This window comes from Streptomyces sp. NPDC006643 (genome assembly GCF_042870175.1).
In the GTDB taxonomy this organism is placed as follows: domain Bacteria; phylum Actinomycetota; class Actinomycetes; order Streptomycetales; family Streptomycetaceae; genus Streptomyces.
Genome location: NZ_JBIAHA010000003.1, coordinates 171,286 through 228,956 on the forward strand (window position 1 = coordinate 171,286; position 57,671 = coordinate 228,956).

Below are 57,671 nucleotides of genomic sequence, written 5' to 3' on the forward strand. Positions count from 1 at the left end.
TCGCGTCCGGGACCTCGCGCTTGATCGTGCGCGCCGCGTCCAGGACCTCCGCCCAGTTCTTGGGCTGCCAGTCGGCGGGCAGGCCCGCCTCGGCGAAGATCTTCTTGTTGAACCAGAGGCCGCGGGTGTCGGTGCCGTCGGGGATGCCGTACGTCTTGCCGTCCTCCGCCTTCGCGGCCGACTTCGCCGTGTCGACGAACTGGTCCCAGGCGTCCCACTTGTTCAGATACTCGTCCAGCGGGCGCAGATAGCCGGCCTTGATGTCGGAGTTGATGCGGAAGGTGTCCTCGTAGACCACGTCGGGCGCGGTCTTCGGGGAGCGCATCATCTGCTGCGCCTTGGTGGCGTAGTCGTTGTCCGGGGCCTGGATCGGGATCAGTTCGACCTTCTTGCCCGGATTCTCCTTCTCGAACTGCTTCTTGACGGACTCCAGATAGTTGTCCTTGAAGCGGATCTTGTTGTCCGTCGATCTGTTGTAGGCCACCTTGACGGTGTCCGGATCGCTGCCGGACCCGCCGCCGCACGCCGTGAGCGTACCGGCGGCCAGGACCGTGACGAGGATGAGTGGGGCGGTGGGGCGCACGGGCACGACCTCCTCATTTAGCCGCGAAGGGCTGCCCGGCGACCGTAGGTCTGCCCCAATCTCAAGGTCAATCCCCGTGCACCGCCCACTCCTCCCTCAGCCCCCGCTCACGCCTCGCGCGGCACCAGCGGGCGGACCTCGGCGGCCGTGAACCGTACGAAGCCCTCCGGGTCCGGTTCGTCGGCGGTCGGCTGAAGCACCACCGTGTCGGCTCCGGCCGCCGCCAGCGCCAGCACGGCCTCGGCGACGGCAGCGGCCGAACCCGCCACTCCGTACGGGCCGTCGGGCCCCCAGACGTCGCCCATGGTGGCCAACTCGGCGCGCAGCCGCGCGTCGGCGTCCGGGCCGGTCGCCGCGAGGAGATAGACGACCACCGGATGATGACCGGTACGGCCCGCCGACTCCCGCCCCTCCGCGATGAGTTGGCGCGAGCGGCGTACGGCGTCGGGCGACGTGCCACCGGTCAGTACGGTGCCGTCGGCGGCCTCACCCGTCAGCCGCATCGTGCGCGGCCCGGTGGCACCGGCGAACACGGCGGGCGGCGCGGGCGTGGTGGCCGGCGGCCAGTCGAGTGCGACGGCGTCCAGCTTCACGTAACGCCCGTCCGTCGTCACCCGCTCACCCGCCAGCAGCGCGCGCAGCGCCACCAGATGCTCACGCAGCAGCGTCACGGGCGACTCGACGCGCGTACCGGTCTGCCCCATCCAGTCCTGGACGCCGTGCCCGATCCCGAGGATCGGCCGCCCCGGGAACAGCCGGTGCAAGGTGGCGGCCTCCATGGCCGTCAGCGCGACGTTGCGCAGGGGGACGGGGAGCAGACCCACGCCGACACGCAGCCGCTCCGTCCAGGCCAGGGCCGCGGAGGCGCTGGCGATACCGCTCTCCAGGAAGCAGTCCTCCCAGAGCCACAGCTCGTCCAGGCCGGCGTCGTCCGCGGCGCGGGCGATGTCACGGAGTCGTTCGGGGGGAAGTTGGGGGCGGAACACGGCGCCGAGAACAGTCATACGGATATTGTTCACGGCCGCGCACGCCCGCGACCAGTGGGTTGACCGGCGGCGCCAAGTGACTTCGCGCCGCCGGGCGCCGCGTGCTACCGGGTTCCGGCGGTGCCGGCGGTTCCGGCGGTTCCGGCGGGGGCTACCGGGTGGAGACGATCCACCGGTACTGCAACTCCGGACGCCCGACCTGACCGTACTGGGGACTGCGGCCCGCCTGCCCGGCGCCCACCAGATGTTCCAGATAGCGGCGCGCGGTGATCCGGGAGATACCGAGCCTGCCCGCCGCCTCCGTGGCCGTCAGCCCCTCCCGCGCGTCGCGCAGCGCGCGCGTCACCGACTCCAGCGTCGGGCCGCTGAGCCCCTTCGGCAGCGACGCGGGCTGCGGCGCCCGCAGCGCGCCGAGCGCCCGGTCCACCTCGTCCTGACCGCTCGCCTCACCGGCGGCGGCGCGGAACTCGGCGTAACGGCTCAGCCTGTCGCGGAGCGTGGCGAAGGCGAAGGGTTTCAGTACGTACTGCACGACGCCCAGCGACACCCCCTCCCGTACGACGGTGAGATCGCGCGCCGACGTGACGGCGATGACGTCGGCGTGGTGGCCGGCGGCCCGCAGACTGCGCAGCAGATGCAGACCGTGCCCGTCCGGCAGATACAGGTCGAGGAGGATCAGGTCGATGTCCGTACGGTCCAGGAGCCGGCCCGCCTCCACCCGGGAGTGGGCGACGCCGGCCACCTCGAAGCCGGGCACGCGCCCCACGTACAGCTGATGGGCGTCGGCGGCGACGGGGTCGTCCTCGACGACGAGCACGCGGATGGGACGGGGGCCGTCGTCCGTGGTTCCGGTCATGATCGGCCGTGCTCCCCACCGTCGGTCGTGGCACCGGCCATCGACTCCACCCCGTCGCCGGCCTCGTCCTGTGCGGTCGCCGGGTCCTTACCCGTCGCCACCGTTCCCGTCGCCGCTGCTCCCGCCGCTCCGTCGCGCTCGCCCAGCGGCAGCCGTACGGTGAACTCCGCCCCGCCGGTCCGCCCCGGCGTCAGCTCCACCGTGCCGTGCGCCCGGTGCACCGCCTGGCGTACGAGTGCCAGACCGAGTCCCCGCTCCGCGCCCCTGGTCGACCAGCCGCGCCGGAACACCTCCTCCATGTCACCGGGCGCGACACCCGGCCCCGTGTCCCGTACGCGCAGCAGCAGCTCACCGTTCTCGACCAGCGCGGTGACCGTGACCCGCGCGCCGTCGCTGCCCTGGGCGGCGTCCATCGCGTTGTCGATCAGATTGCCCAGCATCGTCACCAGTTCCCGCGCCGCGAGCGACTCCGGCAGCACCCCGTCGTCTATCCGGCTGTCCTCGGCGAGCACCAGCTCCACGCCGCGCTCGTTGGCCTGCGCCGCCTTTCCCAGCAGCAGCGCCGCCAGTACCGGCTCGGCCACGGCGCCGACGACCCGGTCCGTGAGCACCTGCGCCAGTTCCAGCTCCGCCGTGGCGAACTCCACCGCCTCGTCGACGCGCCCCATCTCGATCAGCGACACCACCGTGTGCAGCCGGTTCGCCGCCTCGTGCGCCTGGGAACGAAGGGCCTGGGTGAAGCCGCGTTCGGAGTCCAACTCGCCCGACAGTGCTTGGAGTTCGGTGTGGTCCCGGAGCGTGGCGACCGTACCGCGCCGCTCGCCGCCGATCACCGGGCGGGTGCTGACGACCACGATCCGGTCGGCGGTCATATGGACCTCGTCCACACGCGGCTCCGAGGCGAGCAGCGCCCCGACGAGGGGGGCGGGCAGCCCGAGTTCGTCGATGTTGCGGCCCACGGCGCTGTCGTCCAGACCGAGGAGTTCCTGGCCGCCGTCGTTGATGAGCGCGATCCTGCGCCGTCCGTCCAGCATCAGCAGCCCCTCGCGCACCGCGTGCAGCGCGGCCTCGTGGTAGTCGTGCATCCGGCTCAGCTCGCCCGCGTTCATCCCGTGGGTGTGCCTGCGCAGCCGCGCGTTGATGACGTACGTGCCCACACCGCCCAGCGCGAGGGCGCCGCCGGCGGCCAGCGCCAGGACCTTCACCTGCTCCTCCAACTGGCTGGAGATCCGGTCCACGGTGATACCGACGCTGATCAGTCCGGTGATCCGCCCGTCGTCCTTGACCGGGGTCACCACCCGGGTGGAGGGACCGAGGGTGCCCGTGTAGGTCTCGGTGAAGGTCTTGCCCAGCAGCGCGGGCCCGGTGGTGCCGATGAACGGCAGCCCGATCAGCTGCGGATCCGGATGGGTCCAGCGCGTCCCGTCCGGCTTCATGATCGTGACGAAGTCGACGCCGGTGTCCTTCCGTACGTGTTCCGCGTACGGCTGGAGCGTGGCGGACGGATCGTCGGACCTGATGGCCTCCCGTACGGACGGGGAGTCGGCCATGGCGCGCGCCGTGGCCGTCACCTGGCGCTCGGCGGTCTCCTCGGCCTGTGCCCGGTCGGTGAAGTACGCGAACAGCGCGCATCCGGCCACGACAGCCGCGACCAGCACGACCTGCATCGCGAAGAGCTGGCCCGCGAGGCTGCGGGGACGGGGTAGCTGCATGACACAAGTCTGCCTGGCCGAAATCGTATGAACGAAATGCACGTAAGGGTGACCGGCGTCACAGGCTGAGCCATAGTCGCCGGGACCCCCTCGGGACGGGAGGGTCGCGTAGGGACAAACGAGTCAAGGAGGACCCGTGGCCGCTACTCGGGACCGTACCCATTATCTGTATCTGGCCGTGATCGTCGCAGTGATTCTCGGAATCACGGTCGGATTCGCTGCCCCGGGGGTGGCCGTCGAGCTGAAGCCCATCGGGACGGGCTTCGTCAACCTCATCAAGATGATGATCTCCCCGATCATCTTCTGCACCATCGTGCTGGGCGTCGGATCGGTCCGCAAGGCCGCCAAGGTCGGCGCGGTCGGCGGTCTGGCTCTCGGCTACTTCATGGTCATGTCGACCGTGGCGCTGGCCATCGGCCTCGTCGTCGGCAACATCCTGGAGCCGGGCGCCGGCCTGCACATCACCGACGCGACGGCGGACGTCGGCGCGGCACAGGTGTCGGGCGACGCCGAGAGCACCGCCGAATTCCTGGTCGGCATCATCCCGACCACGCTGGTCTCCGCCTTCACCGAGGGCGAGGTGCTCCAGACGCTGCTCGTGGCGCTGCTGGCGGGCTTCGCGCTCCAGGCGATGGGCCGCACCGGCGAGCCGATCCTGCGCGGCATCGGGCACATCCAGCGCCTCGTCTTCCGCATCCTCGCGATGATCATGTGGGCGGCCCCCGTCGGTGCCTTCGGCGCCATCGCGGCGGTGGTCGGCGAGACCGGTATGGACGCGCTGAAGTCGCTGGCCGTCATCATGATCGGCTTCTACGTCACCTGTGCGCTCTTCGTCTTCATCATTCTGGGCCTGCTGCTCAAGGTCATCACCGGCATCAACATCTTCTCGCTGCTGAAGTACCTGGCGCGCGAGTTCCTGCTGATCGTCTCCACCTCGTCGTCGGAGTCGGCGCTGCCGCGGCTGATCGCGAAGATGGAGCACCTGGGTGTGAGCAAGCCCGTCGTCGGTATCACCGTGCCGACCGGCTACTCCTTCAACCTCGACGGCACCGCGATCTACCTGACCATGGCGTCGCTGTTCATCGCCGAGGCGATGGGCAACCCGCTCGCCATCGGTGAGCAGATCGGGCTCCTGCTCTTCATGATCATCGCGTCGAAGGGCGCGGCGGGTGTCACCGGCGCCGGCCTCGCGACCCTGGCGGGCGGCCTTCAGTCGCACCGGCCCGAACTGGTCGACGGCGTGGGCCTGATCGTCGGCATCGACCGCTTCATGAGCGAGGCGCGCGCCCTGACGAACTTCGCGGGCAACGCGGTCGCCACGGTCCTCGTCGGTACGTGGACGAAGGAGATCGACCGGGCCAGGGTGGACGAGGTACTGGCCGGGCGGATCCCGTTCGACGAGAAGACCCTGGTCGACGACCACGGGTCGGGCGACGACCACGGGTCGGACGACGGCCGGGACGCCGAGACGGCGCCCAGCCTGGCGAAGGGCTCGGACGCTCCGTCGGCCGGTTCGTCCGGCGCGCCGGAGCCGCGCGACGAGAGCCCGGCGAAGGTCTGATTTCTCGGACCTCCCAAGCCCAGGTCGGGGGTTGATCCCCCTTCCCCCGGCCCCGCGAAGACCGGCCCGTACGGAGACGTCCGTACGGGCCGGTCACTTCTCCGCGTTGGGGCGCGGGCTCCGGGGCGCTGTCCCGGCGCTCAGCGGCGGCACCCCGGCCGCGTCCAGCGCGGCGTCCACGCGGTCCAGCCGGCTCAGGGTGCGCCGTACGAGAAGGGGCTGGCAGAGCTGCGTCACGCCCCCGAACAGCAGCATGGCGCCGAGCAGGAACGCGCCGTCCAGGAAGCGCACGACGGCCAGCACCACGAAGAGCGCGCCCAGCGCGACGTAGAGCCGGCGGAACCTCTCCAGCCGGGCCGTCGACAGGCGCTGCTTCGCCAGCAGACGGCGCATGGCCATCCGCTCGGCGGGGGCGGGCGGGATCCGCTCCTGCTGCGCGCGCCGCGACAGGTCGCGCAGGCGCTCCTGCGGCAGGCCGATCTCGCGGGCGGTCGCGCGGCTGATGGACCGCGCCAGGATCACGCAGCCGGTCACCAGCAGGACCACCAGGACCACCAGGACCACGGCGGCGAGCGCGGTGTACGGCCCCTGGCCCAGCGCGGCCAACAGGACACCGCCCGCCAGGAGTACGAGCACGAGCAGCGCGGCCAGGGGTGCGGGTCGTGCCCACCGCGGGGTGGTGCCGTCGACGCTCATGCGGGGCGGTGTGCGCTGCCGAGGCCGGTGCGCGTGTCCGCCGGCGGGCCGGTGACGGCGCGCACGTCATCGCCCCTGTCCTCGCCCTTGTCCGGGCCCGGGTTCGGGTTCGGGACTGCGTCCAGGCGTTGTGTCAGCCGGGCGAACCGGTCGAAGAGGCGACGGCGGTTCCACATCGCCACCGGTACGAACGCCGCGCCGACGGCGAGGACGACGACCGCCGGGACCACCGCGCCGAGGACGAGGAGGAGACCGGCGACCAGCGCGAGACACACCCCCATCACGGGGAAGGCCCACCGGCCGGCCGAGCGCAACTGCCCCTCACGCAGCCGTACCAGGACGGCCATGTTCCGGCGTTCCTCTGGGTCCTCGGGCACGTCCTCCTTACGGATGCGCCGGTCGAGGTCGTGCACCCGGTCCGGGCCCAGGCCCAGCGCGCGACCGTCCTTGCGCTGGCGCCAGGCGACGAGCGCCCCGGCCACCGTCCCGTAGATCGCCCCGTTGACCAACGCGGAGAGCATGCCGTGGTCCCGGTCGAGCAGCAGGCGTAGGCCCGCCAGGACGACGAAGACCAGCGGGCCCACCACCCACCAGCGGTTCAGCCACCGCTGCCACGTGCGCGGCCCCTCGTGCGTGTGCGTCATCGCGATTCCCGTCGTCCGGCTTCGGAGCACATCCGGTGGATCCGCTCCCGGAGGTCGCGTGTACCCCCGTTCGACCGGTTCGCACGGCTACGGGCCCCACAAGTGGCATGAGTGGGGCCCGTGTTGTGGCCTTCGGCCGGGCGGCGACTCAACCGGCGCCGGTTGCGAGTCAGCCGTGGCCGGGTGCGGCTCAGCCGTACGGGATACGGACCACCGACTGGTTGCCGATGCCCAGCGTGCTGGCACCGTTGCCGATGGCGTTCCAGACCTCGATCCGTACCTTGCCGTTGACCAGGTCGCCGTGCGAACCGGTCGACGCCTTCAGGCCCTTGGCCTGTGTGTAGTGCTCGAAGCCGGGCGCCGGGTCCGTCGCGAAGTACTGGTACGTCTCCGTACGGTCCCAGCTGCCGTCGCCCGTACGGTCGTAACTCACCCGCACCTGCTGGCCGTTGGCGACCGTCGTACCCGCGTCGACGAAGAGGTCGAACTGTGTCGCGCCGCCGTTGTACGCGCGGGTGATCCCGCCGGAGGTGAAGACCTGCGGGTTGTACGGCGTCCCGTCGCGGTTGCCGCCGCCCGCCGAGGCGAGCGTGGCGTTCGCGCCCGATCCGGTGGCGTCACCGAGGCCGCCGCCGGTGCGGGCGTACAGCTGCGAGGAGCCGGACGGCGGTGGATCGGTGGGCGGATCGGTCGGGCCCGAGCCGCCCCGGGTCCACACCCCCACGTAGTCGACGAGCATCGGCCGCCCCGGCACGGTGGCCGGCGTCGGCGTCGGCCCGCCGAGCGCGTCGGGGAAGGCGCCGCCGATCGCGACGTTGAGCAGGATGAAGTACCCCGCGTGCTCCGTCATGTTGGCCCAGGTCGTCGCGTCCAACTGGGCCTGGGTGACCGTGTGGTAGAGCTGGTCGTCCACGTACCAGCGCAGCGCGTTGGGCGAGCTGGAGCGGTCCCACTCGAAGCGGTACGTGTGGAAGGCCGACTGGCAACTCGACCCGGGGCAGGCGCGGTTGGCGCCGAGGCCGGTGGTCTCGTTGCAGGGGCCGCCGGGGTTCACCCCGCAGTGCAGCACCGCCCAGACGGAGTTGATCCCGTTGACGTTCTCCATGATGTCGAACTCGCCGATGGCGGGCCAGTTCCAGTAGTTGCCCCGGTAGGGCGCGCCGAGCGCCCAGAAGGCGGGCCAGTAGCCGGCCGCGGCGGCGCCGGTCACGTTCGGCATCTGAATCCGGCCCTCGATGCGCAGGGTGCCGCCGGCCGGTGCCTTGAAGTCGGCGCGCTTGGTCTCGACGCGCGCGGAGGTCCAGTTGCCCGCGCCGTCCCTGAGCGGGGTGATCTTGAGATTCCCGTTGCCGTCGAGGCTCAGATTCTCGGCGTTCGCGGTGTAGTTCTGGATCTCGCCGGTGCCCCAGTTGCCGGGACCGCCGGGGTAGCCGTGCCCGGTGTCGACCTGCCAGTTGGCGGCGGACGGCGGCGCGCCGTTGCCGCCGTTGAAGTCGTCGCTCCACTGAAGATTCCAGCCGGGCGCGGGCGGTACGTCGCCCCGTGCGGTGCCGGCGCTCGTCAGACCGACGAATCCGGCGACGGCGACGGACATCGCGAGGAAGGCGGCGATCAGAGGGGTGCGGGGAATGTGAGAGGTGCGGGGCCCGCTTCGGGCGCGGGGAGTGCGGCTCGTTCTCAAGGAACACCTCCGGTGTGGTGGTGCCGAGACAGTCCGTGGCGGTACGCAGTGCTGAGAGCGCTCTCACTTCTGTTGTTTAGATGAACCCGAAGGGCCCGTCAATGTCCCCCGCTCATTGACTTCCCGAAGCGTAGAGAGCGGCGACGGCCCGCGTGACGGTGGCGAGCCGCCGCAGATACGCGTACGCGTGCGACGGCGGTGTGCCGGCGTCCGGCCGCCCGTGCCGGTCGAGCAGCCGGTACGCGGTCCGGTGCAGCTCCCGTACGGGCGCGCTGTCCGTGTCGCCGAGGTCCTCCAGCAGCAACAGGCTCAACTGACCTTGCAGTTGACGCGTCGTCGCGTCCACCCACGACCGCTCGGGCAGGCCGGGCCCCCGGCCGAGTACGCGCTCGACGGTGCGGGCGATGGTCACCAGGTCGACGGGCAGCGCCGATTCGCCGCTCTCGTCGTCCATCGGGCCTCCCGCCTGTGGGGAGTTGTACGGCTGACGGGGCCGTCCTCACTCAAGTGCCCGGGTCAGTTCTTCGAGCCGGGCGGCGTCCCCGGGATCGAAGAAGGGGTGGTCCAGACTGATCGGCCGGTGCTGGGCGTACGCGCTGAGCGGCGCGGCGGGGGGATCGTCGACACGGGCGGCCAGCGGGCGGATGCCTTCCTCGACGGGAGTGCCGTACTTCTTCAGCGTCTCGACCTGCGCGGCGGTCTCGGCGTCGAACTCGCCGCAGAAGCCGGTCGACACGCCACCGGGGTTGATGAGTACGTACCGGGTGCGGACCTCGTCCGCCGCGTGCCGCGCCGCGTACGCGACGCCGAGCAGATCGTTCGCGCGACCGGCCTGGAACTGCGCCTCCATACCGGTGTAGGTGCCGCGGAGCATGAGGTCGTCCCAGTGGATGCGGCCCGCGGGGACACCGGGACCCGACACGTTGACGATGACCCGGGGGCCGGAGCGGCTGCCCTCGGTGAGGCCGTGGCCGAGCAGATAGCGGCTCAGATACTCCAGCGCGAAGACCCCTTCGATGCCCTCGGCGGTCTCCCACCGGGTGGCCCGGAAGTAGCGGGCGCACAGCACGAGGGCGTCCACGTCGGGGAAGTCGTTGGTGATCCGCTCGACGACGCGCCGGTTCTCGCTGATCAGGCTGAGGTCGGCCGGTACGAAGACGGCGCCGGGAACGGTCCTCGCCTTGCGCTCGTCGCGGCCGACGATGACGACGGTGTCGCCCCGTCGGAGGTAGTCACGGGCGAGTGCCCGGCCCATGCCGTCGGTGCCGCCGGTGATCACGAGGGTCTTCATCGGATGTCCTCTCAGAGCCACACTGATGAACCAGCAGGTTCAATCTAATGATCCGATGCGTTCGTGTGCAACCAGTCAATCCAGATCGCTGAACCGGTGGGTAAAATCGGCCGGATGGCAGCCACCTCACGCGGACGGATCGACAAGCGGCAGGCGATCCTGGACGGCGCGTTCACCGTGTTCGCCCGCCGGGGCTACGCGCAGGCGTGCGTGCAGGACATCGCCGACGCGGCGGGCGTCGCCAAGCCCACCGTCTACAACCACCTCACCGACAAGGCGACGCTGTTCCGCCACGCGATGGAGGCCGCGGCCCGCACCGTGCTCGACCGGCGACTCGCCGCGCTCACCCCGCTGCTCGAACCGGGCGACGACCTGCGCGCCACGCTGGAGGGTGTCGGCCTCGACCTGCTGCGGTCGCACTGCGACGAGCGCTCGTGCGCGCTGCGCCGGCTGCTGTACGCGCAGGCCACGACGTTCCCGGACGCCCTCGACCTGGTCGCCGCCGTCGGCCCGCACCACCTCGTCGACGCCCTCGCCGACCGGCTGGCCCGCCTCATCCTCGCGGGCCGGCTGTGCGGCACCGACCCGGCGCGGGGCGCGGAGCAGTTCATGGCGCTGCTCGTCGGCCCGCTGGAGGCTCGCTCCCGGATGGGCACGCGAACGATCCCGGACCCGGAACTGCGCGAGGTGGCCGAAGCCGCCGTCGACACCTTCCTCCAGGCCTTCGGCCGCCCGCCCGAGGTCCCGCCCGCGCGCTGACAATCCCCGCGCGTCCCCACCCCGCCGCGAACTACGCTCCCGTCATGAATGCGCTGAGCCACGACCGCCACTGCGCCGAACTCGCCACACAGACCGACCTGTTGCGGTCAGCCGTCAAGGGCGCCGACCTGACCGCCCCGGTGCCCGCCTGCCCCGGCTGGACCCTCGGCCAACTGCTGCGCCACGTCGGCGGCACCCACCACTGGGCCGAGACAGTCGTACGCACCCGGGCCACCGGACCCGTACCGGAGGACCTGGTCAACGACGTCGCCGACTACGCCGACCCCGACCCCGCCGCGATGGACGCCTGGGTCGCCGAGGGCGCGACGGACCTGACGGCCGCCCTGCGCACCGCCGGCCCCACGCAAAGGGTGTGGACGCCGGGACCGGGCGGCACGACGGCGTTCTGGGCGCGCCGCATGCTCTTCGAGGCCGTGGTCCACCGCGCCGACGCGGCGGAGGCGATCGGTGCGCCGTTCACGATCGAGGACGACATCGCGGCCGACGGCATCGACGAGTGGATGGGCTTCGGCACCGTACCGGAGGTCATCGCCCCGCACCCCGACCTCCCACCCCTCCTCGGCCCCGACCGCACGCTGCACTTCCACGCCCCGGGCACATCGCACGGCTGGCTGGTCGACCTGACGGGCCCAACGGTCACCTGCCACACCGCCCCCGAACCCACCCGGGCCACCACCACCGTCCGCGCCTCCCTGACGGACCTCCTCCTACTCCTCTACGCCCGACGCACCGCCGCGCACGACTCCATCGAGGCCCAGGGCGACGTACGACTCCTGGACCTCTGGGTCCGCCGATCGGGCTTCTGGCTCCGCGAGTGACATCACCCCGTCCGGAGCGCCGCCTCGATCCGCACGCTGATGCCTCAGTCGTCGGGGATGTCCGCCTTCGCCGCGCGAAGGGTGTTTCCCGGGATGATGACCAGGCGCTCGTCCGGGGCGAGGGTGACGCCTCGGGGGAGGTGGGGGGCGTAGTGGGTGGTGAGATCACGGCCGATGACGGCGATGTCGCCGTTGTCGAGCTGCCAGATGTCGGGGCACTCGTCGTTGCCGTCCGAATTTCCGAGTTCTGCCGGCGACTTGCCGAGTCGCCGGTCGAATAACGCGGACGGATCCGCTTCCCAGGCACGGGCCATGACTACCTCCACACGATGTGGTCGAGAGGGCTGTTCCATTATTATGCGCGTTCGATTACGGAGAGCAACCAGCGAGGGGTGGGTTCGCGCCAGCGGCAGGGGGCAGGGGCAGGTGTATCAAGGGGTTGACACACTCGTGTCCGGGGCGGCAGATTGTCTCAAGTGGCTGATACGCTTGACGACCTTCTGAGAAGGGGTGCCCGGATGTCCGACTCCCTTGTGCCGGTGCGGAGTTGGCGGAGCTGGGTCGATGCTCTCCTCCGTTGGGCCGGGCCCCTTGTGGGGGTCGGGGTCAACCGGGTCGTCACCTTCAGTTCCGATGCCGACGTCGATCTCCTCTACGCCATCCCCGTCTTCGGGCTCTGCTCCGTCGCCGGTGTGCTTCTCGCCGATCTCGTCGTGCATCCGCGGCAGCGGGGTGTACGGCGGGCCGTGGTGGTGCCGCGGCGGGTGCGGGATCAGATACCGCGTGGGCTCGCCGGGTCCCTCGCCGTGCAGGCTGTGCTGCTGGTGGTCCTGCTCGGGGTCTCCGTCGGTACGGCGTCCGCCGACGGGGCGGGGCGTGCCGGGCGGGCGCTGGTCGAGAGCTGTCAGGGGGACACCTATGTGACCGGGCCCTGGCCGGGGCCGTACTACGCGTGGCCGGTTCTCGGCGGGCTCGTCGTCGGGAGCGTCGTCTGTGGGCTGACCCTGCGGCGCGTCACCGCGCGGGCCGGGGACGACGAGCGGCGCAGGGTCCGGGCGCGGGTGACCGTCGGCGCGTGGGGCGTGTTGGTGGCCGCGCCGCTCTTCGCCGTATCTTCGACCATGGCCGTGGCCGTGTTCAGCCTTCCGTGCGGCGGGTGGGCCGGGGACCTGGGTGCGGTGGGCCTGGCGTCCGTCGCGTTCGTCTCGGCCATGACGGCCGGCTGGTGCCTGGTCGCCCTGCTCGTGCCGCGCGTACATGTCGAGGAGCGACCATGACCACCAGCGGGCTCACCATCCGGGTGGATTCCGGCGCGCCCGTCCCGCCGTTCGAGCAGATCAGGACGCAACTCGCGGATCTGATCTCGGTGGGGCGCCTGCGCGAGGGCGACCGGCTGCCCCCCGTACGGCAACTCGCCTCCGACCTCGGGCTCGCCAACAACACCGTCGTGCGGGCCTACCGCGAACTGGAGTCGGCGGGTCTGGTGCACAGCCGGCGCGGGTCCGGTACGCGCGTGGCCGCGAGCGCGGCGGGCGTCGCCGACGACGGCGCGCGGGCCACGCTCGCCGGGCACGCCCGCGACTTCGTGAGCGCCGCCCGGCTGCTCGGCGCCACCGACGAGGGCGCGCTGGCCGCGGTCCGGCACGCGCTGGCGGCGGGGGAGCCGCCTCGGCCGTTGCCTTGACGTCGGGGTCAAGGATTACCGTCGTTGACATGCGCATCGGCGAACTGGCGGAGCGGGCGGGGACGAGTACCCGCACTCTGCGTTACTACGAGTCCCGCGGTCTGCTGCCCGCCCGCCGTGCGGGCAACGGCTACCGCACGTACGACGACGACGATCTGCGGCTGATCCAGCAGATCCGGACCTTGCAGGACTTCGGGTTCGGGCTGGAGGAGACACGGCCGTTCGTCGAGTGTCTGCGGGCCGGGCATCCGGCCGGGGACTCCTGCCCCGGCTCGCTCGACGTGTACCGCGCCAAGCTCGCCGAGCTGGACGAGCTGATCGGCCGGCTCGGTTCGATACGCGCCCAGGTCGGCGAACAACTCGCCCGGGCCGAGGCGCAGCAGGAGGTGCCACCGGACGTGCCACCAGACGTGCGGTCCGCCGGACCGGTGGTGCCGCTGTGCGAGCTGACCACCCACCCGCTTCCCGAGGGAGAAGACAGATGATCCAGGCAGAGGGCGTCGCCGAGGTGACCGACGCGACCTTCGACGAAGAGGTGCTGAAGGCCGGCCTCCCCGTGCTGGTCGAGTTCACCGCCGACTGGTGCCCGCCGTGCCGCCAGCTCGCGCCGGTGCTCAGCGCCGTGGCCGAGGAGGAGGCGGCGCGGCTCAAGGTCGTCCAGCTGGACGTGGACACGAACCCGGAGACGATGAACCGGTACGGCGTCCTCGCGATGCCGACCCTGCTGGTGTTCCGGGCCGGCGAGCCGGTGAAGTCGATGGTCGGGGCGCGCCCCAAGCGCCGGCTGCTCCAGGAGCTGGAGGACGTCATCTGACACGGCCCGGCCCGGCCCGGCCCGGCCCGGTCCCGCACCGTCCGCGTACCACCCGCGCACAAAAATACCCCGCACCGAATTGACGGTCGGGGTATTGCTCTGCGTATATTTGGTGTTTCGACTTTCTCATTCCTAGAAAGCCGAAATCAACTCACAGGGCAAAGCGTATCGGACAGGGGCTGAATTGTCAACCGAGGAATTGCAGAGCGAACAGCAATTCGTCTCGCTCCTCCATGAGCGTCTCGACGCGCTCAGGGAGCAGGCCGAAGCCGCCGTGCGCACGTCGATCGGGCAGGTCAGCACCGGTCGGCAGGCCATGGTGGAGCGGGACATCCGGGTCGCCGAGTACTCCGGCACCGCCACCACGCTCAATGCCGTGGAGACCGGACTCTGTTTCGGGCGTATCGATCACACCGACGGCGTCACCCATCACATCGGGCGAATCGGAATGCGGGCGGACGACCCGGAACGCACCCCGATCCTCATCGACTGGCGCGCCCCCGTGGCCCGTCCCTTTTATCTCGCCACCGGCTATTCCACGATGGGACTGCGCCGCCGGCGGCACATCACCACCGAGGGCCGCCGGGTCACCGCCCTCCACGACGAGATCATGGATCTCACCGACACCACCCGCACCGGCTACGAGGACCCGGACGGCGACGCCGTACTGCTCGCCGCGCTCGACTCGGCGCGCACCGGGCGGATGACCGACATCGTGCGGACCATCCAGGCCGAGCAGGACCGCATCATCCGCGCGCCGCACCGGGGGGGTGCTCGTCGTGGAGGGCGGCCCCGGCACCGGGAAGACCGCCGTCGCCCTGCACCGGGCCGCGTATCTGCTGTACGCGCACCGCGAGCAACTGGCCAGGCGGGCCGTGCTGATCGTCGGCCCCAACCCGGCCTTCCTCGGGTACATCGGCGAGGTGCTGCCCTCTCTCGGCGAGACCGGCGTACTGCTGGCGACGGTCGGTGAACTCTTCCCCGGCGTACGGGCGACCGCGACCGACACCCCGGCCGCCGCCGCCGTCAAGGGGCGCGCCGAGATGGCGGGCGCGCTGGCCTCCGCGCTGCGCGACCGGCAGCGGGTGCCCGATCCGCACATCGAGATCGAGCACGACGACGGAACGCTCTATCTGGACCGGGCGATGGCGGAGGACGCGCGCGCCCGCGCCCGCAACGCCGACCTCCCGCACAACCTCGCCCGCCCGCACTTCGCGTTCTCCGTCATCGACTCCCTCACCGAGCAGCTCACCGAGCGGCTCGGCGCCGACCCGTACGGCGGCCCGAACCTCCTCGACGCCACCGACATCGCGCAGCTCGGCAAGGCGATCGCCACCAGCCCGGCGGTGCAGTCCGCGATCGACGAGCTGTGGCCCACCCTCACCCCGCGGGACCTCGTCGCCGATTATCTGGCCGACCCGACCCATCTGCCGGACGGGGACGGTGAGTTGATCAGGCGCCGGACCAGCGGCGACGGCGACTGGACCCCCGCCGACGTGCCTCTTCTCGACGAGGCGGCCGAGCTGCTGGGCGAGGACGACGCCGCCGCCCGCGCCGCCGCCGAGGCCGAGCGCCGTGAGCGGATCGAGTACGCGCAAGGGGTGCTGGAGCTGAGCTACGGCTCCCGTACCTACGAGTTCGAGGACAAGGACGAGGACGAGGCGGAGGTCCTTCTCGCGCACGACCTCATCGACGCCGAACGCCTCGCCGAACGCCAGGAGGAGACCGACACCCGCAGCGCCGCCGAGCGCGCCGCCGCCGACCGTACCTGGGCGTTCGGCCACATCGTGGTGGACGAGGCGCAGGAACTGTCCGCCATGGCCTGGCGGTTGCTGATGCGCCGCTCCCCGTCCCGTTCCATGACACTGGTCGGCGACCCGGCGCAGACCGGGGACATGGCCGGCTGCGACTCCTGGGGTCAGATCCTGCGGCCGTACGTCGGTGAGCGCTTCGAGCATGTACGGCTCGGCGTCAACTACCGTACGCCCGCCGAGATCATGGCCGTCGCCGCCGAGGTCAGGCGGCTGGCGGACCCGGCCTTCGAACCCCCGAGCTCGGTCCGCTCGACCGGAGTCGGGCCGTGGGTGCTGGAGGCGAAGCCGGACGACATCGTCCGTACGGCCGCCGCGAGCGCCGTCGAGCACGCGGCCTCGCACGCGGCGGAACACGGCGCCGACGGACGGCTCGCCGTGATCGCGCCCGGCGCGCTGCTGCCCGCGCTCGCCGCCGAACTGCCGGACGCCTCCTGGGGCGTGGCCCCCGACCTCACCCGGCCGGTGGTCCTGATCGACCCCCGGCAGGCGAAGGGCCTGGAGTTCGACACGGTGATCGTGGTCGATCCGGAGGCCGTCCTGGACGGCTCGTCGCGCGGCGTCAACGATCTGTACGTGGCGCTGACGCGTGCGACGCAGCGACTCGGCATCGTACGGAATGTCACCGTCCCGCCCCGGCTCACGTACGAGAGCGCCACCGGCGGGCCCAAGGGGTCGTGAACCCCGCCCCCGGACGGGCACGGTCGTCATGTCCACAACGGGGGAGACATGGGCCGTACGAGAAGTCGCGGGACGCGCGAACGCGTCCGCCGGACCGTCCCCGCCACGGTGGCGGGGACGGTCGCCGTGGCGGCGACGGTCGTCGCGCTCGTGCTGTCCGTCCAGAACGGGGCGGGATGCGACGGCGCGCCCCCGGCCACCCGGCCGGCCTCACACTGCTGAGGCCGGGGGTAGGGGAGGGGGCGGGCCCGGCCGTCAGACCGGCTTCAGCCAGAGCGTCGCCAGCGGCGGCAGCGTCAGCTGGACGCTGGCCGGGCGGCCGTGCGCCGGGACCGCCTCCGGCTTGAGGGTGTCCATGTTGAACACGTCCCCGCCGCCGTAACGCCCCGCGTCCGTGTTGAGGACCTCCGTCCAGCCCGAGATCCCCTCCGGCACACCGATGCGGTACTGGTGCCGCACCACCGGCGAGAAGTTGGCGACCGCGAGCAGCGGGGCGCCCTCGGCGTCGAAGCGCAGAAACGCGAACACGTTGTCCTCCCCGGCGTCGCCCTCCACCCAGGCGAAGCCCCCGGGGTCGGTGTCGCGCTGCCAGAGCGCCGGGGTGCGGCCGTAGACCGCGTTCAGATCGCGCACCAGGTCCCGTACGCCGCGGTGGTCGGCCTCCGCCTCGTAACTCGGGTCCAGCAGCCACCAGTCCGGCCCATGGCTCTCCGACCACTCGGCGCCCTGGGCGAACTCCTGCCCCATGAAGAGGAGTTGCTTGCCCGGATGTGCCCACATGTAGCCGAGATACGCCCGGTGGTTGGCCCGCTGCTGCCACCAGTCGCCGGGCATCTTGGAGACCAACGACCGCTTGCCGTGCACGACTTCGTCGTGCGAGATCGGCAGGACGTAGTTCTCGCTGTACGCGTACACCATCGAGAACGTCATCTCGCCGTGGTGGTACTTGCGGTGCACCGGCTCCTTGGAGACATAGTCCAGGGAGTCGTGCATCCAGCCCATGTTCCACTTCAGACCGAAGCCGAGACCGCCGAAGCCGCCCGGCCCGACATGGTGCGTGGCGCGCGTGACACCGTCCCAGGCCGTGGACTCCTCGGCGATCGTGACGACGCCGGGGCAGCGGCGGTAGACGGTCGCGTTCATCTCCTGGAGGAAGGCGACGGCGTCCAGATTCTCCCGGCCGCCGTGCTCGTTCGGCGTCCACTCGCCGGCCTCGCGCGAGTAGTCGAGATAGAGCATCGAGGCGACCGCGTCGACCCGCAGGCCGTCGATATGGAACTCCTGGCACCAGTACACGGCGTTGGCGACCAGGAAGTTGCGCACCTCGGTACGGCCGAAGTCGAACTCCAGCGTGCCCCAGTCGGGATGCTCGGCGCGCTGCGGGTCCGCGTGCTCGTACAGCGGTCTGCCGTCGAACCGCGCCAGCGCCCACTCGTCCTTCGGGAAGTGCGCGGGCACCCAGTCCACGATCACCCCGATGCCCGCGCGGTGCAGCGTGTCCACCAGGAAGCGGAAGTCGTCGGGCGTGCCCATACGGGAGGTGGGCGCGTAGAAACCGGTGACCTGGTAGCCCCACGAACCGCCGAAGGGATGCTCGGCGACCGGCATCAGCTCGACATGGGTGAAACCGAGATCCTTGACGTACGCCGGGAGTTGCAGGGCGAGTTGACGGTACGTCAGACCCGGTCGCCAGGAGGCGAGATGGACCTCGTAGATGGAGAGCGGGGCCTCGTGCACCGGCAGGTCGCCCCGGTGCGCCATCCACTCCTCGTCGTGCCACACGTGGTGCGCCTCGGTGACGATCGACGCGGTCGACGGCGGCACCTCGGTACGGCGGGCCATCGGGTCGGCGCGCAGCGTGTGCGACCCGTCGGGCCGGGTGATGTCGAACTTGTAGAGCGCGCCCTCGCCGACACCCGGCACGAACAGCTCCCACACGCCGGTCGAGCCGAGCGAGCGCATCGGATAGACCGTGCCGTCCCAGTAGTTGAAGTCACCGCAGACCCGCACCCCCTGCGCGTTCGGCGCCCAGACGGTGAAGCGGGTGCCGGTGACCCCCTCGTGGACCATCGGGCGGGCGCCGAGCGCCTGCCACAGCTCCTCGTGCCGGCCCTCGGCGATGAGATGCAGATCGAGATCGCCGAGCGTGGGCAGGAACCGGTACGGGTCCCGCACCTCGACCTCGTCCACCTCGTCGGCCGTCGCCCCGTAGCGCACCAGCAGTGCGTACTCGGGAATCCGGCGCCACGGCAGCACGCCTGAGAAGAAGCCGTCCCCGTCGTCGTGCAACCGGGCCCGCAGCCCCTCGCCGACGACCGTCACGGCCTTCGCGTACGGCCGCAGCGCGCGCACGACGACGCCGCCCTTGCCGGGGTGGGCGCCGAGCACACCGTGCGGGTCGTGGTGCGAGCCGTGCAGCAGCCGGTGCCGGTCGGATTCGGCGAGCGCCGGCGCGGGCCGTACGACATGGCCGCCGGATCCCTTACGGGGCGTCGCGGCGGCGGACTCCGGGGCGTCGGGCTTCGAGGTGGCCGGCTCCGGGGCGTCGGCCTCCGGGGTGGCTGACCCTGCGGCGGCCGGGTCGGCCGCGGGCGTCCGGGGCGGGGCGGTGTCCGCCTTCGGCGGCTTCGGAGCCTTCGCGGACTTCTCCGCCTTGCCCGCCTTGCCGGTCCTGCCGGACTTCTCGCTTCGCGCGGCCTTCTCGGACTTCCCTTCCTTCGCGGCGGGCCTGGCCTCACCGGCGGGGGCCGGGACGCCGCTGGCGGGGCGACCCGGCCCCGGCTCTGACGGATGATCGGACGGCGGGCGGGCGGTCACGGGAGCTGCCTCCTCGGCGGGACGACGGGGGTCTCGGGGCCGGTGGGCCGGGTGGACCGGCCCACCGGGCTTCGTGTCGGGCTTGGTGTCGGGCGTCGCGGTCGGTGTCAGGGGCGGTGGCCGGCCAGGCGCTGGATCGCCGCCATCGGGACGGGCAGCCAGTCGGGACGGTTCCTGGCCTCGTACAGCACCTCGTACACCGCCTTGTCCGTCTCGTACGCCCGGAGCAGCGCGCCGTTCTTGCGCGGATCGGTGCCCGTCCCCTCCGCGTACCCGTCGCAGTACGCCGACCGGCAGCGCTCCGCCCATTCGGGGCTCCACGGCTCGTGGAAGCGCGCCGCGTAGTCGAACGAGCGGAGCATCCCCGCCACGTCGCGCACGGCGGGCTGCGAGCGGCGCCGTTCGGTCAGGGGTCTGGCCGGTTCGCCCTCGAAGTCGATCAGGGACCATTCGCCGTCCGGGGTCCGCAGCGTCTGCCCGAGATGCAGATCGCCGTGCACCCGCTGCGCCCGGGTGACCCGGCCGCCGCCCGCTCCCGCGTCGCCGCCGGACCGGGCGAGCGCGTCGAAGGCGGTCCGCAGCCCGCCGACGTACGGCAGCAGCGCCGGCACCGCCTGCGCGGTGGCGTCCAGCCGGCCCGACATGGTCTCGGCCAGCTGCGCCGTCTGCCGGGGTCCGAGGGACACGGTCGGCAGCGCGGCGGCGAGCGCGAGATGCACCTCGGCGGTCGCCCGCCCCAGCGCACGCGCCTCGTCGGTGAAGTCGCCGCCGGCGGCCAGCGTGCGCAGGGCGAGCTGCCAGCCGTCCTCGGAGTCCTTCAGATACGGCTGGAGCACCCCGAGCGTCAGCGGCTCCTGCCCGCTCCCGTCACCCGCGCCCCCGGCGCCCACCGCCTCGAACCAGGCGACCGGCGACGGCACCCGCCGGCAGCCCTGGCCCGCGAGGGCGAGCGGCAGTTCCAGATCGGGGTTGGCGCCGGGGAAGACCCGGCGCAGGATCTTGAGGATGTACTCCTCGCCGTACACGACGGAGGAGTTCGACTGTTCGGCGCCGAGCAGGCGCGGCACGAGCCCCGTCGGGATCTCGACGGCCCGGTCGAAGCGCAGTGGTCCCAGCGCGCCGGGGGAGCGCAGCCGCTCCAGCAGCAGGTCGGCGAGGCGCGGGTCGTGCAGCGCCTCGTAGACGACCTGGCCGGTCAGCGGCCCGGAGTCCACGATGCCGATGCGCGCGGCGGTGAGATGCGGCGGCAGGGTGGACCGTACGCCGAGGAGCAGTTGGTAGCAGTCGTCGGTGGGCGGGACCGGGACGGGCGGCGCGTCCAGGTCGGGGGTGGAGCGCTGCTCGACGCGCACCAGCAGATGGAGCAGGCCGGGCCCGGGGCCCGAGGCGGCGGGGGCCATCAGCTCGGTGGCGGTGACGGCGGCGAAGCCCGTGATGGGGCGGCCCTTGCCCGCGAACCAGCGCTGGCGCGGCAGCCATTCGTGGAGCAGTGGTGCGAGTGAGGCGACCAGCTTTGCTGCGGTCGCGGGCGGGAGCGCCGCACCGGGGCGTGGTGAGCTCCGGGTGGATGCAGCCTTCGACATGGCATCGCGTCCTTTCCCCGGGCACACCACAGGATGCGCAGAGTGTCCCGGATTGCGGCAACGGAGTCCGGCTGTGCGGGACGTGTCGGGTGAGGATGGCCCGTACGGACCGTTCGGGCGTTTCCAGCCCGTTCCTACAGACCACTCGATGTCGGGGATGGTGCCCCGTGCGGGGCGGCGGTAACCGACCGCCCCGCAGTTGTTCGTCTTCGGACCAGATGTTCGAGGTCAGGCGGGTCCGGGGTCCTGCCTGAGCCGGAACCAGTAGAAGCCGTGGCCCGCCAGCGTCAGCAGATAGGGCCAGTCGCCGATCGCCGGGAAGCGCACCCCGCCGATCAGCTCCACCGGATGGCGCCCGCTGAACGCCCGCAGATCCAGCTCGGTGGGCTGCGCGAAGCGTGAGAAGTTGTGCACGCAGAGCACCAGGTCGTCGCCGTTGCCGTCCTGCGACGGCGCCTCGCGCAGGAACGCGAGCACCGCCGGGTTCGTCGACGGCAGTTCCGTGTACGAGCCCAGCCCGAAGGCCGGGTTCTGCTTACGGATCTCGATCATGCGGCGGGTCCAGTGCAGCAGCGACGACGGCGACGCCATCGATGCCTCGACGTTCGTGACCTGGTAGCCGTAGACCGGGTCCATGATCGTCGGGAGGTAGAGCCGGCCGGGATCGCAGGACGAGAAGCCCGCGTTACGGTCCGGGGTCCACTGCATCGGGGTCCGTACGGCGTCGCGGTCGCCGAGCCAGATGTTGTCGCCCATCCCGATCTCGTCCCCGTAGTAGAGGATCGGGGAGCCGGGCAGCGACAGCAGCAGAGCGGTGAACAGCTCGATCTGGTTGCGGTCGTTGTCCAGCAGTGAGGCGAGACGGCGCCGGATGCCGATGTTGGCGCGCATCCGTGGATCCTTGGCGTACTCCGCGTACATGTAGTCGCGTTCTTCGTCGGTGACCATTTCGAGGGTCAACTCGTCATGGTTGCGCAGGAAGATGCCCCACTGGCAGCCGGTCGGGATCGCCGGGGTCTTGGACAGGATCTCCGAGACCGGGTAGCGCGACTCGCGCCGTACGGCCATGAAGATCCGCGGCATCACCGGGAAGTGGAACGCCATGTGGCACTCGTCGCCGCCCTTGGCGTAGTCGCCGAAGTAGTCGACGACGTCCTCCGGCCACTGGTTGGCCTCGGCGAGCAGCACGGTGTCCGGGTAGTGCGTGTCGACGATCTCGCGGACCTCGCGCAGCAGGGCATGGGTCGCGGGCAGGTTCTCGCAGTCGGTGCCCTCCTCCTGGTAGAGGTACGGCACGGCGTCGAGGCGGAAGCCGTCGATGCCCAGGTCCAGCCAGAAGCGCAGCGCCGAGATGATCTCGTCGCGGACGGCCGGGTTCTCGTAGTTGAGGTCCGGCTGGTGCGAGAAGAAGCGGTGCCAGTAGTACTGCTTGCGGACCGGGTCGAAGGTCCAGTTGGACGACTCGGTGTCGACGAAGATGATCCGCGCTTCCGGGAACTGCTTGTCGTCGTCGGCCCAGACGTAGTAGTCGCCGTACGGGCCGTCGGGGTCCTTGCGCGATTCCTGGAACCAGTTGTGCTGGTCGCTGGTGTGATTCATGACGAAGTCGATGATCACGCGCATGCCGCGCTGGTGGGCGGCGTCGACGAACTCCACGAAGTCGGCGAGGTCGCCGAATTCGGGCAGGACCGCTGTGTAGTCGGAGACGTCGTAACCGCCGTCTCTCAGCGGGGACTTGAAGAACGGCGGCAGCCAGAGACAGTCGACACCGAGCCACTGGAGATAGTCCAGTTTGGCGGTGATGCCTTTCAGGTCTCCGACGCCGTCGCCGTTGCTGTCCTGGAACGAGCGCACCAGGACCTCGTAGAAGACGGCTCGTTTGAACCAGTCGGGGTCACGGTCCTTCGCGGGAGTGTCCTCGAACATGTCGTGGACGGGCTCATTGATGATCATTGTGTGGGTGACCCTCCGATCGGCGGGGACGGTCGCAGAACGACGATGTGCGCGGGTGTCACACCCGGCTCCAGGCGCACGTAGTTGGCCCTGCCCCAGTGGTAGATCTCGCCGGTGAGCTCGTCGCGCACCGGGGCGGTCTCGTGCCAGTCGAGGCCGAGCCGCGGCATGTCCAACGAGACCGTTGCCTCCTGGGTGTGGTGCGGGTCGAGGTTCACGACGATCAGCACGACGTCCGGGCCCGAGCGCTTGCTGTAGGCGATGACGGCGTCGTTGTCGGCGTGGTGGAAGTGGATGTCGCGCAGCTGCCGCAACGCCGGGTGCCGGCGCCTGATCCGGTTGAGCGCGGTGATGAGCGGGGCGATGGTGCGACCCTCTCGCTCCGCCGATTCCCAGTTCCGGGGGCGCAGCTCGTACTTCTCCGAATTCAGATATTCCTCGCTCCCGGGTTTGACCGGGGCGTTCTCCATGAGTTCATACCCCGCGTAGACGCCCCAGGACGGCACCATCGTCGCGGCGAGCACCGCGCGTACCTCGAATGCCGGACGCCCGCCGTCCTGAAGATAGGCGTGCAGGATGTCGGGCGTGTTGACGAAGAAGTTCGGGCGCATGTACGACGCGGAATCGCCCGACAGTTCGGTGAGGTACTCCGTCAGCTCCTGCTTGGTGTTGCGCCAGGTGAAGTACGTGTACGACTGCTGGAAACCGATCGCGCCCAGGGTGTGCATCATCGCCGGCCGGGTGAACGCCTCGGCCAGGAAGATCACGTCGGGATCGGCGGCGTTGATCTCCGCGATCACCCGTTCCCAGAAGACCACCGGCTTGGTGTGCGGATTGTCGACGCGGAAGATCCGGACGCCGTGGTCCATCCAGTGCCGCAGCACCCGCAGGGTCTCGGCGACCAGTCCGTCCATGTCGCGGTCGAAGGCGATCGGATAGATGTCCTGGTACTTCTTGGGCGGATTCTCCGCGTACGCGATCGTGCCGTCCGCGCGGTGGTGGAACCACTCCGGGTGCTCCTTCACCCAGGGGTGGTCGGGCGAGCACTGGAGGGCGAAGTCCAGCGCGATCTCCATCCGCAGCGACGCGGCCTTCGCCACGAAGGCGTCGAAGTCCTCGATCGTGCCGAGGTCGGGGTGGATCGCGTCGTGGCCGCCGTCCGCCGAGCCGATCGCCCACGGGACGCCGACATCGTCCGGGCCGGGGGTGAGGGTGTTGTTGGGGCCCTTGCGGTGCGCGGTGCCGATGGGGTGGATCGGCGGCAGATAGACGACGTCGAAGCCCATCGCGGCGACGGCCGGCAGCCGCTCGGCGGCGGTCCGAAACGTGCCGCTGACCGGCGGCTTCCCCGGAGTGACGACCGCCCCCTCGGAGCGTGGGAACAGCTCGTACCAGGAGCCGAACAGCGCCCGCTCGCGCTCCACCAGCAGCTTGACCGGCTTCGACGCCGAGACCAGCTCGCGCAGCGGGTGGCGGGACAGGGCGTCGGCGGCCTCCGGGGTGAGGGCGGCGGCGAGCCGGGCGGCGGCGGGGCGGCGCTCGTCGCGCAGCGCGTCCACGGCGGCCAGGACCGCCTCGCGGCCCTCGCGCTTGGGCACACCGGCCGCGGCCCGCTCAAAGAGCGCGGCGCCCTCGGCCAGGACCAGCTCCGTGTCGATCCCGGCCGGGATCTTGATCTCGGCGGCATGGCGCCAGGTGGCGAGCGGATCGCTCCACGCCTCCACCTTGTAGGTCCAGCGGCCCTCGGAGGTGGGGGTGACGTCGGCGCCCCAGCGGTCGGTGCCGGGGGCCAGTTCGCGCATGGGGGTCCAGGGGCCGGGGCGGCCGTCCGGGCCCCGCAGGACGACATTGGCGCCGACTGCGTCGTGGCCCTCACGGAAGACGGTCGCGGTGACCTGGAACGTCTCTCCGCTCACCGCCTTGGCGGGGCGTTTGCCGCAGCTGACGAGAGGGCGGACGTCCAGGACGGGAATGCGACCGATCATGAAATCACCTGGGGGCTGAGCGGGCGTGGCAGGCAGGGCAGGCGGGACAGGTCGAACGGATGGGAGGGTTTTGCCTGACTTTGATGTTATTTGTAGCTGCTCTGATGGTGACTGGCGGGCTGCGGGCATGGCCGCTCCTGTCCGCTTTCACTCTAATAGCGGTGGAAATGGGGTGGAACGAGCGTGCTTGCCGTACGTACCGGATGAGCCTTCCCACGATTTTCGGGTGCACAATCCGCCACTTCGTTAAGTCCTGGGCAACTCTGCCGCCGTGGCCGGAATCGGCCGCATCGCGCGCGAAACGCGGGCGCCCCGTCCTCGCGGGCCGCACGGGCGGCGTCCGCGAGAACGGGGCGGGCTGTGGGGCGCGGGCGCCTCAGCTCGCGTCCGTCGACCAGACCTGCCACGGCTGGCGCGTCACCCACTCGTCCACCGGCGCGGGCTTCACCGCGAGCGCGTCCGCCGCCCGGCCGCCGTCACCCGCCATCAGCAGCGGGTCGTCGCCCGTCGCCATGTAGTGGTAGATACCGGCGACACCGGCCGCCGCCTCCGCCCCCGCGACCTGGGACAGCGCCTGCTCGAAGACCGTCGGGGGCAGCGACAGGTAGCGCACCTCGCGGCCGAGGCCCGTGCCGAACGCCGAAGCCAGCTCGTCGCCGGTCAGCGACTCGGCGCCGCCGATGTCGAAGGTCTCGCCCTCCACACCGTCGACGGTGAGCGCCGCGAAGACCGCCTCCGCGAGGTCCCGGTGCGAGATCCAGGCGGCGGAGCTGTCGCCGGGCAGCGGGTAGGCCAGCACGCCCTCGCTGACCAGCGCGGGGCCGTTCCACGGACTGAACAGATTGTCCAGGTAGACCGGCGGGCGCAGCACCACCAACGGCACACCGCTCGCCCGCAGTTCCTCCTCGGCGATCCGGCGCGTCTCGAAGGCGGCCACATTCGTGGACTGTTCGGGGATCCGGGTGTTGGCGTTGTAGACCAGCCGCCGGATGCCGGCCTCGCGCGCCGCCTCGGCGACATTACGGGCGTACCGCCGCACCTGCTCCGTCCCGTACACCAGCGGCATCACCACCGCGGCGTGCGTCGCGCCCTCCATCAACCGCCGTACGGCGGACGGATCGTCCAGGTCACCGCCCACGAACGAGGCGCCGGGGAGCGGCGGCCGGTCCGCCTCGGCGGCGCGGGTGAGCGTACGGACCCGCTGTCCGCGCTCGGCCAGCAGACGGGCCACGGCACCGCCCTGGAAGCCGGTCGCCCCCACGACGGCGACGCGCATCGGAATCTGATCGGACATGTGTCTGAAGGCCCTTCGATAAGGTGTGTCTGCTGTCGATGACGGCTCGATGACGGCTCTTTCACAAGGCTGGCGGCGGCGGCTTCGGCCGATCAATTAACAAACCGGGGCGGGGGTTGAAGGATCGTCCATGGAACCGATGGAGCCCATCCAGGGCGAAGGTGACGATCTCCTGAGCGAGCTGCTGAAGCCGCTCCGGCTCACGGGGGTCTTCGACAGCCGGTGGCACGTCAGCGCGCCGTGGGCCATCGAGGGCGACGCCGAGCAGAGTTGTGCGATCCTCCACTACATCGTCGAGGGCGCCTGCTGGATCACCGGCGAGGGCCAGACACCGGTGGAACTTCGCGAAGGCGATCTCGCGGTCTTCCCCACCGGCACCGCGCACCGCATCTCCGACCGCCCCGACCGCACCGGCGGACTGCGGCTGGCGGCCGTCCTGCCCGAGCGACTGCCAGGCACCTCGGGCGAGTTGAAGATCGAGGGCGGCGGGCCCGAGAGCCGGCTGCTCTGCGCCGGACTGCACTACGACGCGAGCGCCGCGACCGGTCTGTACACGGCGCTGCCGTGGGCACTGGTCCTCGACCGCACGCAGGTGGACAACGAACCACTGCTCCGCGACACGCTGCGGCTGCTCGCCTCGACGCAGCGCCCCGTCGGCCCCGGCGACCGCCTCATCACACTGCGCGCGTTCGAGATGGCGCTGGTCCTGGCGCTGCGGCCACTGCTGCGCGAGATCGCGGACAACCCGGCGTCGCTGCCGGTGCTGAGTCATCCGGGGATCAGCAGGGCGATGGTGATCATCGCGACGCGGTTCGCCGAGCCGTGGACGATCGAGTCCCTGGCGCGGGAGGTCGGCATGTCCAGGTCGGCCTTCACGGCGGCGTTCCGCGAACTCGTCGGGGAGGCGCCGGCCCGTCATCTGACGGGCCGGCGGATGCAGGAGGCGGCACGGCTGCTGGGCGAGACGTCGCTGCCGCAGTCGGCGGTGCCGCAGCGGGTGGGCTACCGCAGCGCGGTCGGTTTCCATCTTGCGTTTCGCAAGTGGTTCGAGAAGACGCCGGGGGAGTATCGCAACGGTGCGGTGCCCGCGGCGTAGGGGCCGCCGATGTCGCGGTCTGGCCGGTTATTAAGGACCGCTGGACGGTCGTTCATTGCTGACGACGCTTGCGCCAGGAAAGGCTCTCAGGCAGTGGGAGCAGCGTTCCGCGCGTGCTCGGTGTGCCGGGTGGGCGGGGTGTGGGGGGTGTGTGGGGCGCGCCGGGAGTTTCGGGTGTGTTGTGCGTGCCGCTTGAATCGTTTTTATCCGTATCGATGTCCGTGTTTGTGCCCGTGTCCGTGTCCGTATGAGGAGAAGTGTTGACCAGATCGGGTCAGGAGTATCTGGAGTCGCTCCGCGACGGCCGCACGGTGTGGCTGGACGGCGAGCGGGTCGAGGACATCACGCGGCATCCGGCGTTCCGCAACACCGCCGGATCCATCGCCCGGCTCTACGACCTGGCCCACGACTCCGCCCACACTCCGGTACTGACGCGGGACGGCGCGCACCGCGCGTTCGCGGTGCCGCGCGGATACGAGGACCTGGTCGCGCGGCGGCAGGCGTACAAGGTGTGGGCCGAGGCGAGCTACGGCTTCCTCGGGCGTACGCCGGACTACATGGCGGGCGGCGCGGCCGGATTCGCGGCGGCGCCAGGCGTGTTCACCACCGACGGCTTCGACGGCGCGGCGAACGCACTGGCGTACCACCGGCGGCTCGCCGAGGGCGACCTGTACCCGACCTTCACGATCACCAACCCGCAGGGCGCGCGCACCCCGTTCGACGCGGCGGGCGGGACGGCCGACGACGACCCGGTGGTCCGGGTCGTCGCCGAGAAGGACGGCGGGATCGTCGTACGCGGCGCCAAGATGATCGGCACGGCGGCGGTCTTCGGCAACGAGGTCATCGTCGGCACGATCGAGCCCCTGGCGCCGAGGGACGTGGAGCGCGCGGTCTGCTTCTCGATCCCCGTCGACACCCCCGGTCTCAGCTTCGTCTCCCGTGTCTCGTACGAGGGCCGGGCGCGGAGCGTCTTCGACAACCCGCTGTCGGCACGCTTCGACGAGAACGACGCGCTGCTCGTCTGCGACGACGTCTTCGTCCCCTGGGAGTCCGTGCTCACCTACCGGAACGTCGACGCGAGCTTCGGCATGTGGTGGCGGACCCCCGCGTACGTGAACTTCGTGCACCAGGCGGCGACGCGCTTCTGGACCAAGCTCGAATTCCTCGCGGGGATCGCGATCCTGCTGACGAAGTCCAACGGCACCTACGAACTGCCCCCGGTCACCCAGGCGATCGGCCGGCTGCTCGGGAAGGTCGCGCAGGCGAAGGCGTTCGTGCTGGCGGCGGAGGCGAGTTACGAGGAGGTCGACGGCGGGCGCGGCGGGGTGATGCCCGGCAAGGACATCTCGTTCGCGCAGCGCATCATGGCGGGCGAGCTGTATCCGCGGGCCGTCCAGGAGATCAAACTCCTCGCGGGCGGCGGGGTGATCCAACTGCCCGCGTCCGGCGAGGACTTGCTCCACCCGGAACTGGGCCCACTGGTGAACCGCTATCTGCGCACGCCGGGCCAGTCGTCCGAGGACCGGATCAAACTGCTGAAACTGGCCTGGGACGCGCTGGGTTCGGAATTCGCCTCCCGCCACGAACAGTACGAACGCTTCTACCACGGCGCGCCGCACGTCTACCTCATGCAGCAGGCATGGGAGGGCGACACGGCGTCCTGCGAGCGACTGGCCCAGTCATGCCTCGACGGCTACGCGCTCGGCGGTGAACCCGAGGGAACGGGTCCCAGGTGAACGGCGAACGCGACGCACGCGACGAGCGGGACGAGTCGGCCGGGGCGGGACCTGCCGGTCCTGCCGGGTCGGCCGGCCCCGCGGGCCGAGGCGGCTCGTCCCACGCGGACCTCAACGGCTCCTCGCCGACGGGAGACCCGGCGGGCCGGTCCGAGCCGGCGGACCCCGACGGTGCCGCCGGCCTGCCGGTCGACGCCCGTCGTACCGGCCGGGCGGCCGAGGGCGTCGGGCCGGTCGGACTGTCCGGCCTTGGCGGTTCGCCGTCGAGCGGCGGCTCGGCGGTGTCGCCGGGCTCCGGTACGGCCGGGGGGCCTCACGCGCCCGGCCCTGACGGTTCGCCGTCGAGCGGCGGTCCGGTGTTGTCGCCTGGCTCCGGCGCGGCCGGAGGGCCCCAGGCGCCCAACTCCGATGGTGCTGCTGGTCGGGCGGTCGGCGACGCGGGTCTCAACGGTTCGTCGTCCGTCGGGAATGCGGCCGTGCCGTCCGGCTCCGGCGACGGCGCCGACATCGGGTCGGCCGGCCCGTCCACCGTTGGCGGTTCGCCGTCGAGCGAGGGCTCGGCCGTGTCGTCCGGCCCCGGCGGCGGCCCGGCCGATACGGCGGCGGGTGGTCGTGGTCGTTTTGGTCGTACAAGCGGAGAGGCCGGCCTCGGTATGGCCGTTGAGGATCAGGGGCGCCGTGCCGCGCCCCGTTCGGGGGGCCCATCAGCTCCCGGCGCCCCGGGGTTTCGCGCCCCCTGCCCCGGGGCGCCGGGATCGCGGCGGCGGAGTGCCAAGGCGGCACTCGCGCTGCTCGCGTCCACGCAGTTGCTGCTCATCATGGACACCGCGATCATCAACGTCGCCCTGCCGTCCGTCGGGAAGGATCTCGGGTCCGGGTCCGCCGGGCTGTCGTGGGTCGCCAACGCCTTTCTCATCACCTTCGGCGGGCTGCTGCTCCTCGGTGGGCGCGCCGCCGATCTGCTCGGGCACCGGCGGGTGTTCCTCGCGGGGCTCGGGGTGCTCGGCGTGGCCTCCGCCGTCGGCGGGGCCGCCGGGTCCGTGGGGGTGCTCGTCGGGGCCCGCGCCGTCCAGGGCGTCGGCGCCGCGCTCGCCGCCGCCGCCGCGTTCGCCCTGCTCCTGAACCTCTTCCCCGACGGCCCCGACCGCCACAAGGCCCTCGGCGCGTTCGCCGCGATGGGCGGTCTCGGCGGGGTCCTGGGCACCGTACTCGGAGGCGTACTCACCGATCTCCTCGGCTGGCGCTCCACCTTTTGGCTCAACGTCCTCGGCGCGCTCCTCCTCGCCCTTCTCGCGACGCGGCTCCTCGACGGCAACACCCGCAGCGACGAACGCGGCTTCGACATCGGCGGCGCCCTCACCGCGACCGCCGGCCTCGGGCTCATCGCGTACGGCCTGGTCGGCGCCGGTGAGGCGGGCTGGACCAGCGCGCGGACGCTGGGCGTCTTCGCCGTCGGGCTCGCACTTCTCGCGGCGTTCGCCGTTCTGGAGAAACGAATCGCCCACCCCCTCGTGCCGCCCGCCGTCCTGCGGCGTCCCACCCTGCGGCTCGCCAACTGCCTCAGCGCGCTGGCCCAGATGACGCTCTTCCCGATGTTCTTCCTGGTCAGCCTCTACCTTCAGAGCGTCCTCGACCAGACCCCCCTCTACGGCGGGCTCGGCCTGCTCCCCCTGTCCCTCGTCGTCGTCGCCACCGCCCCGCAGACCGGCCGCCTCATCCGCCGCCTCGGTCTGCGGGCCACGATGACCCTCGGCTTCACGCTGCTCTTCGCCGGCATGCTCTGGCTGGGACTCGCGCTCGCCGCCGACGGCACGTTCCTCTCCGCCGTCCTCGCGCCGAGCCTCGTGCTGGGCGCCGCCCTGCCGCTCGTCATGGTCACCACCAACGTCGCCGCGACCGCCGACGCGGCGCCGGGCGAGACCGGACTGGCCTCCGGACTCATCAACACCAGCCAGCAGTTCGGCTCCGTACTCGGCCTGGCCGTACTCGTCGCGGTCGCCACCGCCCGTACCGACGCGCTCGGCGCGACCGGCGCCGCCGACGAGACCGCGGGCTTCCAGGCCGCCCTCCTCGTCGGCGCCTTCTTCGCCGCCTGCGCCGCGCTGCTCACCCTCCGGCTGCGGCTCCCCGCGCCCGCGTCCGCGCCCCCGGACCAGGACCGGGTCGGCGGCGCCCTGGAATAGGCCCAGGAGGAGGAGCGAGTGCGCAGGCGGGGCAGGGCCCGGTCGACGGTCCAGGTCCGGACAGGACCGTGGGGGGATCGCCGCGACGGGGCGAAGGCGCAGCCGGCCGGTCGGGCCGCGCGATCGAGCGCGACCGTGACGGTGCCGGCACGGCGCCGCCCGCCCCGTGTCCCACCACCTACCCGACCCACGCCCGAGGGGGGCACTTCCATGACGTTGTACGACCTTGTCGCGCCCGCGATCGAGGCGCGCTACGAGCCGCGCTACCGCATAGCCGGCATACGCGCGGCCGATCCGCTGGGCGCCGACGCGATAGTCGCCGCCGTACCCGCGATGAACCGGGACGCGGACATCCCCGCGCTCACCGTCGCCCTGCGCACGCTCGTCCCCGATCCCGACCGCACCGCCTCGCTGAGCGTGGTCGACGCGCTCGCCGCCGTACGCGACCTCGGTCTGCTCCTCGGCTCGCTGAAGCGGCACGGTGTCGAACCGCTCGCCGCCGTCCCCGAGGCCCTGCCCGTCCTTCAGGAACTGGGCCACCGCACCGACATGGTGCCGCGCGACACCGTGCACCACTACACGACGTGGAATCCGCTCGGCGACCGCCAGCGCATGTACACCGGCGAGCAGATGGAGGGGCACCTCCAGAACGCGGTACGGATGGTCTTCCCCGCGCTCGTCGCCGCGCTCGACTCCTGCGACGAGCTGGCCGGACTGGAGCCGTACGACCCCCGCTTCGCCGACGCGCTCGACCGTACGGGGCAGCACGTCCAGGCCATGGTCGACTCCATCGACTTCACCGTCGCGCAGGTGTCGCCGGAGTTCTTCGCCCGCGGGCTGCGGCCGTACTTCGAGGAGGTCGACGTCGCGGGCCGCGACTATCTGGGCCCGGCGGCGGCGCAAGTGCCGCTGTGGCTGGTCGATCTGACGCTGTGGCAGAGCGACCGGAGCAGTCCGGAGTACGACGCCTTCCTCGACGAGTCGGTGCTCTACAGCCTGCCGTCGTGGCGGGCCTTCCACGCGGCGCACCGGGGCTCGACGTCCGCCGTGAGCAAGTTGTCCGCCGCGATCAGCTGGGAGTCGACGGCGCGGCTGCCACCGGTGCTGGCGGCGTCGGCGGTGTCGGCGGCGCGGGTGCTGCGGATACTCAAGACGTTCCGGGCCAGACACATCGGTATCGCGCGCAAGGCGTACAGCGACGAGCTGCGCCTGTACGACGCGGGCAGCGGGGGCGCGCCGATCGCGCTGCTGCGGTCGGTGCTGGATCTGACGCGGGACAACGAGACGTTGGTGCGGCACGCGAATGTGCGGATGCACGCGCCCGCGCCGGCGCGGGCCTCGGCGCAGCAGGCGCAGGTGCAGGCGCAGCCGCAGGCACCCGGGTCCTCGCCGTCGGCCGCACCGTCGGTCTCGTCGCCGGTCTCACCGCTTCGCGAGAGGAGACTCACCCCATGACTCACATCATGATCGCGGGCGGTGGCATAGCCGGCCTCACCGCCGCCCTGGCCCTGCACGCCGCCGGCTTCGACCGGATCACCGTCGTGGAGGCGGCCCGGGAGATCCAGCCGCTGGGCGCCGGGCTGAACATCATGCCCAACGCCGTACGCGAACTCGACGCGCTCGGGCTGCTCGGCCGGCTCGACGAGTGCGCCGTACGCACCGGTGAACTGCGCTACTACCACCGGAGCGGCGGGCTGATCTCCCGCGAGCCGCGCGGCCTGGCGGCCGGCTACCGGTGGCCGCAGCTGTCCATCCACCGAGGTGACCTCCAGCGGGTGCTCGCCGACGCGGTACGCGAACGGCTCGGCAGCGACGCGGTGGTCGCCGGCGTCCGGGTCGGCGGCCTGGAGACCGCTCCCGACGGTCGCGCGCGCGTGCTCCTCGCGCATCGCGACGGGCGGGGCCGGGGCGGGGGCGCCTCGATGGAGCCGGACGTGCTGATCGGCGCGGACGGTATCCGCTCGGCGGTACGGGCCGCGCTGAACCCCGGCGAGGGCGAGCCGCCGTGGAACGGCATGCTGGTCTGGCGCGGTGTCTCACGGGTCCCCGCGCAGCGGGCGGCCACGTTCATGTTCATCGCGGGTGACGACCGGCAGAAGGCCGTGGTCTACCCGATGACGCACCCGGCCGGGGCCGGCAGGGTCGGCGGGGCCGGCGGGCGGGACCGGGACGTCCTGGTCAACTGGGCGCTGGCGATGCCCGCGGCGGAGGTGGCCGGGGCGGAGCGCGGCGACTGGAACCGGCCGGTGCCGGTCGCGAAGTTCGCGCACCACTACGCGGGCTGGGAGTTCGACGGCGTCAGCCTCCCCGAGGTCCTGGCCGCCGCCGACGGGGCGTTCGAGTATCCGATGGTGGACCGCGAACCGCTGGCGCGGTGGACCCACGGCCGTACGACGCTGATCGGCGACGCGGCGCACGCGATGTACCCGATCGGTTCGAACGGCGCGACGCAGTCGATCGTCGACGCCCGCGCGCTGGCCCACGCGCTGGCGACGCACCCGGACCGCTCGGAGGCCCTGACGGCGTACGAGAGGGAACGCCGCCCGGCGATGACGGAGCTCCAACTCGCCAACCGCCAACAGGGCCCGGAGGTCGTCATCACCCTGGCCCACACCCGCGCCCCCGACGGCTTCACGGACATCGCGGACGTGATCCCCCCGTCGGAACTGGCGGAGATAGCGGCACGCTACGCCTCGACGGGCGCGTTCGACCCGGAATCGGTGAACGCGGGCTCCCCGTACGAGGTACCCACCCCGGCCCCCGGCTGACGCCCCCCGCTGGGTAAGGGGCCCGCTGCCGCCCCGGCCCCTTCCCGGCGGGCCGGCGACGGTCCCCGAACCGGACGGCTGCTCGTTCGCCCGCCCGCCCGCGACGAGGCACGTCCCCTTCGGCCGGAGGCCGCTGCCGCCCGTGCGCAGTTCTCCGACGGCCGGCTGACGCCCACGCATGGGTCCGGCCGGTCCCGCCGCTGTGCACGGCGCCGTGCGATCGGGCAGCGGTGGGCAGCCTCAGCCGCAGTTCGTTCCCCTCGGCCGGCGGCCGGTGCCGCCCCGTGCCCCGGGCCGGCCGAGCCTCCGACGGCGTCACGTCGCGGCGTACGGCTGCGTGTAACCGTTCGGCCGATGACGGCCCGTCGGCCCGTCGGGCGACTCTGTCGCGGACCGCTGCCGGATTCCGTGCCGCCGCGCCGCCGCCCCCGGCGCCCGCCCGGCGCGTGGTCGGTGGGCGACGGGCGACCCCGGTCCGCGCCCCGGCTCCCTCCCGCGCGCCCCTCGGGCGGGCGGCGGGCCGTGCGGCGGCAGTGCCCGGCCCTCGCGCCGACGTCTCCCCGGCTGCCGCTGCCTGGGCTTCGGCCGGTTCTGCGGGGGCTTGGCGCGTGGGTCCGGCGTCGGGCCGGTGTGGGGGCCGGGTTCGGGGCCGGTCGGCGGCTCGCCGCCCCGGCCGGAGGTCACCCCGCGCAATTCCGTTGAGCCGTGTGCGCTCGTGCGCCGTCGATGGCGGCGGGGCGTCGGCGATACCGTCAGGGTGATGGCGGGGTGCACAGCGTGGTGTGGTCCGTCGGTCCGGATGTCCCCTGCGAAGGTGGAACACGTGAAGGCAATCCGTCGATTCACCGTGCGCCCCGTCCTGCCCGAACCTCTGCGACCACTCAGCGGCCTCGCGCGCAATCTGCGCTGGTCCTGGCACCCCGAGACCCGTGAACTCTTCGAGGCCGTCGATCCCGACGGCTGGGCCGCCGCCGGGCGGGATCCGGTGCGGCTGCTCGGGGCCGTGTCCGCCACCCGGCTGGCGGAGCTGGCCGGGGACCGGGGGTTTCTCGAACGGCTGGCCGCCGTCGACGCCGACCTGGCGGAGTATCTGGGCGGCAGCCGCTGGTACCAGGAACAGAGCGGCCAGGGCGGCGGCGCCGAACTGCCCGCCGCCGTCGCGTACTTCTCGCCCGAGTTCGGCGTCACCGCCGCCCTGCCCCAGTACTCCGGCGGTCTCGGCATCCTCGCCGGTGACCATCTCAAGGCCGCCAGCGACCTCGGCGTACCGCTCATCGGCGTCGGGCTGCTCTACCGGCACGGCTACTTCCGCCAGTCCCTGTCCCGTGACGGCTGGCAGCAGGAGCACTATCCCGTCCTCGATCCGAACGAGCTGCCGCTCAGCCTCCTCAGGGAGGAGGACGGCACACCCAGCCGGGTCGCGCTCACGCTGCCCGGCGGGCGCTCGCTGCGCGCGTGCGTCTGGCAGGCGCGCGTCGGCCGTGTGCCGCTGCTGCTGCTCGACTCGGACATAGAGGACAACGGGCCGACGGAGCGCGAGGTGACCGACCGTCTCTACGGCGGCGGCAGCGAGCACCGGCTGCTCCAGGAGATGCTGCTCGGCATCGGCGGCGTGCGCGCAGTCCGTACGTACTGCCGGCTCTCCGGTCACCCCGAGCCCGAGGTCTTCCACACGAACGAGGGCCACGCCGGCTTCCAGGGGCTGGAACGCATCCGTGAACTCAGCGACACGGGGCTCGGGTTCGACACCGCGCTGGAGGCCGTCCGGGGCGGCACCGTGTTCACCACCCACACCCCCGTGCCGGCCGGCATCGACCGGTTCGACCGCGAACTCGTCGCCCGCCACTTCGGCGAGGACGGTGTTCTGCCCGGTGTCCCCACCGACCAGGTCCTGGCCCTCGGCAGGGAGACCTTTCCCGGCGGCGAGCCGAACCTGTTCAACATGGCCGCCATGGGTCTGCGTCTCGCGCAGCGCGCCAACGGTGTCTCCACCCTGCACGGCGCGGTCAGCCGGCAGATGTTCGCCGGGCTCTGGCCGGGCTTCGACCCGCAGGACGTACCGATCACCTCGGTGACCAACGGTGTGCACGCCCCCACCTGGGTCGCACCCGAGATCGCGGCGCTCGGCGCCGGCGGCGCGAGCGAGGCGCCGGACGCCGACCTCTGGGGCGTACGGCGCGCCCTGCGCGAGCAGTTGGTGCACGAGGTACGGGACCGGCTGCGCGCCTCCTGGCACCAGCGCGGCGCGGCCGACGCCGAACTGGGCTGGATCGACGGGGTCCTCGACCCCGACATCCTGACCATCGGCTTCGCCCGGCGCGTCCCCTCGTACAAGCGCCTCACGCTGATGCTGCGTGACCGCGAGCGGCTGACGGAGCTGCTGCTCCACCCGGAGCGGCCGATCCAGATCGTCGTCGCGGGCAAGGCGCACCCGGCGGACGACGGCGGCAAGCGGCTGGTGCAGGAGCTGGTGAAGTTCGCCGACGACCCGCGCGTGCGGCACCGCATCGTCTTCCTGCCCGACTACGGGATGGCGATGGCGCAGAAGCTCTATCCGGGCTGCGACGTCTGGCTCAACAATCCGCTGCGCCCGCTGGAGGCGTGCGGCACCAGCGGGATGAAGGCCGCGCTCAACGGGTGCCTCAACCTGTCGGTGCTGGACGGCTGGTGGGACGAGTGGTTCGAGCCGGACTTCGGCTGGGCCATCCCGACGGCCGACGGTTCGGCGTCCGACGAGGACCGGCGCGACATCCTGGAGGCGAACGCCCTCTACGCGCTGATCGAGGACCGCGTCGCGCCCCGTTTCTACGACCGTACGGAATCGGGCGCCGAGGCACTGCCCGGACGCTGGATCGAGATGGTCCGGCGCACCATGACCACGCTCGGCCCGAAGGTGCTCGCCGACCGGATGGTGCGTGAGTACGTGGAGCGGCTGTACGCGCCCGCCGCCCACGCCCACCGCGCGCTGGACACCGCGACGGCGCGGGAGTTGGCCGGCTGGAAGAACCAGGTCAGGGCCGCCTGGCCGGGGGTCGCCGTCGACCACGTGGAGGCCGTGTCAGCGACCACGGCGGGCGGCAGCGCCGAGTTGGGCGCGACCCTCGTCCTGAATGTGCGGGTCACCCTCGGGCAGCTCCGTCCCGACGACGTGGAGGTGCAGGCCGTCGCCGGCCGGGTGGGGTCCGACGACACGATCGCCGACGCGCAGATCTTCCCGCTGAAACCGGCGGGCGGGCCTGATCAGGCGGGCCGTTGGGTGTACGAGGGGCCGCTGGCCCTGGATCGTACGGGGCCGTTCGGCTACACCGTCCGGGTGCTGCCCACGCATCCGATGCTCGCCGCCGCCGATCTCGGCCTTGTCGCGCTGCCGACCGAGGCGACGGGGGAGGCCGGGGGCGTACTGATGCGCTGAGCGCTGCTCCCGGGGCCCGGTGGACACCGTCCGCCGGGCCCTTCGGCGTCTCCGCCAAGTCCATTGGTACATACCTTGACGTGTTCATGCGATGGCCTTAAATTCCTCACTCAACCAGGGTTCACAACTCCGCCTGTTGTTCATGTGGATGAACGGAGTTGAGGAACACCCCCCAACCGGAAGGCACCCCCATGCGCCCCGGAGTCATCCCCAGAGCCATCCCCAGAATCCTCGGCCTGTCCGCCGCGCTCGCCGGGCTGATCGGCGCGGCCTTCATGGCTCCCGCGACGGCCGGCGACCGGGCGGCCACCACCGCGCCCACCACGGCGTCCCGCTCCGCGGACGCACCGTCAGCCGCAGTCGCCGCCCCCGCGACCTTCACCCACCCCGGCGTCGGCGTCAGCCGCCCCCAACTCGACTTCGTACGCGGCAGGGTGCAGGCCAACGCCGCGCCGTGGAAGGCCGCGTACGACCAGATGATGGGGAGCAAGTACGCCTCCCTGTCCCGGGTGCCCAAGCCCCGCGCGGTCGTGGAGTGCGGCTCGTACTCCAACCCCAACAACGGCTGCACGGACGAGCGTGAGGACGCGATAGCGGCGTACACCACCGCGCTCGCCTGGTACATCACCCGGGACGACCGCTACGCCAAGAAGTCCATCGAGCTGATGGACGCCTGGTCCAACACGATCCGCGACCACACCAACAGCAACGCGCCGCTCCAGACCGCGTGGGCCGGCTCGTCGTGGCCCAAGGCCGCCGAGATCATCAAGTACACGTACACCAGCTGGCCCAACTCCGGCCGCTTCTCCACCATGTTGCGGAACGTGTATCTGCCGGAGATCATCAACGGCTCAAACTCCAACGGCAATTGGGAGTTGAGCATGAACGAGGCCGCGATCGGCATCGCGGTCCACCTGGAGGACAAGGCCGCCTACGACAAGACCGTGGGCCGCTTCCGCAACCGGGTCCCCGCGTTCATCTATCTGCCCTCCGACGGGGCGCTGCCCCGGACCGTGCCCGGCAGCGGACTCGACACCCGCGACGAGATCATCGGCTACTGGCACAACCAGTCCACCTTCATGCAGGGACTCGCGCAGGAGACCTGCCGCGACCTGACCCACACCGGTTACGGCCTCTCGGCCATCTCGCACGTCGCGGAGACCAGCCGGATCCAGGGCCAGGACCTCTACCCGGAGGTGGGCGACCGGCTGCGGCACGCGTTCGGGCTGCACACCAAGTACCAGAACGGCGAGCCCGTACCCGGCAACCTCTGCGGAGGCAGCCTGAAGGACAACCTCGGACCGATCAGCGAGGTCGCCTTCAACGCGCTGGGCAACCGGCTGGGCAACGCGATGTCGAACACCCAGCAGTACACGGAGCGGATGCGCCCCCAGGGCACGAACAACCTGTTCGTCGCCTGGGAGACGCTGACCCACGCGAACAACCCCGCCTGACCGCACGGCGGTTGACACCGGATGTGTCCGGACGTGTCCGGATGGGGCCCTGGCGTACCGTCAGGGTCCTATCCACTTCCCGGTCGTGTAGTCGTACCCGTGCACCCGGCCGGCCGCCGCACTCGTACGGAACGGCTTGCCGCCGTCGTCGATGCGGGTGACGCCCGTACGGTTCCCCGCCGACCAGCGCACCTCCAGATACCAGTCGCAGTCGCAGCCGCTGGTGCTCGCGTCGACCTTCACGACGAGCGGTTCGCTCGACGTCACCTGATAGGGCAACTTGGGCGCGGGCAGCGGCCCCTCCTCGCTCCCGCCGTCGACCGGGCGCACGATCGGCCGCGACGCGTCGAGGTCCACGGTGAACACGGCCGGGGTGATCGCGCCGCCGCAGCCGCTGCTCATCTCGTACGCGTTCCAGTCGAGCGGCGCCCGCCGCCCCACCACCCGGGCGAACAACTCCTGGACGACGACGGGCCCCACGCCGGCCGCCGCGCGCATCGTGGCCTGTGTGAGCGTCGACTTGCCGTGCACCGCGCCGAGCGCCGTCGCCCACTGCCGCGCGTCCTGGGAGTTGGGCGGCGGCGGTACGGCGGCGGGGGCACGGTTGATCAGATACGTGTGGTCGCAGGCCGACTGCCACTTGTGGCTGTCCGCGCTCCACTCCAGCGCCTTCGTGTTGCCCGCGTCGCCGTCGGGCTTGTCCTCGGACCCCTGTCCGGCCTCGGCACCGCTGCCGCCGCCGGCACCGGCTTCCGTCTTGCCGGAGCCGACGGAACCGGACGGTGACGCCTTCGGGCCGCCGCCGGACTTCGAGGGGCTCGCCGACGCCGACGGGCCTTTCGGGCGCGCGGACGGTGAGCGTGAGTCCGGTGGTCCGTCCGGGCCGAGATCGGAGAGGCGCGGTGCGCTGTTGTCGGTGCGTGAGTCGGAGTTCCCGAGATCGGCCGCGATGACGACGGTGCCGCCGAGGACCGTGACGACGGCGAGCGCGGCGCCGACGATCTGGCGGCGGCGCAGCCGGGAGGCGCGGGGGCGGGACATGGGCGGGGCCGCGGGGCCGGCGGGCGGCGGATCGGGGTCGTCGTCGTCCGTGACGTCGTCGGCCGGGGCGTCGGCCGGGGCGTCGAAGTCCGGGGCCGGGTCGAAGCTCACGGTCCGTTCCGGTTCCGGTTTCTGCTCCGGCTCTGCCGCGCGTACGGTCTCCGGCTCCTCCGCGCGTACGGTCTCCGCCTCGCGTACGGCCTCCGGCTCACGTACGGGCTCAGGTTCCGTGACCGCGACCGGGTCCGTCTCCTCGCCCTCCTCCGTACGCGCCGAGTGCGCCCGCAGCCACAGCCGGTGCAGCTCCACGCGCTCGGCCGCCGTCGCGCCGACCACCCGTGCCAGCCGCTCCACGGGCGCGTACTCGACGGGCAGCGCGTGCCCGTGGCAGTAGCGGTGGAGGGTCGAGGCGCCGAGGTGGAGTTGGGTGGCGAGCGAGCCGTAACTGCGGTCGGTTCTCTCCTTGAGTGCGCGCAGACGCTTCGCGAACTCCGCCGTCTCCGCCGGGACCTGCTCCGACCGGCCCATTCCCCGTCCCCCTGCCGCCTACCGCCCGCCACGTCGTTCCGCGGCCATTCCAGGCGCTTGTCGTTTTCCCAGGCCAGGGTACGCGTACGCGTTCCATGCGTTCCGCGATTCCCCAGGTTGTTGCCGTCGGATCGAGACACCGACCAGTCTGGGATCACCGGCCGATCAAGCCGGTGCGAACAGCACGACCAAGCACGACCAGGGGGATCCACTTCATGACCGCAGGCAGAAACACGAGAGACGGCACGCCGCGGCGGGCGCTGCCCGGGACCACGACCGCCGCGCTCGCCGGCGCACTCACCGTGGTCTCGACCGCGGCGCTCGCCGCCGCACTCGCGCTCTCGGCGTCCGGCAGCGTCCAGGCCGCGCCGCAGGCGACCACCACACCAGGCTTTCTCGCGGCGAAGGACATGCCGCAGGCCGCGGGCAACTTCTGGATCGCTGGCGACATCACCGCCGGCGCCCCGGAGTCGGACCCGTTCTGCCTGGAGAAGGTGCTGCCCGCCACGGGCACGACCTGGCACCGCATGTTCGGCACCGATCTCGAAACCGAGGGCGCGCAGGTGAGCGTCCGGGCGACGAGCGACGCGGCGGCCCGGAAGCTGGCCGCGTCGGCCGAGACGGCCATAGCGGCCTGCGCCGCCGACTGGCTGCGCGCCACCCCGGGTGGCACCGCCTCGTGGCAGGACTACGGGCGGCTTCCCGTCGAGGAGGGCGCGCGGGTCATCGGCGTCGCCACCTCGGTTCCGGATTCCGGCGTCAACGTACGGCTGCTGGGCATCGGCCGGGACGGCGACACCGTCACGATCGTCACGTGGAACCAGCTGGGGGATCTGGACCGCGCGCCGGTCGCGGCGTTCAAGAAGACCACCACCACGGCCGTACAGAAGCTCCGCTAGGAGCCGAGGCCGAGGTGGAGGGCGCGGGCGACGGGGGAAGCGGCGCTCGGGCCGGAGGATTGGTGACAGTGCGGGAGCGGGGGAGCCGTCGCGGCGTGGTCAGCGACGGTGGGTCTCCGCACTGTTCACATTGACCACGATTCTCCGGTCCGTGAGCTGGTCGTCTGTGACACAGAGCCGGTGGACGGACATCGCGAGGCACTTCTTGACCGGGAGTGCGCGCGGAAGTCCCCGCCGGCCGGTTCCCGGCCCACCCCTTCGGGCGCGCCTTCGAGGGGGTGGGCCGGGAATTCGCGTCGTCAGCCGCCCTGACGACGAAGAGCCGCCCGGGTCCTCAGGACCCGGGCGGCTCTCTGTCGGTTCAGCGCGTCATCGCCTCGTGGCGACGCCCAAGACTCACGTCTCAAGGCTCACAGCGGCCGGCTGACGGCTCACGTCTCAAGGGAACGTGAGCTTCACGCTGTTGATACGTCCGGTGTCCTGCGCGGCGACATCCTGGACCCGCAATTTCCAGGCGCCGTTGGCAGTCTCGGACGAGGCGTTCACGGTGTACGTCTCCACGACGTTGTCCGCCGAGTCACCGCTGCTCGAAGGCTTCAGCGGATAGACCGTCCCGTCCGGGGCGATCAGATCGACGACCAGGTCACCGCGCCAGGTGTGCGTGATGTCCACGCCGACCGGGAGGGCGGCGGGCGCGTTGCCCGTACGGCCGGTGACGTTGACGGTCGAGGTGACCGCCGCGCCGTTGTCCGGGATCGCGACGGTCCCGGTGTTCTCGAAGACCGTGCCACTGCTGCCGCCGGGGCGGGTGCCGACGGCGATGCCGGCCCACGCGTCGGCGACCGACTTGTACTCGGCGCTCGACGTGCCGTACAGCTCACCGGCGACCGCGAGCGTGCCGGTGCGGGCCGCCGCGTAGTTGGTGGTCGAGGTGAACTTCGTGGCGAGGGCCTTGAACCAGATCTGCTCCGCCTTCGCCCGGCCGATGCCGGTCACCGGCAGCCCGTCGGACGTCGCCGAGTTGTAGCTGACGCCGTTGATGGTCTTGGCGCCGCTGCCCTCGGAGAGCAGGTAGAAGAAGTGGTTCGCCGGACCCGACGAGTAGTGGACGTCGACGCCGCCGATGCCCGAGTACCAGTAGTCCTTGGACGCGCCGTCCTTGCTCGGTTTGTCCATGTACCGCAACGGCGTGCCGTTGCCGTTGATGTCGATCTTCTCGCCGATCAGGTAGTCGCCCACGTCCTGCGCGTTGTTGGCGTTGAACTCGACGGCCGCGGCGAAGATGTCCGAGGTCGCCTCGTTGAGACCGCCGGACTCACCGCTGTAGACGAGGCCCGCCGTGTTGGCGGTGACGCCGTGCGACATCTCGTGCGCTGCCACGTCGATGGACGTCAGCGGCTTGGCGTTGCCCGCGCCGTCGCCGTACGTCATGCAGAAGCAGCTGTCCTGCCAGAAGGCGTTGACGTAGTTGTTGCCGTAGTGCACGCGGGAGTACGCGCCGACGCCGTCGCCCCTGATGCCGGTGCGGCCGTGCACGTTCTTGAAGTAGTCCCAGGTGAGCGCGGCACCGAAGTGCGCGTCGGCGCCGGCGGTCTCCGCGTTGGACGCGGCGCCGTTGCCCCAGATGTCGTCCGGGCCCGAGAAGAGGGTGCCAGTGCCCGAGGAGCCGCGGTTCAGGTTGTACGTCTTGTGGTTGCCCCGGCCCGTGTCGGTCAGCGTGAACGACGGGGCGGTGCCCAGGGTGACCTGGCCGCTGTACTGGGTGTTGCCCGTGCCCTCGTGCACGGCCTGCCACTCGTAGAGCTTCTCGCCGGTGGCGGCGTCGGTGACGACGTGCAGCTCGTTGGGCGTGCCGCCCTTCTGGAAGCCGCCGACGACCGTCTCGTACGCGAGGGTCGGCCTGTCGTCCGCCAGCCAGACGACCTTGCGCGGAGCGCGTTCGGTCGCGGTCTTCGTCGAGCCCTCGGCCTTCGCCGCGGACAGCGCCTGCTTGGTGGCGGCGGCGGCCGGCACGTCGGCGTTGGTCTCGACGGACTTGAGGGCCGCCTTGGAGGCCTTGCTGACCCCTTCGGTGGCGCCCGCCTTCGTGGTGGCGACGACGAGGTCACCGCCGAGGACGGGGAGGCCGGCGTAGGTGCGCTCGTAGCGGGTGTGCGTGGTGCCGTCACGGTCCTGGACGACATCGCGTACGACGAGCTTCTCCTCGGCGCCGAGGCCGAGTTCGTCGGCCGTGGCCGCCTTGGTGGCGTTGGCCTCGCGTATCAGCTCGGCGCGCTGGGCGGGCGAGAGGGCCTTGGGGAGCGCGCCGGGGTCGGCCTTGCCGGCGACCGGTGCCGAGGGTGCCGAGTCGGGGGCGGCGGCGGCGCTGCCGGCCTGGACTCCGACGGCGAGAAGAGCGGTGACAGCGATCAGAGCGCCGGTCGCGGTGATGCGGCGGCTGGGCGTGGGTCTCACGCGAACTCCTTCTGCGAGGGGGGTACCGGACCACGCTCGGGTGGGCGGCCCGGACAGTGCAGGGCAACGCAGGAGCAAGGTGGAGCACGAGCTGAGCTGCGGTGCACGAGATGAGGAGCAGTGGTGCACGAGATGCGAAGCAGTGGTGCTCAGAACGGAGGAAGAGTCGCAGGAATCCGGCTTGCCTGTCAGGAGCGCGTCAACAAGTTGGCCGGAAATCGTCCGCTGCGCGAAGTCCCGTGTTCGTTAAGCGAAATCTGCGGCGCTGTTGCGGCGGTGTTACGCGGGCGTACGCCGGGCGGCCGTGATGATCTGCCGACTCGCGTCGGTCAGCGGCCCGTGGTCCGGTTCGCCGTGAAAAACCGCGAACACGGGTCAGGCCGTCGCCGCGACGTCGAACTCGCGCTCCCGGGACGTGGATTCGCGATCACCCGGAATCCACTCGATGTCCAATTCCGGTCAGGGGCGTGGCCGAGGTGATGCCGACGCCGTCCAGGTCGACCGTCGGCCGGGTGCGCGGCAACCGCCGAAGCGGGGCATATGCCCCGGACGAGGGTGTACGAATGTTCCCACAACGGGCGTTGGTGGGACACCGTATTCCGGTCCGGCGACCCGCCCCGCTCCCGTACAGTCCTTGGCGCCAACGCTCCGTCAGGGCCGCCGAGCACAGCGGCCGACCAGGAGAGGAACCCATGGAGCCCGAAGCCACCGCCGATCCCCTCGCGCACGTACCCGGCACGGGACGGCCCCTTCCCGAAGCCGATCCCGAACTCCTGCGGCGTTGGCGGTCGCAGGGGGGTGAACTGGTCGAGCTGCTGACCGAGGTGCGCGCGCGGTGGGGCGGTGTCGCCGCGTTCCGCCTCGGGCCGGCCCCCACCGTTCTCGTCACCGACCCGGCGGCCGTCCAGCAGGTACTCGCCCGGTATCCGGACCGGTACGTCAAGCGCTCCCACCGGGCCCGGCTGCTGATCGGCGACGGCGTCCTCGCCGCCACAGGCGCCGCGTGGAAGTCTCAACGGCGGCTGTTGCAGTCCCAGTTCACCGGCCCCGGCATGCGCCGCTACGAGCAGCGGATCACCGGGGCCGCCCGGACCACCGCCGCGCGCTGGGCGGAGTACGCCCGTACCGGGCAGAGCTTCGACGTCGGGCGGGAGATGCGGCGCTTCGCCCTGGACGCCATCTGGCGCGCCCTCACCGGCTACGCCCTCGACGACGGCACCGAGCGTGAACTGGACGCCGTGGCCGCCGTGGCGACCGCCCTCCCCACCCTGCCCGCCGATGTCACCGGCTCCCACGACGCCGTCGCCGCCGATCTCGCCCGGATCGACGCGGTCGCCCGGAACGCGGTCGAGGCCGCGCGCGGCGGGGCGGCCGGTCCGGACGGCCCCGGTCTGCTGCATGTGCTGACGGACGCCGCCGCCGAGCGCCCCGAGTACACCGACCGGCTGATCCGCGACGAGATGGTCACCCTGATGGTGGCCGGGCACGAGACCACCGCCACCACCCTGAGCTGGCTTTATCTGCTTCTCGACCAGCACCCGGCCGCCCGTGAACAGGCCCTGGCCGCCGGCGGCGAGGGCACGGAGCAGCGCCGCCAGGCCGTCCAGGCACTGGTCCACGAGACGCTCCGGCTCTACCCGTCCGCCTGGATGCTGCCCCGTCACGCCACCGAGGACGACACCCTCGCCGGATACGCCGTCGAGGCGGGCACCGACATCCTGGTCTGCCCGTACCTCACGCACCGCGACCCCGAACTGTGGCCCGATCCGGAGCACTTCGACCCCCGGCGGTTCACCGCCCCCGACGGCCGGCCAGCCCACCCGGGCGCCTACTTCCCCTTCGGTATCGGTCCCCGCGCCTGCCTCGGACTGCAATTCGCGCTCCGCGAATCGACCGTCCTCCTCGAACACCTGCTGCCCGCCCACACCGTGAACTTCTCCGCCACCCCGGCCAAGGCGGTGTATGGCATCACGGTCCGCCCGGACGGCCCCACTCGCGCGACGCTGACGCCGCCGCGCCGACGCTGAAGTGCGGGGCCGGTGAGGCCGAACCGTCCCGGCGCTTCCGGCACCGGCTCGGCCATGACGCCGCGGATCCTGGGACCCGTGGCATCAGGCCAGGCTGTCCCGCCACGCCCGGTGCAGGCCCGCGAACCGGCCGACGCCGCCGATCAGTTCGGCCGGGGAGCCGTCCTCCACGACGCGGCCGTGCTCCATCACCAGGACCCGGTCCGCGATCTCCACCGTCGACAGACGGTGCGCGATCACCACCGCCGTACGGCCGGCCAGGACCGTGTCCATCGCCCGCTGCACGGCGCGCTCGCCAGGGATGTCGAGGGAGCTGGTCGCCTCGTCCAGGATCAGTACGGAGGGGTCGGCCAGCAGCGCGCGGGCGAAGGCCACCAACTGGCGCTGGCCCGCCGAGATCCGGCCGCCCCGCTTCCGTACGTCCGTGTCGTACCCCTCCGGCAGCCGGCTGATGAAGTCGTGCGCGCCGATCGCCTTCGCCGCGCGCTCGATGTCGTCGCGCGAGGCGTCGGGACGGCCGATCGCGATGTTCTCCGCGACCGTGCCGGAGAAGAGGAACGCCTCCTGGGTCACCATCACGACACCGCGCCGCAGTTCGGGGGTATCCAGGTCCCGCAGATCGGTGCCGTCGAGCAGGACGCGGCCCTCGGTGGGGTCGTAGAACCGGGCCAGCAGCTTCGCCAGCGTCGACTTGCCCGCGCCCGTCGAACCGACGACGGCGACCGTCTGGCCGGCCGGGAGCGTCAGATCGAAGCGCGGCAGGACCTCGCCGCCCGTACGGTACGAGAAGCTGACCGAGTCGAACACGACCTCCCGGCCCGGCTGTCCGCCCGTCAGCTCCGGCAGCCGGCGCGGGGACGCGGCCTCCGGCACGGACGGCGTCTGGGCCAGCAGGCCCGCGATCTTCTCCAGCGAGGCGGCGGCCGACTGGTAGGAGTTGAGGAACATCCCGAGCCGGTCGATCGGGTCGTACAGCCTCCGCAGGAACAGCACCGACGCGGCCAGCACCCCGAGGGCCAGCGTGCCGTCCGCCACCCGGAAGGCGCCCCACAGCACGATCCCGGCGACCGCGACGTTCGCGGTGAGCCGTGAACCGATCACATAGCGCGCCATTTCGAGGATCGCGTCGCCGTTGGTGCGTTCGTGGTGGTGGTTGAGCGCGTGGAAGTCGGCGTCGTTGGCGCGCTCGCGGCGGAACGCGCGCACCGGCCTGATGCCGTTCATCGTCTCCGCGAACTTCACGATGACCGCCGCGATGGCGGTGGAGCGCTTGCCGAAGATGGCGCCGGCCCGGTGCTGGTACAGCCGCACCAGCGCGTACAGCGGTACGAAGGAGAGCACCGCGAGCCCGCCGATGCCGAGGTCCAAGTAGAGCAGCATCGCCGAGATGTAGACGAACGCGAGGATGACCCCGATCAGCTCCTGGAGCCCTTCGGCGAGCAGTTCGCGCAGCGACTCGACGTCCGTGGTCGAGCGGGAGATCAGCCGTCCCGAGGTGTAGCGCTCGTGGAAGTCCACGCTCAGCGCCTGGGCGTGGCGGAAGATCCGGCCGCGCAGATCGAGGAGCACGTCCTGGTTGACGCGGGCCGACGCGCGGATGAAGGCGTACTGGAAGACGCCGGCCCCGGCCGCGCAGAACAGATAACCGACGGCGACCGCGATCAGCGGGCCGTTGTCGTCGGCCCGGAAGGCGGGCACACCACGGTCGATGGCGTACGCGACGAGCAGCGGACCGGCCTGGACGGCGGCTTGCTGGAGGAGCAGGAACAGCGCGGCGACGACGACCTTGCCGCGCCGGGCGCGCAGCAGCGACCGGAGCAGCGCGCCGGTCGCACCGGGTGGCGCGGGCAGCGCGTCCTGGGCGAAGGGGTCGTCGTCCGAGGGCGCGTTGTCACTCCCGGCCGCCTTCGACCCCTGCACGGCGGGTGCGTGGACGGGGAGGTGGTCGCCGCCGGACGGCTTTGCGCCTACGGTGGGCGCCGCGCCGTACCCACCGGTGCCGGGACCCGGGTCCACCTGGGTGAGCGTGTCGGTGACGGTTCCCGCGTCGGCGGCGTGTTCGGCGCCGTGCGCGCCCGTACCCCCGCCCGTACCCCCGCCCGTACCGGCGCCCGTATCCCCGCCGTCGTCCGGTCCCGGCGCGCCGTCGCTCGTGGTCGTCGGTGACGACGTCATCGCATGCTCCCCTCGACGGCTTCCGCCGCCACGTCGCCTCCGGTCTCCGGCGCGGCCCCACCCTCCGCGGCCTCGCCCTCCGCGTCCGCCCCCGACATCAGCCACGCGTACTCCGCGTTGTCCCGCAGCAGTTCGTGGTGTGTGCCCACCGCCGTGATCCGGCCGTCCGAGAGCAGCGCCACCCGGTCCGCCAGCATCACCGTCGACGGCCGGTGCGCCACGACCAGCGCCGTCGTCTCCTCCAGCACGCGGCGCAGGGCCGCCTCCACCAGCGCCTCCGTATGGACGTCGAGCGCGGACAGCGGATCGTCGAGCACCAGGAAGCGCGGTCTGCCGACCACCGCACGCGCCAGCGCCAGCCGCTGCCGCTGGCCGCCGGAGAGGCTGAGCCCCTGCTCGCCGACCTCCGTGCGCACCCCCTGCGGCAGATCCTTCACGAAGTCGGCCTGCGCCACGTCCAGCGCCCGCGACAGGGCGGCCTCGTCGGCGCTCTCGGCGCCCATCCGGACGTTCTCCCCGACGGTCGCCGAGAAGAGGGTCGGTTCCTCGAAGGCCACGGACACCAGCTCACGCAGCCGCTGCCGGGGCATCCGTGTGATGTCCTCGCCGTCGAGCGTGATCCGGCCGCCCGTCACCTCGTGCAGCCGGGGCACCAGCGCGGTGAGCGTCGTCTTCCCGGAGCCCGTCGCGCCGACGAGGGCCATGGTCTCGCCGGACCTGATGTGCAGGTCCACCCCTGTCAGTACGGGCACGGACCCCGCCTCCGCGTCGGGATACCGGAACGACACCCCCTCGAAGCGCAGCCCGTCCGACCCGGCGCCCGTGTCCGCCGCCGGCCCGGCCGTGTCCGCCGTCTCCTCCTCGGCGTCCATCACCTCGAAGTACCGCTCCGTCGCCGTCGCCGACTCCTGGCTCATCGCCAGCAGGAAGCCGATCGACTCCACCGGCCAGCGCAGCGCCAGCGCCGTCGACAGGAAGGCGACCAGCGTGCCGGTCGACAGATGCCCGTCGGCGACCTGGACCGTGCCGAGCACCAGCGCCGCGCCGATCGCCACCTCGGGGATGACCATGATCAGCGCCCAGATGCCCGCCAGCAGCCGGGCCTTGCCCAGCTCCGTACCGCGCAGCCGCTCCGCGAGCGCCCGGAACGCCAGGGCCTGACTGCGGTGCCTGCCGAAGCCCTTCACGATCCGTACGCCGAGAACGCTCTCCTCGACCACCGTGGTCAGATCGCCCACCTGGTCCTGCGCCTTGCGCGCCACCAGTGAGTACTTCGCCTCGAAGACCGAACACAGGACGACCAGCGGCACCACGGGCGCCAGCAGCACCAGCCCCAGCGTCCACTCCTGCATCAGCAGAATCAGGAACCCGACCAGGATCGTCGTCCCGTTCACCAGCAGGAAGGTCAGCGGAAAGGCCAGAAACATCCGCAGCAGCATCAGGTCCGTCGTACCGCGCGACAGCAACTGACCCGAGGGCCAGCGGTCGTGGAAGGCGATCGGCAACCGCTGGAGGTGCCGGTAGAGATCGGCCCGCATCGCCGCCTCGACCCCCGCCAGCGGCCTCGCCACCAGCCACCGCCGGAAGCCGAACAGGCACGCCTCCAGGATCCCGAGCAGCAGCAGATACAGCGCGCCCAGCCAGATGCCGCCCTTGTCGCCGTCCGCGATCGGACCGTCGACCATCCACTTCAGCACGAGGGGGATGACCAGGCCCAGACACGAGGCCAGCACCGCGACGAACGCCGCGCTGAACAGGCGCACGCGCACCGGCCGTACGTACGGCCAGAGCCTGAGCAGCGAGCGCACGACGGAGCGGTCCCGGACGGCTGAGCTGTCCTTGGTCGGTACATCTTCGGAGGTCGACATCAGGGGCGAGCCTACGTTTCACCTCTGACACTGCCCACCGATTTCCGGCTGACGTGGGCATCGGCCGATCGGTCGCGACGGTGGGCATCAACCGATCGGTTGATCACAGGTCGAGCGCGATGGCCGATGCCGCTCCCGGCCGTTCGGGGAGATGCTGCCCGCATGGCGATTATCGAAGTCAACGGCCTGCGCAAGGCCTACGGGGGAAAGCCCGCCGTCGACGGTGTCGACTTCACCGTCGAAGAAGGCGAGATTTTCGGGATCCTCGGTCCCAACGGTGCGGGCAAGACGACGACCGTCGAATGCGTCGAAGGGCTCAGGACCCCCGACTCCGGCACCGTCCGGGTGGCGGGACTCGACCCGGTCCGCGACCACCAGCAGGTCACCGCTCTCCTCGGCGCACAGCTCCAGGAGAGCGAACTCCAGCCGAAGCTGACGGTGCGCGAGGCATTGGAGCTGTACGCCGCCTTCTATCCGAAGCCCGCCGACTGGCGTCCGCTCGCCGCCCGCCTCGGACTTGAGGCGAAGCTCTCGACGCGCTTCGCGAAGCTCTCCGGCGGCCAGAAGCAGCGGCTGTTCATCGCGCTGGCCCTGATCGGCGGCCCCCGGGTGGTCGTACTCGACGAGCTGACCACCGGCCTCGACCCGCGCGCCCGGCGCGACACCTGGAGCCTGATCGAGGAGATCCGCGACTCCGGGGTGACGGTGCTGCTGGTCACCCACTTCATGGAGGAGGCACAGCGCCTCTGCGACCGGATCGCCGTGATCGACCGGGGGAAGGTCGCCGCGCTCGACACCCCGTCCGGGCTGATCGCGCGGTCCTCCGCGACCACCGTCATCTCCTTCACCCCGTCGCGGCCCCTGGGCGACGAGGACCTGGCCGGGCTGCCGGGCGCGGTGTCCGTGGGGACACAGGGCGACCGGCTCGTCATCAACGGCACCGACGACACCGTCAACGCGGTCATCACCCTGCTCGCCCGGCTCCGCGTCACCGCGCACCAGCTCCGGGTCACCGAGGCGACGCTGGACGACGCGTTCCTGGACCTGACGGAGAACGACACCGGGGCCGCCCCGTCCGTTGCGACCACGCCCGCCACCACCGAGAGGGTCTGACATGGCCTCCGCCGCCACCGCCGTCCTCAAGACCGAGGCGCGCCTGCTGACCCGCGAGCCCGGGGTGCTCTTCTGGCTCGTCGCCTTCCCGACCCTCCTGATGGTGATCATCGGGCTGATCCCCGGTTACCAGGACGCCGACCCCGACCTCGGCGGCCGGCGGGTCATCGACCTGTACGTCCCCGTCGCCTCCCTGCTCGCCCTGATCGTGGGCGGACTCCAGGCCATGCCGCCGATCCTGATCGGCTACCGCGAGCGCGGCATCCTGCGCCGTATGTCCACCACGCCCGTGCGGCCCGCCACGCTGCTCACCTCGCAGATCGTCCTGCTGGGCGCCGGCGCGCTCGCCTCGTCCGCGCTGGTGATCGCCGTCGGCAGGATCGCCTTCGGGGTGGCGCTGCCGGGGCAGCTCGCCGGATATCTCCTGGCGCTGGCCCTCGCGACGGCCGGCGCCCTGGCCATGGGCGGCCTGGTCTGCGCGATCTCGCCCACCCAGCGGGCGGGCCAGGCGATCGGCTCCGCGCTGTTCTTCCCGTCGATGTTCACCGCGGGGGTGTGGCTGCCCGTCCAGACGATGCCCGACCTGCTGCGGGACATCGTCAGCTACTCGCCCATGGGCGCCGCGTCCGAGGCCCTCGACGCCGCGATGCTCGGTGGCCGGCCGCACTGGGTGGACCTGGGCGTGATGGCGCTGTGGGCGCTCGTGCTGACCGCGGGCGCCGCCCGCTGGTTCCGCTGGGAGTGACCTGCTTCGGGCGGGAGATCCCCGTCCCCGGCCCCCGCCGGAGGCCGCGGAGGGAGGGGCACACTGTGGGGATGACGACGGCCGGGTCGGCGAGCGTGCCGAAATCCGTGGAGGAGCGGTGGGAGCAGTTCCACCGGCGGGGCCCGTACGCCCTGCTGGCACTGTCCACCGTGATCTCCGCCCTCAGCGTGGACGCCTTCGGCATGACCCGCACGGAGGTGTGTCTGACCGGCGCGCTGGTGGTCGTCGCCGCCGCGCTCCAGCTCTGGTGGGACCTGACCTGGAACGTCAGGACGCTGCGCCGGCGGGAGCCGTCGGCGGCCGGTCTCGTCTACTACGCGGTGCGGACCGTGGTCGCGTTCGTCCTCACCTGGCTCAACCCGCTCTTCGCGATCTACGCCATCCTCGGCTACTTCGACAGCGGCCATCTCCTGCCCGAGCGCGCCGTCCGGGCGGGACTGCTCGTATACGCGGTCATCATGGCGGGCTCGCAGTCCGGCGGCCTGCCGCCCGAGGACATCCTCCAATGGGCCCTGTTCGCCGGGCTCCTGCTGCTGAACGGCTCCCTCACCCTCGTCTTCGCCCATCTCGGCCGCCAGGAGTCCGAGATCGCCGCCGAGCGCGCCGCGACCATCACCCAGCTCGAACAGGCCAACGCCCGCCTCGAACAGGCCCTGGCGGAGAACGCCGGCCTGCACGCCCAACTCCTCGTCCAGGCCAGGGAGGCGGGCGTCGCCGACGAGCGGCGCAGGCTCGCCGCCGAGATCCACGACACCATCGCCCAGGGGCTGACCGGCATCATCGCCCAGCTCCAGGTGGTCACCGCCACCTCCGACCCGGAGCTGGCCCGCGAGCATCTGACCCGGGCCGCCGCCCTCGCCCGCCACAGTCTCGGCGAGGCCCGCCGCTCGGTACGGAACCTCGGCCCGGCCGCCCTGGACCACGACACCCTCGCCGAGGCCCTGACGAAGACCGTCGCCGACTGGGCCGAACGCACCGGCGTGGACGCCCGGTTCACCGTCACCGGCACCGAGGAACCCCTGCACGACGAGGTCGCCGCCACCCTGCTGCGCATCGCCGAGGAGGCCCTCGCCAACACCGCCAAGCACGCCGCCGCCCGCCGGACCGGCGTCACCCTGTCGTACATGGGCGACGAGATCACTCTCGACGTACGGGACGACGGGCGCGGCTTCGACCCGCTCGTGCTGCGCCCGCGCTCCGGCGCGAATGGCTTCGGGCTCGACGGCATGCGGGCCCGCGCGGAGCGCATCGCGGGCACCGTGACCGTCGAGTCCGAGGAGGGCGGCGGCGGTACGGCGGTCTCGGCCCGCGTACCTTTGGTACGCCATGCCTGAGCGGACCATCACCCTGATCGTCGTCGACGACCATCCCGTCGTACGGGACGGTCTGCGCGGCATGTTCGAATCGGCCGAAGGCTTCGAGGTGCTGGGCGAGGCGTCCGGCGGTGTCGAGGGCGTCGAGCTGGCCCTGCGGCTGGACCCGGACGTCGTCCTGATGGACCTGCGGATGCCGCAGGGCGGCGGCGTCGCCGCCATCGCGGCGCTGACCGGGCACCGGGCCCGCGCCAAGGTCCTCGTCCTCACCACGTACGACACGGACTCCGACACCATCCCCGCCATCGAGGCGGGCGCCACCGGCTATCTCCTCAAGGACGCGCCCCGAGAGGAGCTGTTCACGGCGGTACGGGCGGCGGCCGAGGGACGTACGGTCCTGTCGCCCGCCGTCGCGTCCCGGCTCGTCTCCCGCGTCCGTACGCCCGCCGCCGGCAACGAAGCCCTCTCGGCGCGCGAGCGCGAGGTCCTCGAACTCGTCGCGCGGGGCACGTCCAACCGGGAGATCGCCGCCGAGCTGTTCATCAGCGAGGCGACGGTGAAGACCCATCTCACCCACATCTACGGCAAGTTGGGTGTGAAGGACCGGGCGGCGGCGGTCGCCGTCGGATACGACCGCAAGATCCTCGGCTGAGCCGGCCCCCTCCGTCGGCCTCTTTACGTAGGGGGCCGGGGCTCACTCCCGTACCCGCACCAGCAGCACCGCCCGCGCGGGCACCGTCGTCACCGTCCCCCCGTCGAGCACCGTCCCCGGCTCCTCGTCCTGGTCCTCCGACGAGGTGTCGACCACCAGCTCGTACGACCGCGCCCACGGGGGACCGGGCAGCGCGAACTCCACCGGGTCCGGGCCCGAGTGCAGCACCGCCAGGAAGCTGTCGTCGGTGATCTTCTCCCCGCGCGCGTCACGCCCGGGGATGTCGCGCCCCGACAGGAACAGCGCGAGCGTCGACGCGGGCGCGTACCAGTCCCGCTCCGTCATCTCCTTCCCGTCCGGCCGGAACCACGCCAGGTCCCGCAGCCCGTCGGGCGCCTGCGCCCGGCCGGAGAAGAACGCGCGGCGGCGCAGCACCGGATGGGCGTGCCGCAGCGCCAGCAGGCGCCTGGTGAGCCGGTGCAGGCCGTCCGGGCCCGGCTGTGCGAGGAGTGACCAGTCGAGCCAGCTGGTCTCGTTGTCCTGGCAGTACGCGTTGTTGCTGCCGCCCTGCGTACGGCCCAGCTCGTCGCCCGCGACGAGCATCGGCACACCGGTCGACAGCAGCAGGGTGGTGAGCAGATTGCGCGACTGGCGCCGCCGCAGCGCGTTGACCTCGGGGTCGTCGGTCTCGCCCTCCACGCCGCAGTTCCACGCGCGGTTGTCGTCCGTGCCGTCCCGGTTGCCCTCGCCGTTGGCCTCGTTGTGCTTGTGCTCGTAACTGACCAGGTCGCGCAGTGTGAAGCCGTCGTGCGCGGTGACGAAGTTGACGGAGGCGTACGGCCGCCGGCCGCCCCACGCGTACAGGTCGCTCGATCCGGACAGCCGGTAGCCCAGATCCCGTACGTCGGGGGTGGCGCCCCGCCAGAAGTCGCGTACGGCGTCCCGGTAGCGGTCGTTCCACTCCGTCCACAGCGGCGGGAAGGCCCCCACCTGGTAGCCGCCGTCGCCGACGTCCCACGGCTCGGCGATGAGCTTCACGCGCCGCAGCACCGGGTCCTGCGCGATCACCGCGAGGAACGGCGACAGCATGTCGACGTCGTGCATGGAGCGGGCGAGGGCCGCCGCCAGGTCGAAGCGGAAACCGTCGACGCCCATCTCGGTCACCCAGTACCGCAGCGAGTCCGTGATCAGCCGCAGCACCTGCGGCTGGACGACGTCGAGGGTGTTGCCGCAGCCCGTGTAGTCGGCGTACCGGCGGGCGTCGGGCTGGAGCCGGTAGTAGCCGCGGTTGTCTATGCCGCGCAGCGACAGCGTCGGGCCGAGCTCGCCCGCCTCCGCCGTGTGGTTGTAGACGACGTCGAGGATGACCTCGATCCCGGCGTCGTGCAGGGCGCGCACCATCCGCTTGAACTCCTCGACCTGCTGGCCCCGGGTGCCGCCGGCGGCGTAGCCGGCGTGCGGGGCGAAGTAGCCGATGGAGTTGTAGCCCCAGTAGTTGCGCAGCCCGCGCCGCAGCAGATGGTCCTCGTGGGCGAACTGGTGCACCGGCAGCAGCTCGACCGCGGTCACCCCGAGCCGCAGCAGATGGTCGATCGCCGCCGGGTGGGCGAGGCCCGCGTACGTGCCGCGCAGCTCGTCCGGGATGCCCGGGTGGCGCATGGTGAAGCCGCGTACGTGCAGCTCGTAGATGACCGTGTCCGCCCAGGGCGTCTTGGGGCGCCGGTCGTCGGCCCACTCGTCGTCGGGGGCGTCGTCGTGGACGACGACGCCCTTGGGGACGTACGGCGCCGAGTCGTGCTCGTCGCGCACCGTGTCGGCCACCTGCCCCTGCGGCCAGTCGCGCACATGGCCGTACACCTCGGGCGGCAGCCGGAAGTCGCCGTCGACGGCGCGGGCGTACGGGTCGAGCAGCAGCTTCGCCGGATTCCACCGGGCGCCCGTCCAGGGGTCCCAGCGGCCGTGGACCCGGAAGCCGTACCGCTGCCCGGGTCGTACGTCGGGGACGAAGCCGTGCCAGATCTCGTGCGTCAGTTCCGTCAGCGGCAGACGGGTCTCCACCACCCCGCCTCCTACAGAGGGCGCGGCTCCGTTGCCTCCTCCTACAGAGGCCGCGGCGCCGTTGCTCCCTTCCACTGAGGGCGCGTCGTCGAAGAGGCACAGCTCCACGGCCTCGGCGCCGCCCGCCCACAGGGCGAAGTTCGTCCCGGCGACCCCGTCGGGGCCCACCCGGAAGCGCGCCCCCAGCGGCGTCGGCGCCCCCGGCCACACCTGCGGCGGGGGAGCGGCGGAGGCCGCCTCCCCGACGGCCTCCGCCCCGCTGACCTCGCGTCCCTCGCCTTTCCCGACCGGATCTCTCACGTGATCCATCATCGGATCCGGGACCGGTTCCCGCACTGTCTCCTGCTCGGCTGCGCTCGCCACCTGTCAGGCCTCCCGGCTCTTCGGCCCCGCGCATCCGGCAGCCGTGGCGTCCCGGCCCTGGCTGCTCCCGCGTGGTCTCCCAGCAGTTCTGCCCGCCGGAAGGCCCGCACTCACGTTTCCCGGTGAGGGGGGTCGTCGTTGGGCGGGTCGTGACACACGTACTGAAGCGGGCAGGGACCGGCGTGGCCGCCGCCCTGACATGGGCAGGACTGATCGCGGGAGCGGCCGGACTGACGGGCTGCACCGTCGGCGAGACCTTCACCGAAAGCAAGTCCCCGGCACCCGGGGACACGATCCGGATCAGCCCCGAGGACGGGGCCAAGGACATCAAGCGCGGCGACCGGATCGAGGTGAGGGTCCCGGACGGCCGGCTGGAGCGGGTCGATGTCGCGCAGGTCGAGAACGCGCAGCGCACGGAGCTGCCGGGCCGGATCTCCGACGACGGGCAGGTGTGGACGCCCGAGGCGGGTGCGAACGTCGTGCTCGCCGCGAAGTACAGCGTCGACGTGGTCGCCGTGGACGGCGCGGGCCGCCGCTCGGCCCGCCACTCGACCTTCACCACCGCCGTGCCGAAGCATCGTTTCATCGGCTACTTCAAGCCCGAGAACCGCTCGACCGTCGGCACCGGCATGATCGTCTCCTTCGACTTCAACCGGAAGATCGAGAACCGCGCCGCCGTCCAGCGCGCCATCCAGGTCACGTCGGACCCGCCGGTCGAGATCGTCGGGCACTGGTTCGGCAGCCGGCGCCTGGACTTCCGGCCCCGCGAGTACTGGAAGCCGGGCACCCGGGTCAGCGTCGACCTGCGGCTGCGGGACGTACAGGCGGCGCCGGGGGTCTTCGGCATCCAGGAGAAGAAGGTCGCCTTCACGGTCGGCCGCTCGCAGGTGTCCCTGGTCGATGCCGAGAAGCACACCATGGAGGTACGGCGCGACGGCGCGCTCGTCTCGACGGTGCCGATCACGGCCGGGGCGCCCAAGACCACGACGTACAACGGGAAGATGGTCGTCACCGAGCTGTACGACGTGACGCGGATGAACGGCGCCACGGTGGGCTTCGGCGGTGAGTACGACATCAAGGACGTGCCGCACGCGCTGCGGCTGACGACGTCGGGGACCTTCCTGCACGGCAACTACTGGGCCCCGCCCGACACCTTCGGGTCGGCCAACGTCAGCCATGGGTGCGTCGGCCTGCGGGACGTCAAGGGCGGCAGCTCCGACACCCCGGCGGGCTGGTTCTTCGACAGGACGCTCGTCGGCGATGTCGTGGAAGTGGTCAACTCACCGGACAGGACGGTCGATCCGGACAACGGACTGAGCGGCTGGAACCTCGACTGGCAGAAGTGGAAGGCGGGTTCCGCGGTCGCCCGCTGACGGCGAGGAGTCGTACCGATCCCCTCACACCCACCCTCACCTGCGTGACCGTCCCTGATTCCGGCAGACGTTGGAACGGAACAGTGACAATCCCGGGGAGTCCGGGACGGCCTGCGGTGTGATTATCTAGCGCCGTGCGCGCGAGCAAAGCGCGCGGGGGTG

At 71.7% G+C, this 57,671-nt stretch carries 42 protein-coding genes and 1 pseudogene (1 of these 43 running past the window's edge); 23 read left to right on the plus strand and 20 right to left on the minus strand.

What is annotated here, in order from left to right; genetic code table 11:
• The 4 genes from ACFYNU_RS05755 to ACFYNU_RS05770 form a co-directional block, all read right to left on the minus strand.
• A protein-coding gene (locus ACFYNU_RS05755; RefSeq protein ID WP_356588152.1) for an extracellular solute-binding protein crosses the window boundary here: on the minus strand, positions 1–583 show its beginning. It extends 770 nt beyond the left edge of the window; only the first 583 of its 1,353 coding nucleotides appear in the window; the start codon lies at positions 581–583; the stop codon falls past the left edge of the window.
• 107 nt (positions 584–690) lie between these two features.
• On the minus strand, positions 691–1,587 hold the full coding sequence (locus ACFYNU_RS05760) for an LLM class flavin-dependent oxidoreductase (protein WP_356588150.1): 897 nt from the start codon (positions 1,585–1,587) through the stop codon (positions 691–693).
• A gap of 133 nt (positions 1,588–1,720) precedes the next feature.
• The gene (locus ACFYNU_RS05765) at positions 1,721–2,425 is read right to left on the minus strand and encodes a response regulator (RefSeq protein ID WP_356588148.1); all 705 of its coding nucleotides are present in this window, start codon (positions 2,423–2,425) and stop codon (positions 1,721–1,723) included.
• Entirely contained in the window at positions 2,422–4,137 is a 1,716-nt protein-coding gene (locus tag ACFYNU_RS05770) for a sensor histidine kinase (RefSeq protein WP_356588146.1), read from the minus strand. The genes ACFYNU_RS05765 and ACFYNU_RS05770 overlap by 4 nt, the downstream gene beginning before the upstream one ends.
• Before the next feature lie 136 nt (positions 4,138–4,273).
• On the opposite strand from ACFYNU_RS05770, the gene ACFYNU_RS05775 reads away from it, so the two are divergent.
• Positions 4,274–5,698: a cation:dicarboxylate symporter family transporter gene (locus ACFYNU_RS05775; protein ID WP_356588144.1), complete on the plus strand. Its 1,425-nt coding sequence runs from the start codon at positions 4,274–4,276 to the stop codon at positions 5,696–5,698.
• 93 nt (positions 5,699–5,791) lie between these two features.
• On the opposite strand, the gene ACFYNU_RS05780 is transcribed toward ACFYNU_RS05775, so the two are convergent.
• The 5 genes from ACFYNU_RS05780 to ACFYNU_RS05800 all read right to left on the minus strand — a co-directional run bounded on the left by ACFYNU_RS05780 (position 5,792) and on the right by ACFYNU_RS05800 (position 10,010).
• Complete coding sequence (locus ACFYNU_RS05780) at positions 5,792–6,394, minus strand: hypothetical protein (RefSeq protein WP_356588142.1); 603 nt, start codon at positions 6,392–6,394, stop codon at positions 5,792–5,794.
• Entirely contained in the window at positions 6,391–7,038 is a 648-nt protein-coding gene (locus tag ACFYNU_RS05785; protein ID WP_356588140.1) for a hypothetical protein, read from the minus strand. Before ACFYNU_RS05785 ends, ACFYNU_RS05780 begins: the two co-directional genes overlap by 4 nt.
• A 190-nt stretch (positions 7,039–7,228) precedes the next feature.
• Positions 7,229–8,632 (minus strand): glycoside hydrolase family 16 protein, encoded by a 1,404-nt coding sequence (locus tag ACFYNU_RS05790; protein ID WP_356588138.1) that lies wholly within the window; start codon positions 8,630–8,632, stop codon positions 7,229–7,231.
• 199 nt (positions 8,633–8,831) lie between these two features.
• Complete coding sequence (locus ACFYNU_RS05795; RefSeq protein ID WP_356588136.1) at positions 8,832–9,173, minus strand: DUF6415 family natural product biosynthesis protein; 342 nt, start codon at positions 9,171–9,173, stop codon at positions 8,832–8,834.
• A 45-nt stretch (positions 9,174–9,218) separates the two neighbouring features.
• On the minus strand, positions 9,219–10,010 hold the full coding sequence (locus tag ACFYNU_RS05800) for an SDR family NAD(P)-dependent oxidoreductase (protein ID WP_356588134.1): 792 nt from the start codon (positions 10,008–10,010) through the stop codon (positions 9,219–9,221).
• A 114-nt stretch (positions 10,011–10,124) separates the two neighbouring features.
• On the opposite strand from ACFYNU_RS05800, the gene ACFYNU_RS05805 reads away from it, so the two are divergent.
• Both ACFYNU_RS05805 and ACFYNU_RS05810 read left to right on the plus strand, forming a co-directional pair.
• The gene (locus ACFYNU_RS05805) at positions 10,125–10,769 is read left to right on the plus strand and encodes a TetR/AcrR family transcriptional regulator (RefSeq protein WP_356588132.1); all 645 of its coding nucleotides are present in this window, start codon (positions 10,125–10,127) and stop codon (positions 10,767–10,769) included.
• A gap of 44 nt (positions 10,770–10,813) precedes the next feature.
• Positions 10,814–11,608, plus strand: coding sequence for a maleylpyruvate isomerase family mycothiol-dependent enzyme (locus tag ACFYNU_RS05810; RefSeq protein ID WP_356588130.1), 795 nt, complete (start codon positions 10,814–10,816; stop codon positions 11,606–11,608).
• Between the two features lie 44 nt (positions 11,609–11,652).
• On the opposite strand, the gene ACFYNU_RS05815 is transcribed toward ACFYNU_RS05810, so the two are convergent.
• A complete protein-coding gene (locus ACFYNU_RS05815) occupies positions 11,653–11,922 on the minus strand; it encodes a hypothetical protein (RefSeq protein WP_356588128.1) in 270 nt (89 codons plus the stop codon).
• A gap of 204 nt (positions 11,923–12,126) precedes the next feature.
• Here ACFYNU_RS05815 and ACFYNU_RS05820 point away from each other — a divergent pair, with 204 nt between their 5' ends.
• The 6 genes and pseudogenes from ACFYNU_RS05820 to ACFYNU_RS05845 all read left to right on the plus strand — a co-directional run bounded on the left by ACFYNU_RS05820 (position 12,127) and on the right by ACFYNU_RS05845 (position 16,820).
• Positions 12,127–12,885, plus strand: coding sequence for a hypothetical protein (locus tag ACFYNU_RS05820; RefSeq protein WP_356588126.1), 759 nt, complete (start codon positions 12,127–12,129; stop codon positions 12,883–12,885).
• Positions 12,882–13,292: a GntR family transcriptional regulator gene (locus ACFYNU_RS05825; RefSeq protein ID WP_356588124.1), complete on the plus strand. Its 411-nt coding sequence runs from the start codon at positions 12,882–12,884 to the stop codon at positions 13,290–13,292. The genes ACFYNU_RS05820 and ACFYNU_RS05825 overlap by 4 nt, the downstream gene beginning before the upstream one ends.
• Before the next feature lie 29 nt (positions 13,293–13,321).
• Complete coding sequence (locus ACFYNU_RS05830; protein ID WP_356588122.1) at positions 13,322–13,777, plus strand: MerR family transcriptional regulator; 456 nt, start codon at positions 13,322–13,324, stop codon at positions 13,775–13,777.
• Complete coding sequence (gene trxA, locus ACFYNU_RS05835) at positions 13,774–14,106, plus strand: thioredoxin (RefSeq protein WP_356588120.1); 333 nt, start codon at positions 13,774–13,776, stop codon at positions 14,104–14,106. Before ACFYNU_RS05830 ends, trxA begins: the two co-directional genes overlap by 4 nt.
• Positions 14,107–14,290: 184 nt before the next feature.
• Positions 14,291–16,598: pseudogene (locus tag ACFYNU_RS05840) on the plus strand (HelD family protein).
• 48 nt (positions 16,599–16,646) lie between these two features.
• Positions 16,647–16,820 carry a hypothetical protein gene (locus tag ACFYNU_RS05845; RefSeq protein WP_356588118.1) on the plus strand — a complete coding sequence of 58 codons (174 nt, stop codon included), beginning with the start codon at positions 16,647–16,649 and terminating at the stop codon, positions 16,818–16,820.
• A gap of 33 nt (positions 16,821–16,853) precedes the next feature.
• Here ACFYNU_RS05845 and glgB read toward each other — a convergent pair whose 3' ends face one another.
• From glgB to ACFYNU_RS05870, 5 genes are all read right to left on the minus strand, one after another.
• Complete coding sequence (glgB, locus tag ACFYNU_RS05850) at positions 16,854–19,415, minus strand: 1,4-alpha-glucan branching enzyme (RefSeq protein ID WP_356588116.1); 2,562 nt, start codon at positions 19,413–19,415, stop codon at positions 16,854–16,856.
• Between the two features lie 107 nt (positions 19,416–19,522).
• Positions 19,523–20,998 (minus strand): maltokinase, encoded by a 1,476-nt coding sequence (locus tag ACFYNU_RS05855; RefSeq protein WP_356588114.1) that lies wholly within the window; start codon positions 20,996–20,998, stop codon positions 19,523–19,525.
• A 228-nt stretch (positions 20,999–21,226) separates the two neighbouring features.
• On the minus strand, positions 21,227–22,951 hold the full coding sequence (treS, locus tag ACFYNU_RS05860; protein ID WP_356588112.1) for a maltose alpha-D-glucosyltransferase: 1,725 nt from the start codon (positions 22,949–22,951) through the stop codon (positions 21,227–21,229).
• Positions 22,948–24,936 carry an alpha-1,4-glucan--maltose-1-phosphate maltosyltransferase gene (locus tag ACFYNU_RS05865; protein WP_356588110.1) on the minus strand — a complete coding sequence of 663 codons (1,989 nt, stop codon included), beginning with the start codon at positions 24,934–24,936 and terminating at the stop codon, positions 22,948–22,950. The genes treS and ACFYNU_RS05865 overlap by 4 nt, the downstream gene beginning before the upstream one ends.
• 376 nt (positions 24,937–25,312) lie before the next feature.
• The gene (locus ACFYNU_RS05870; protein ID WP_356588108.1) at positions 25,313–26,230 is read right to left on the minus strand and encodes an NmrA family NAD(P)-binding protein; all 918 of its coding nucleotides are present in this window, start codon (positions 26,228–26,230) and stop codon (positions 25,313–25,315) included.
• Between the two features lie 130 nt (positions 26,231–26,360).
• On the opposite strand from ACFYNU_RS05870, the gene ACFYNU_RS05875 reads away from it, so the two are divergent.
• The 7 genes from ACFYNU_RS05875 to ACFYNU_RS05905 all read left to right on the plus strand — a co-directional run bounded on the left by ACFYNU_RS05875 (position 26,361) and on the right by ACFYNU_RS05905 (position 38,879).
• Positions 26,361–27,326 (plus strand): AraC family transcriptional regulator, encoded by a 966-nt coding sequence (locus tag ACFYNU_RS05875; RefSeq protein ID WP_356588106.1) that lies wholly within the window; start codon positions 26,361–26,363, stop codon positions 27,324–27,326.
• Positions 27,327–27,586: 260 nt separating this feature from the next.
• On the plus strand, positions 27,587–29,062 hold the full coding sequence (locus ACFYNU_RS05880) for a 4-hydroxyphenylacetate 3-hydroxylase N-terminal domain-containing protein (RefSeq protein WP_356588104.1): 1,476 nt from the start codon (positions 27,587–27,589) through the stop codon (positions 29,060–29,062).
• Between the two features lie 806 nt (positions 29,063–29,868).
• Positions 29,869–31,245 (plus strand): MFS transporter, encoded by a 1,377-nt coding sequence (locus ACFYNU_RS05885; RefSeq protein ID WP_388765243.1) that lies wholly within the window; start codon positions 29,869–29,871, stop codon positions 31,243–31,245.
• A 210-nt stretch (positions 31,246–31,455) separates the two neighbouring features.
• Positions 31,456–32,700 (plus strand): monodechloroaminopyrrolnitrin synthase PrnB family protein, encoded by a 1,245-nt coding sequence (locus ACFYNU_RS05890; RefSeq protein ID WP_356588100.1) that lies wholly within the window; start codon positions 31,456–31,458, stop codon positions 32,698–32,700.
• Positions 32,697–34,013, plus strand: a complete 1,317-nt coding sequence (locus ACFYNU_RS05895) for an FAD-dependent monooxygenase (protein ID WP_356588098.1) — start codon at positions 32,697–32,699, stop codon at positions 34,011–34,013. The genes ACFYNU_RS05890 and ACFYNU_RS05895 overlap by 4 nt, the downstream gene beginning before the upstream one ends.
• A gap of 823 nt (positions 34,014–34,836) precedes the next feature.
• The gene (gene glgP / locus ACFYNU_RS05900) at positions 34,837–37,425 is read left to right on the plus strand and encodes an alpha-glucan family phosphorylase (RefSeq protein ID WP_356588096.1); all 2,589 of its coding nucleotides are present in this window, start codon (positions 34,837–34,839) and stop codon (positions 37,423–37,425) included.
• Between the two features lie 191 nt (positions 37,426–37,616).
• Positions 37,617–38,879: an alginate lyase family protein gene (locus ACFYNU_RS05905; protein WP_356588093.1), complete on the plus strand. Its 1,263-nt coding sequence runs from the start codon at positions 37,617–37,619 to the stop codon at positions 38,877–38,879.
• A 60-nt stretch (positions 38,880–38,939) separates the two neighbouring features.
• Here ACFYNU_RS05905 and ACFYNU_RS05910 read toward each other — a convergent pair whose 3' ends face one another.
• Complete coding sequence (locus ACFYNU_RS05910; RefSeq protein ID WP_356588091.1) at positions 38,940–40,448, minus strand: helix-turn-helix domain-containing protein; 1,509 nt, start codon at positions 40,446–40,448, stop codon at positions 38,940–38,942.
• A gap of 215 nt (positions 40,449–40,663) precedes the next feature.
• Here ACFYNU_RS05910 and ACFYNU_RS05915 point away from each other — a divergent pair, with 215 nt between their 5' ends.
• Positions 40,664–41,347, plus strand: a complete 684-nt coding sequence (locus ACFYNU_RS05915) for a hypothetical protein (protein ID WP_356588089.1) — start codon at positions 40,664–40,666, stop codon at positions 41,345–41,347.
• A gap of 438 nt (positions 41,348–41,785) precedes the next feature.
• Here the strand turns inward: ACFYNU_RS05915 and ACFYNU_RS05920 are convergent, their stop codons facing one another.
• Entirely contained in the window at positions 41,786–43,801 is a 2,016-nt protein-coding gene (locus tag ACFYNU_RS05920) for a M4 family metallopeptidase (RefSeq protein WP_356588087.1), read from the minus strand.
• Positions 43,802–44,493: 692 nt separating this feature from the next.
• Here ACFYNU_RS05920 and ACFYNU_RS05925 point away from each other — a divergent pair.
• Positions 44,494–45,828, plus strand: coding sequence for a cytochrome P450 (locus ACFYNU_RS05925; RefSeq protein ID WP_356588085.1), 1,335 nt, complete (start codon positions 44,494–44,496; stop codon positions 45,826–45,828).
• Positions 45,829–45,912: 84 nt separating this feature from the next.
• On the opposite strand, the gene ACFYNU_RS05930 is transcribed toward ACFYNU_RS05925, so the two are convergent.
• Positions 45,913–48,003, minus strand: coding sequence for an ABC transporter ATP-binding protein (locus ACFYNU_RS05930; RefSeq protein ID WP_356588083.1), 2,091 nt, complete (start codon positions 48,001–48,003; stop codon positions 45,913–45,915).
• A complete protein-coding gene (locus ACFYNU_RS05935; RefSeq protein WP_356588081.1) occupies positions 48,000–49,871 on the minus strand; it encodes an ABC transporter ATP-binding protein in 1,872 nt (623 codons plus the stop codon). The genes ACFYNU_RS05930 and ACFYNU_RS05935 overlap by 4 nt, the downstream gene beginning before the upstream one ends.
• Positions 49,872–50,033: 162 nt before the next feature.
• Between ACFYNU_RS05935 and ACFYNU_RS05940 the strand changes: the two genes are divergently transcribed.
• From ACFYNU_RS05940 to ACFYNU_RS05955, 4 genes are all read left to right on the plus strand, one after another.
• On the plus strand, positions 50,034–50,984 hold the full coding sequence (locus ACFYNU_RS05940; protein WP_356588079.1) for an ABC transporter ATP-binding protein: 951 nt from the start codon (positions 50,034–50,036) through the stop codon (positions 50,982–50,984).
• Between the two features lies 1 nt (position 50,985).
• On the plus strand, positions 50,986–51,729 hold the full coding sequence (locus ACFYNU_RS05945; protein ID WP_356588077.1) for an ABC transporter permease: 744 nt from the start codon (positions 50,986–50,988) through the stop codon (positions 51,727–51,729).
• A 71-nt stretch (positions 51,730–51,800) separates the two neighbouring features.
• Positions 51,801–53,084, plus strand: coding sequence for a sensor histidine kinase (locus tag ACFYNU_RS05950; RefSeq protein WP_356588075.1), 1,284 nt, complete (start codon positions 51,801–51,803; stop codon positions 53,082–53,084).
• On the plus strand, positions 53,077–53,715 hold the full coding sequence (locus tag ACFYNU_RS05955; protein WP_356588073.1) for a response regulator transcription factor: 639 nt from the start codon (positions 53,077–53,079) through the stop codon (positions 53,713–53,715). The genes ACFYNU_RS05950 and ACFYNU_RS05955 overlap by 8 nt, the downstream gene beginning before the upstream one ends.
• 42 nt (positions 53,716–53,757) lie before the next feature.
• Here ACFYNU_RS05955 and glgX read toward each other — a convergent pair whose 3' ends face one another.
• Positions 53,758–56,082: a glycogen debranching protein GlgX gene (gene glgX, locus ACFYNU_RS05960; protein WP_356588071.1), complete on the minus strand. Its 2,325-nt coding sequence runs from the start codon at positions 56,080–56,082 to the stop codon at positions 53,758–53,760.
• Between the two features lie 203 nt (positions 56,083–56,285).
• Here glgX and ACFYNU_RS05965 point away from each other — a divergent pair, with 203 nt between their 5' ends.
• Positions 56,286–57,509 (plus strand): Ig-like domain-containing protein, encoded by a 1,224-nt coding sequence (locus ACFYNU_RS05965; RefSeq protein WP_356588069.1) that lies wholly within the window; start codon positions 56,286–56,288, stop codon positions 57,507–57,509.
• Positions 57,510–57,671: the final 162 nt, after the last annotated feature.

Bases quoted from the DNA above. Each gene is read 5' to 3' on its own strand.
- ACFYNU_RS05790 (WP_356588138.1), bottom strand. From the start codon at position 8,632: ATGTCCGTCGCCGTCGCCGGATTCGTCGGTCTGACGAGCGCCGGCACC.
- trxA (WP_356588120.1), top strand. From the start codon at position 13,774: ATGATCCAGGCAGAGGGCGTCGCCGAGGTGACCGACGCGACCTTCGAC.
- ACFYNU_RS05795 (WP_356588136.1), bottom strand. From the start codon at position 9,173: ATGGACGACGAGAGCGGCGAATCGGCGCTGCCCGTCGACCTGGTGACC.
- ACFYNU_RS05815 (WP_356588128.1), bottom strand. From the start codon at position 11,922: ATGGCCCGTGCCTGGGAAGCGGATCCGTCCGCGTTATTCGACCGGCGA.
- ACFYNU_RS05855 (WP_356588114.1), bottom strand. From the start codon at position 20,998: ATGTCGAAGGCTGCATCCACCCGGAGCTCACCACGCCCCGGTGCGGCG.
- treS (WP_356588112.1), bottom strand. From the start codon at position 22,951: ATGATCATCAATGAGCCCGTCCACGACATGTTCGAGGACACTCCCGCG.
- ACFYNU_RS05810 (WP_356588130.1), top strand. From the start codon at position 10,814: ATGAATGCGCTGAGCCACGACCGCCACTGCGCCGAACTCGCCACACAG.
- ACFYNU_RS05780 (WP_356588142.1), bottom strand. From the start codon at position 6,394: ATGAGCGTCGACGGCACCACCCCGCGGTGGGCACGACCCGCACCCCTG.
- ACFYNU_RS05915 (WP_356588089.1), top strand. From the start codon at position 40,664: ATGACCGCAGGCAGAAACACGAGAGACGGCACGCCGCGGCGGGCGCTG.
- ACFYNU_RS05925 (WP_356588085.1), top strand. From the start codon at position 44,494: ATGGAGCCCGAAGCCACCGCCGATCCCCTCGCGCACGTACCCGGCACG.
- ACFYNU_RS05930 (WP_356588083.1), bottom strand. From the start codon at position 48,003: ATGACGTCGTCACCGACGACCACGAGCGACGGCGCGCCGGGACCGGAC.
- ACFYNU_RS05895 (WP_356588098.1), top strand. From the start codon at position 32,697: ATGACTCACATCATGATCGCGGGCGGTGGCATAGCCGGCCTCACCGCC.
- ACFYNU_RS05830 (WP_356588122.1), top strand. From the start codon at position 13,322: ATGCGCATCGGCGAACTGGCGGAGCGGGCGGGGACGAGTACCCGCACT.
- ACFYNU_RS05785 (WP_356588140.1), bottom strand. From the start codon at position 7,038: ATGACGCACACGCACGAGGGGCCGCGCACGTGGCAGCGGTGGCTGAAC.
- ACFYNU_RS05760 (WP_356588150.1), bottom strand. From the start codon at position 1,587: ATGACTGTTCTCGGCGCCGTGTTCCGCCCCCAACTTCCCCCCGAACGA.
- ACFYNU_RS05820 (WP_356588126.1), top strand. From the start codon at position 12,127: ATGTCCGACTCCCTTGTGCCGGTGCGGAGTTGGCGGAGCTGGGTCGAT.
- ACFYNU_RS05940 (WP_356588079.1), top strand. From the start codon at position 50,034: ATGGCGATTATCGAAGTCAACGGCCTGCGCAAGGCCTACGGGGGAAAG.
- ACFYNU_RS05800 (WP_356588134.1), bottom strand. From the start codon at position 10,010: ATGAAGACCCTCGTGATCACCGGCGGCACCGACGGCATGGGCCGGGCA.
- ACFYNU_RS05875 (WP_356588106.1), top strand. From the start codon at position 26,361: ATGGAACCGATGGAGCCCATCCAGGGCGAAGGTGACGATCTCCTGAGC.
- ACFYNU_RS05770 (WP_356588146.1), bottom strand. From the start codon at position 4,137: ATGCAGCTACCCCGTCCCCGCAGCCTCGCGGGCCAGCTCTTCGCGATG.
- ACFYNU_RS05870 (WP_356588108.1), bottom strand. From the start codon at position 26,230: ATGTCCGATCAGATTCCGATGCGCGTCGCCGTCGTGGGGGCGACCGGC.
- ACFYNU_RS05765 (WP_356588148.1), bottom strand. From the start codon at position 2,425: ATGACCGGAACCACGGACGACGGCCCCCGTCCCATCCGCGTGCTCGTC.
- ACFYNU_RS05825 (WP_356588124.1), top strand. From the start codon at position 12,882: ATGACCACCAGCGGGCTCACCATCCGGGTGGATTCCGGCGCGCCCGTC.
- ACFYNU_RS05905 (WP_356588093.1), top strand. From the start codon at position 37,617: ATGCGCCCCGGAGTCATCCCCAGAGCCATCCCCAGAATCCTCGGCCTG.
- ACFYNU_RS05950 (WP_356588075.1), top strand. From the start codon at position 51,801: ATGACGACGGCCGGGTCGGCGAGCGTGCCGAAATCCGTGGAGGAGCGG.
- ACFYNU_RS05890 (WP_356588100.1), top strand. From the start codon at position 31,456: ATGACGTTGTACGACCTTGTCGCGCCCGCGATCGAGGCGCGCTACGAG.
- glgX (WP_356588071.1), bottom strand. From the start codon at position 56,082: ATGGATCACGTGAGAGATCCGGTCGGGAAAGGCGAGGGACGCGAGGTC.
- ACFYNU_RS05910 (WP_356588091.1), bottom strand. From the start codon at position 40,448: ATGGGCCGGTCGGAGCAGGTCCCGGCGGAGACGGCGGAGTTCGCGAAG.
- ACFYNU_RS05935 (WP_356588081.1), bottom strand. From the start codon at position 49,871: ATGTCGACCTCCGAAGATGTACCGACCAAGGACAGCTCAGCCGTCCGG.
- ACFYNU_RS05865 (WP_356588110.1), bottom strand. From the start codon at position 24,936: ATGATCGGTCGCATTCCCGTCCTGGACGTCCGCCCTCTCGTCAGCTGC.
- ACFYNU_RS05845 (WP_356588118.1), top strand. From the start codon at position 16,647: ATGGGCCGTACGAGAAGTCGCGGGACGCGCGAACGCGTCCGCCGGACC.
- ACFYNU_RS05805 (WP_356588132.1), top strand. From the start codon at position 10,125: ATGGCAGCCACCTCACGCGGACGGATCGACAAGCGGCAGGCGATCCTG.
- ACFYNU_RS05955 (WP_356588073.1), top strand. From the start codon at position 53,077: ATGCCTGAGCGGACCATCACCCTGATCGTCGTCGACGACCATCCCGTC.
- ACFYNU_RS05945 (WP_356588077.1), top strand. From the start codon at position 50,986: ATGGCCTCCGCCGCCACCGCCGTCCTCAAGACCGAGGCGCGCCTGCTG.